The sequence below is a fragment of the Trinickia caryophylli genome, assembly GCF_034424545.1.
Taxonomy (GTDB): Bacteria; Pseudomonadota; Gammaproteobacteria; order Burkholderiales; family Burkholderiaceae; genus Trinickia; species Trinickia caryophylli.
Window position 1 is genome coordinate 401,328 of record NZ_CP139970.1, and the last position, 57,671, is coordinate 458,998.

50 protein-coding genes and 4 tRNA genes (2 of these 54 cut by a window edge) are annotated in these 57,671 nt (G+C 65.2%); 21 read left to right on the top strand and 33 right to left on the bottom strand.

The genetic code is table 11. From position 1 onward, the window contains the following. On the top strand, window positions 1–233 hold the final stretch of the coding sequence (locus U0034_RS01775; RefSeq protein ID WP_085226079.1) for a [protein-PII] uridylyltransferase. The gene continues 2,335 nt to the left of window position 1, outside the view; 233 of the gene's 2,568 nt are visible here — the last part of the coding sequence; the start codon falls outside the window, past its left edge; the stop codon is at window positions 231–233. 82 nt (window positions 234–315) lie between these two features. Continuing rightward, window positions 316–2,049 (top strand): pseudouridine synthase, encoded by a 1,734-nt coding sequence (locus U0034_RS29200; protein WP_085226077.1) that lies wholly within the window; start codon window positions 316–318, stop codon window positions 2,047–2,049. An 88-nt stretch (window positions 2,050–2,137) separates the two neighbouring features. Here the strand turns inward: U0034_RS29200 and def are convergent, their stop codons facing one another. The 4 genes from def to smc all read right to left on the bottom strand — a co-directional run bounded on the left by def (window position 2,138) and on the right by smc (window position 9,640). Continuing rightward, window positions 2,138–2,671, bottom strand: coding sequence for a peptide deformylase (gene def, locus U0034_RS01785; RefSeq protein WP_085226075.1), 534 nt, complete (start codon window positions 2,669–2,671; stop codon window positions 2,138–2,140). Then, the gene (gene ligA / locus U0034_RS01790; protein ID WP_085226073.1) at window positions 2,668–4,716 is read right to left on the bottom strand and encodes an NAD-dependent DNA ligase LigA; all 2,049 of its coding nucleotides are present in this window, start codon (window positions 4,714–4,716) and stop codon (window positions 2,668–2,670) included. Before ligA ends, def begins: the two co-directional genes overlap by 4 nt. 81 nt (window positions 4,717–4,797) lie before the next feature. Beyond that, the gene (locus tag U0034_RS01795; RefSeq protein WP_085226071.1) at window positions 4,798–6,030 is read right to left on the bottom strand and encodes a cell division protein ZipA C-terminal FtsZ-binding domain-containing protein; all 1,233 of its coding nucleotides are present in this window, start codon (window positions 6,028–6,030) and stop codon (window positions 4,798–4,800) included. A gap of 91 nt (window positions 6,031–6,121) precedes the next feature. Further along, window positions 6,122–9,640 (bottom strand): chromosome segregation protein SMC, encoded by a 3,519-nt coding sequence (gene smc / locus U0034_RS01800; protein WP_085226069.1) that lies wholly within the window; start codon window positions 9,638–9,640, stop codon window positions 6,122–6,124. A gap of 454 nt (window positions 9,641–10,094) precedes the next feature. Between smc and dapC the strand changes: the two genes are divergently transcribed. The 7 genes from dapC (at window position 10,095) to cls (ending at window position 17,022) form a co-directional block, all read left to right on the top strand. Then, window positions 10,095–11,300: a succinyldiaminopimelate transaminase gene (gene dapC / locus U0034_RS01805; protein ID WP_085226067.1), complete on the top strand. Its 1,206-nt coding sequence runs from the start codon at window positions 10,095–10,097 to the stop codon at window positions 11,298–11,300. Between the two features lie 74 nt (window positions 11,301–11,374). Then, a complete protein-coding gene (gene dapD / locus U0034_RS01810; protein ID WP_085226471.1) occupies window positions 11,375–12,202 on the top strand; it encodes a 2,3,4,5-tetrahydropyridine-2,6-dicarboxylate N-succinyltransferase in 828 nt (275 codons plus the stop codon). Window positions 12,203–12,204: 2 nt separating this feature from the next. After that, entirely contained in the window at window positions 12,205–12,567 is a 363-nt protein-coding gene (locus U0034_RS01815; protein ID WP_085226064.1) for an ArsC family reductase, read from the top strand. Between the two features lie 106 nt (window positions 12,568–12,673). Next, on the top strand, window positions 12,674–13,810 hold the full coding sequence (dapE, locus tag U0034_RS01820) for a succinyl-diaminopimelate desuccinylase (protein WP_085226062.1): 1,137 nt from the start codon (window positions 12,674–12,676) through the stop codon (window positions 13,808–13,810). Between the two features lie 29 nt (window positions 13,811–13,839). Next, entirely contained in the window at window positions 13,840–14,727 is an 888-nt protein-coding gene (gene prmB, locus U0034_RS01825) for a 50S ribosomal protein L3 N(5)-glutamine methyltransferase (protein ID WP_085226060.1), read from the top strand. A gap of 11 nt (window positions 14,728–14,738) precedes the next feature. After that, window positions 14,739–15,464, top strand: a complete 726-nt coding sequence (locus tag U0034_RS01830; protein ID WP_085226058.1) for a lysoplasmalogenase — start codon at window positions 14,739–14,741, stop codon at window positions 15,462–15,464. A 100-nt stretch (window positions 15,465–15,564) separates the two neighbouring features. Beyond that, window positions 15,565–17,022: a cardiolipin synthase gene (cls, locus tag U0034_RS01835; protein ID WP_085226056.1), complete on the top strand. Its 1,458-nt coding sequence runs from the start codon at window positions 15,565–15,567 to the stop codon at window positions 17,020–17,022. 77 nt (window positions 17,023–17,099) lie between these two features. Here cls and U0034_RS01840 read toward each other — a convergent pair whose 3' ends face one another. Both U0034_RS01840 and U0034_RS01845 read right to left on the bottom strand, forming a co-directional pair. Further along, window positions 17,100–17,876 carry a hypothetical protein gene (locus tag U0034_RS01840; RefSeq protein ID WP_158243523.1) on the bottom strand — a complete coding sequence of 259 codons (777 nt, stop codon included), beginning with the start codon at window positions 17,874–17,876 and terminating at the stop codon, window positions 17,100–17,102. A 333-nt stretch (window positions 17,877–18,209) separates the two neighbouring features. Further along, window positions 18,210–18,689 carry a glutathione peroxidase gene (locus U0034_RS01845; protein ID WP_085226051.1) on the bottom strand — a complete coding sequence of 160 codons (480 nt, stop codon included), beginning with the start codon at window positions 18,687–18,689 and terminating at the stop codon, window positions 18,210–18,212. Window positions 18,690–18,819: 130 nt separating this feature from the next. Here U0034_RS01845 and U0034_RS01850 point away from each other — a divergent pair, with 130 nt between their 5' ends. Then, window positions 18,820–20,769: an ATP-binding cassette domain-containing protein gene (locus U0034_RS01850; protein ID WP_085226049.1), complete on the top strand. Its 1,950-nt coding sequence runs from the start codon at window positions 18,820–18,822 to the stop codon at window positions 20,767–20,769. A 250-nt stretch (window positions 20,770–21,019) separates the two neighbouring features. Beyond that, window positions 21,020–22,102 (top strand): CaiB/BaiF CoA transferase family protein, encoded by a 1,083-nt coding sequence (locus U0034_RS01855; RefSeq protein ID WP_233211923.1) that lies wholly within the window; start codon window positions 21,020–21,022, stop codon window positions 22,100–22,102. 42 nt (window positions 22,103–22,144) lie between these two features. Here U0034_RS01855 and radA read toward each other — a convergent pair whose 3' ends face one another. Together radA and alr are read right to left on the bottom strand one after the other, a co-directional pair. Then, entirely contained in the window at window positions 22,145–23,524 is a 1,380-nt protein-coding gene (gene radA, locus U0034_RS01860; RefSeq protein ID WP_085226467.1) for a DNA repair protein RadA, read from the bottom strand. Between the two features lie 63 nt (window positions 23,525–23,587). Then, on the bottom strand, window positions 23,588–24,658 hold the full coding sequence (gene alr, locus U0034_RS01865) for an alanine racemase (RefSeq protein ID WP_085226047.1): 1,071 nt from the start codon (window positions 24,656–24,658) through the stop codon (window positions 23,588–23,590). Window positions 24,659–24,881: 223 nt separating this feature from the next. On the opposite strand from alr, the gene lplT reads away from it, so the two are divergent. Continuing rightward, window positions 24,882–26,189, top strand: coding sequence for a lysophospholipid transporter LplT (gene lplT, locus U0034_RS01870; protein ID WP_085226045.1), 1,308 nt, complete (start codon window positions 24,882–24,884; stop codon window positions 26,187–26,189). Window positions 26,190–26,217: 28 nt separating this feature from the next. Beyond that, window positions 26,218–27,024 (top strand): bifunctional hydroxymethylpyrimidine kinase/phosphomethylpyrimidine kinase, encoded by an 807-nt coding sequence (thiD, locus tag U0034_RS01875; RefSeq protein ID WP_085226043.1) that lies wholly within the window; start codon window positions 26,218–26,220, stop codon window positions 27,022–27,024. Here thiD and U0034_RS01880 read toward each other — a convergent pair. The 4 genes from U0034_RS01880 to tsaB are packed head-to-tail and all read right to left on the bottom strand — an operon-like array spanning window position 27,003 to window position 30,262. Next, window positions 27,003–28,019 (bottom strand): DUF1853 family protein, encoded by a 1,017-nt coding sequence (locus U0034_RS01880; protein ID WP_085226041.1) that lies wholly within the window; start codon window positions 28,017–28,019, stop codon window positions 27,003–27,005. The genes thiD and U0034_RS01880 overlap by 22 nt on opposite strands. Further along, entirely contained in the window at window positions 28,016–29,029 is a 1,014-nt protein-coding gene (locus U0034_RS01885; RefSeq protein WP_085226039.1) for a uracil-DNA glycosylase, read from the bottom strand. The genes U0034_RS01880 and U0034_RS01885 overlap by 4 nt, the downstream gene beginning before the upstream one ends. After that, window positions 29,016–29,510, bottom strand: a complete 495-nt coding sequence (gene rimI / locus U0034_RS01890) for a ribosomal protein S18-alanine N-acetyltransferase (RefSeq protein ID WP_085226036.1) — start codon at window positions 29,508–29,510, stop codon at window positions 29,016–29,018. Before rimI ends, U0034_RS01885 begins: the two co-directional genes overlap by 14 nt. Next, entirely contained in the window at window positions 29,507–30,262 is a 756-nt protein-coding gene (gene tsaB, locus U0034_RS01895; protein WP_085226033.1) for a tRNA (adenosine(37)-N6)-threonylcarbamoyltransferase complex dimerization subunit type 1 TsaB, read from the bottom strand. The genes rimI and tsaB overlap by 4 nt, the downstream gene beginning before the upstream one ends. A gap of 172 nt (window positions 30,263–30,434) precedes the next feature. Here tsaB and U0034_RS01900 point away from each other — a divergent pair, with 172 nt between their 5' ends. The 3 genes from U0034_RS01900 to aceA all read left to right on the top strand — a co-directional run bounded on the left by U0034_RS01900 (window position 30,435) and on the right by aceA (window position 34,319). Then, window positions 30,435–30,704 (top strand): acyl-CoA-binding protein, encoded by a 270-nt coding sequence (locus tag U0034_RS01900; RefSeq protein WP_085226030.1) that lies wholly within the window; start codon window positions 30,435–30,437, stop codon window positions 30,702–30,704. A 396-nt stretch (window positions 30,705–31,100) separates the two neighbouring features. Further along, a complete protein-coding gene (locus U0034_RS01905; protein WP_085226028.1) occupies window positions 31,101–32,657 on the top strand; it encodes a DEAD/DEAH box helicase in 1,557 nt (518 codons plus the stop codon). Window positions 32,658–33,011: 354 nt separating this feature from the next. Then, window positions 33,012–34,319, top strand: coding sequence for an isocitrate lyase (gene aceA / locus U0034_RS01910; protein WP_085226023.1), 1,308 nt, complete (start codon window positions 33,012–33,014; stop codon window positions 34,317–34,319). A 94-nt stretch (window positions 34,320–34,413) separates the two neighbouring features. Here aceA and U0034_RS01915 read toward each other — a convergent pair whose 3' ends face one another. Both U0034_RS01915 and U0034_RS01920 read right to left on the bottom strand, forming a co-directional pair. Beyond that, complete coding sequence (locus U0034_RS01915) at window positions 34,414–34,848, bottom strand: universal stress protein (RefSeq protein ID WP_085226021.1); 435 nt, start codon at window positions 34,846–34,848, stop codon at window positions 34,414–34,416. Between the two features lie 157 nt (window positions 34,849–35,005). After that, the gene (locus U0034_RS01920; protein ID WP_085226019.1) at window positions 35,006–35,908 is read right to left on the bottom strand and encodes a LysR family transcriptional regulator; all 903 of its coding nucleotides are present in this window, start codon (window positions 35,906–35,908) and stop codon (window positions 35,006–35,008) included. A 154-nt stretch (window positions 35,909–36,062) separates the two neighbouring features. On the opposite strand from U0034_RS01920, the gene U0034_RS01925 reads away from it, so the two are divergent. After that, window positions 36,063–36,854, top strand: coding sequence for a haloacid dehalogenase type II (locus U0034_RS01925; protein ID WP_085226017.1), 792 nt, complete (start codon window positions 36,063–36,065; stop codon window positions 36,852–36,854). 52 nt (window positions 36,855–36,906) lie between these two features. Then, window positions 36,907–38,499 (top strand): malate synthase A, encoded by a 1,593-nt coding sequence (gene aceB, locus U0034_RS01930; protein WP_085226015.1) that lies wholly within the window; start codon window positions 36,907–36,909, stop codon window positions 38,497–38,499. A gap of 55 nt (window positions 38,500–38,554) precedes the next feature. On the opposite strand, the gene U0034_RS01935 is transcribed toward aceB, so the two are convergent. Beyond that, window positions 38,555–38,986, bottom strand: coding sequence for a gamma-glutamylcyclotransferase family protein (locus U0034_RS01935; RefSeq protein WP_085226013.1), 432 nt, complete (start codon window positions 38,984–38,986; stop codon window positions 38,555–38,557). 304 nt (window positions 38,987–39,290) lie between these two features. On the opposite strand from U0034_RS01935, the gene U0034_RS01940 reads away from it, so the two are divergent. Next, complete coding sequence (locus tag U0034_RS01940; RefSeq protein WP_085226011.1) at window positions 39,291–40,169, top strand: AraC family transcriptional regulator; 879 nt, start codon at window positions 39,291–39,293, stop codon at window positions 40,167–40,169. Between the two features lie 51 nt (window positions 40,170–40,220). Here the strand turns inward: U0034_RS01940 and U0034_RS01945 are convergent, their stop codons facing one another. The 14 genes from U0034_RS01945 to U0034_RS02010 all read right to left on the bottom strand — a co-directional run bounded on the left by U0034_RS01945 (window position 40,221) and on the right by U0034_RS02010 (window position 51,943). Continuing rightward, complete coding sequence (locus U0034_RS01945; RefSeq protein ID WP_085226009.1) at window positions 40,221–40,688, bottom strand: GNAT family N-acetyltransferase; 468 nt, start codon at window positions 40,686–40,688, stop codon at window positions 40,221–40,223. Window positions 40,689–40,898: 210 nt separating this feature from the next. After that, window positions 40,899–40,975, bottom strand: a tRNA-Asp gene (locus U0034_RS01950). 75 nt (window positions 40,976–41,050) lie between these two features. After that, window positions 41,051–41,126, bottom strand: a tRNA-Glu gene (locus U0034_RS01955). A 62-nt stretch (window positions 41,127–41,188) separates the two neighbouring features. Next, a tRNA-Asp gene (locus U0034_RS01960) sits at window positions 41,189–41,265 on the bottom strand. Between the two features lie 79 nt (window positions 41,266–41,344). Next, window positions 41,345–41,420, bottom strand: a tRNA-Glu gene (locus U0034_RS01965). A 366-nt stretch (window positions 41,421–41,786) separates the two neighbouring features. Then, window positions 41,787–43,181, bottom strand: coding sequence for an NAD(P)(+) transhydrogenase (Re/Si-specific) subunit beta (locus U0034_RS01970; RefSeq protein WP_085226007.1), 1,395 nt, complete (start codon window positions 43,179–43,181; stop codon window positions 41,787–41,789). Between the two features lie 13 nt (window positions 43,182–43,194). Then, window positions 43,195–44,781, bottom strand: coding sequence for a Re/Si-specific NAD(P)(+) transhydrogenase subunit alpha (locus U0034_RS01975; RefSeq protein WP_085226005.1), 1,587 nt, complete (start codon window positions 44,779–44,781; stop codon window positions 43,195–43,197). A gap of 1 nt (window position 44,782) precedes the next feature. Then, window positions 44,783–45,562, bottom strand: a complete 780-nt coding sequence (locus tag U0034_RS01980; RefSeq protein ID WP_085226003.1) for a fumarylacetoacetate hydrolase family protein — start codon at window positions 45,560–45,562, stop codon at window positions 44,783–44,785. Between the two features lie 144 nt (window positions 45,563–45,706). After that, window positions 45,707–46,954, bottom strand: coding sequence for a formyl-CoA transferase (gene frc, locus U0034_RS01985; protein ID WP_085226465.1), 1,248 nt, complete (start codon window positions 46,952–46,954; stop codon window positions 45,707–45,709). 165 nt (window positions 46,955–47,119) lie between these two features. Then, a complete protein-coding gene (locus U0034_RS01990; RefSeq protein ID WP_085226463.1) occupies window positions 47,120–47,359 on the bottom strand; it encodes a hypothetical protein in 240 nt (79 codons plus the stop codon). Window positions 47,360–47,406: 47 nt separating this feature from the next. Then, window positions 47,407–47,838, bottom strand: coding sequence for a PAS domain-containing protein (locus U0034_RS01995; RefSeq protein ID WP_085226001.1), 432 nt, complete (start codon window positions 47,836–47,838; stop codon window positions 47,407–47,409). A gap of 104 nt (window positions 47,839–47,942) precedes the next feature. Beyond that, window positions 47,943–49,193 carry a formyl-CoA transferase gene (frc, locus tag U0034_RS02000; protein WP_085225999.1) on the bottom strand — a complete coding sequence of 417 codons (1,251 nt, stop codon included), beginning with the start codon at window positions 49,191–49,193 and terminating at the stop codon, window positions 47,943–47,945. A gap of 31 nt (window positions 49,194–49,224) precedes the next feature. Next, entirely contained in the window at window positions 49,225–50,967 is a 1,743-nt protein-coding gene (gene oxc, locus U0034_RS02005; RefSeq protein WP_085225997.1) for an oxalyl-CoA decarboxylase, read from the bottom strand. Window positions 50,968–51,223: 256 nt separating this feature from the next. Further along, window positions 51,224–51,943, bottom strand: coding sequence for a GntR family transcriptional regulator (locus tag U0034_RS02010; RefSeq protein ID WP_085225995.1), 720 nt, complete (start codon window positions 51,941–51,943; stop codon window positions 51,224–51,226). Window positions 51,944–52,198: 255 nt separating this feature from the next. Between U0034_RS02010 and U0034_RS02015 the strand changes: the two genes are divergently transcribed. Beyond that, a complete protein-coding gene (locus tag U0034_RS02015) occupies window positions 52,199–52,585 on the top strand; it encodes a hypothetical protein (RefSeq protein WP_085225993.1) in 387 nt (128 codons plus the stop codon). An 11-nt stretch (window positions 52,586–52,596) separates the two neighbouring features. Here U0034_RS02015 and U0034_RS02020 read toward each other — a convergent pair whose 3' ends face one another. Both U0034_RS02020 and oxlT read right to left on the bottom strand, forming a co-directional pair. Then, a complete protein-coding gene (locus tag U0034_RS02020) occupies window positions 52,597–52,812 on the bottom strand; it encodes a hypothetical protein (protein WP_085225991.1) in 216 nt (71 codons plus the stop codon). Between the two features lie 133 nt (window positions 52,813–52,945). Continuing rightward, window positions 52,946–54,259 (bottom strand): oxalate/formate MFS antiporter, encoded by a 1,314-nt coding sequence (gene oxlT / locus U0034_RS02025; RefSeq protein ID WP_085225989.1) that lies wholly within the window; start codon window positions 54,257–54,259, stop codon window positions 52,946–52,948. A 581-nt stretch (window positions 54,260–54,840) separates the two neighbouring features. Between oxlT and U0034_RS02030 the strand changes: the two genes are divergently transcribed. Beyond that, window positions 54,841–55,830, top strand: coding sequence for a LysR family transcriptional regulator (locus tag U0034_RS02030; RefSeq protein WP_085225987.1), 990 nt, complete (start codon window positions 54,841–54,843; stop codon window positions 55,828–55,830). Window positions 55,831–55,872: 42 nt separating this feature from the next. Here U0034_RS02030 and U0034_RS02035 read toward each other — a convergent pair whose 3' ends face one another. Continuing rightward, on the bottom strand, window positions 55,873–56,595 hold the full coding sequence (locus U0034_RS02035; protein ID WP_085225986.1) for a GntR family transcriptional regulator: 723 nt from the start codon (window positions 56,593–56,595) through the stop codon (window positions 55,873–55,875). A gap of 576 nt (window positions 56,596–57,171) precedes the next feature. Further along, window positions 57,172–57,671, bottom strand: the 3' portion of a protein-coding gene (locus tag U0034_RS02040; protein ID WP_085225982.1) for a 2-dehydropantoate 2-reductase. It continues 535 nt past the right edge of the window; 500 of the gene's 1,035 nt are visible here — the last part of the coding sequence; its start codon lies beyond the right edge, outside the window — the gene reads right to left on this strand; its stop codon occupies window positions 57,172–57,174.

The following is a 57,671-nucleotide window of genomic DNA, read 5'->3' on the forward strand; positions in this document are numbered from 1 at the left end:
GCGCCGACGAGCGCGGGCAGTACTACATCCTGTCGATTTCGGCGAATGACCGCCTGGGTCTGCTCTATTCGATCGCCCGCGTGCTCGCCGAGCACCGTGTGGGCGTCCACGCGGCGCGCATCAATACGCTCGGCGAGCGCGTCGAGGATGTCTTCCTGCTCGACGGGCGAGGCCTGTCGGACAAGCTGCAGATTCAGCTGGAGACGGAGTTGTTGCGCGCCATCGCGCTCTGAGCACCTTTTATCGGGCGGACCGCGCCCCGCGCCCGGAGTGGGCCGGGCCGGCCGTACCTTTTCTTTTGCTTTTTGAATACTTATGCGCGCCAAACTGACAGCCAAGCATCCACGACCGGCCTCGCCCGCTCGCGCCCCGGTCCGCCCCGGCAGCGCCTCGGCACGCAAGCCGGTACGACCGGCCGCGACCGCTCCGAAAACCGCCGGCAAACCCGCGGCACCGCGCAAGGCCGGTGGTGCGTCCGCAGGCTCGCCGAGGCCGGCGAAAGCGCCTCGCGCGTTCGAGGGTGCGGCGAAGCCGAGAGCAGCTCGCGCGTCCGAAGCGGGCGAACGGTCCAAGACACCGCGTACCTTCGAAGGCGGAGCGAAGCCCAGAACCCCTCGCACCTCTGAAGCAGGCGAACGGTCCAGGTCTCCGCGTAGCTTCGAAGGTGGAGCAAAGCCCAGAACCCCTCGCGACTCAGAAGCAGGCGAACGGTCCAGGTCTCCGCGTACCTTCGAAGGCGCAGCGAAGCCCAGAGCCCCTCGCGCCTCCGAAGCAGGCGAACGGTCCAGGTCTCCGCGTAGCTTCGAAGGTGAAGCAAAGCGCAGAACCCCTCGCAGCGCAGAAGCAGGCGAACGGTCCAGGTCTCCGCGTAGCTTCGAAGGTGAAGCAAAGCGCAGAACCCCTCGCAGCGCAGAAGCAGGCGAACGGTCCAGGTCTCCGCGTACCTTCGAAGGCGCAGCGAAGCCTAGGGGCCCTCGCACCTCTGAAGCAGGCGAACGGTCCAGAACGCCGCGCACCTTCGAGGGTGCCACGAAGCCGAGAACGCCGCGGGCGAAGCCGGATGGCACGCCTCGGCCCGCCCGCGCCGGCGGGGCCGAGCGTGCCACGACGCGTGTGCCGGCAGCCCGCACACGCGCACCGGGCCGCGGCGCCGCAGCGGCGGACGTCTCGCGCGGCAGATCGTCTGCTCCGCGCAAGATCGCGCAGCCCGTCAAAGCATCGCGCGACCACGAGGCAGCCGTTGCCGCGCCGCGAACGGAGCATCCGGCACATGAAGCCTACGAGCCGGCTCCCGGCACGGTCCGACTCTCGAAGCGTATGTCCGAACTGGGTCTGTGCTCGCGCCGTGAGGCTGACGAGTGGATCGAGAACGGCTGGGTCAAGGTGGATGGCGAGCGCGTGGATACACTCGGTGCACGCGTGCGCCCAGAGCAGCACATCGAGGTCACGCGTGACGCCCACGCCGCGCAGGCGCGCCGCGTGACGATTCTGCTCAACAAACCGATCGGCTACGTGTCGGGTCAGGCGGAGGATGGTTACGAGCCAGCAGCGGTACTGATCACCGCAGAAAACCGCTGGGAAGACGACCGGCTGCCACAGCGCTTTTCAACGTCCCATTTGCGCACGCTCGCACCTGCTGGACGACTCGACATCGACTCCACAGGGCTGCTCGTCCTGACGCAGGACGGCCGCATCGCCAAACAGTTGATCGGCGAGCACTCGGAAATCGAAAAGGAGTATCTGGTGCGGGTCAACTACGGCGAGCGCACAACCGATATCGACCGCCACTTCCCCGCCGAAAAGCTCGCGCTGCTGCGATTCGGGCTCTCGCTCGACGGCGCCGCGCTCAAGCCGGCGAAAGTCAGCTGGCAAAACGGCGAGCAGTTGCGCTTCGTCCTGCGAGAAGGCAAGAAACGGCAGATCCGCCGCATGTGCGAACTCGTGGGCCTGCATGTGGTGGGACTCAAGCGCGTGCGGATGGGGCGCGTGACGCTAGGCGCGCTACCGCAGGGCAAATGGCGCTACCTGCGGCCTGACGAGGCGTTCTGAAGCCTGCCGATGATGGGGGCCGGCACGCACCCGCTGACGCCGCAGGCCGCAGCCGATGCCGCGGCCGGGGCGGCCCGGCCAGCGCCGGTCAATCGTCGGCTGCCGGGTCGAGATCCGGAAAAAGCACCTCCGTGAAACCGAACTTCGAAAAATCGGTGATCCGCATCGGATAGAGCTTGCCGATCAGATGATCGCACTCGTGCTGGACGACGCGCGCATGAAAGCCCTCGGCAACGCGATCGATCGGATTACCGTACTGATCGAAGCCGTGATAGCGGATCATCGAGAATCGCCCCACCACGCCGCGCATGCCAGGCACCGACAAGCACCCTTCCCACCCTTCCTCGGTATCGTGAGAAACCGGTGTAATCGTGGGATTGATCAGGACCGTCTCGGGCACCGGCGGCGCCTCCGGATAGCGCTCGTTGTGACCGAAGCCAAAGATCACCACTTGCAGGTCGACGCCGATCTGCGGTGCGGCGAGCCCCGCTCCATTGGCCGCGTGCATCGTTTCGAACATGTCGGCAATCAATGCATGCAACTCGGGGGTGTCGAAGTGATCGACCGGTTGGGCAATGCGCAAAAGACGCGGATCGCCCATCTTGAGAATTTCGCGAATCATGGTTTATGACCCTCCAGGAGCGTGCGCATACCGTCTTCGTCGAGTACCGGAATGCCGAGTTCCTCGGCTTTCGCGAGCTTGCTGCCCGCCTCGGCCCCGGCGACCACGTAGTCGGTCTTCTTCGAGACCGAACCGGAAACTTTGGCGCCGGCCGCCTCGAGCATCTCTTTCGCTGCTTCGCGCGAGTAGGTCGGCAACGTGCCCGTGAGCACGACCGTCTTGCCGGCGAGCACGCCTTGCGGCGCCCGTGGCGCCGGCGGCCCTTCCGGCCAGCTTACGCGGCCCGGCGCCCTCAGTTGCTCGATGACGGTGAGATTGTGCTCCTCGGCGAAGAACTGACGAATCGATTCGGCCACGACGGGCCCCACGTCGTTGACCTCGAGCAGTTCGTCCATCGTCGCATTCATCAGCGGATCGAGCGAGCCGAAATGTCGCGCGAGGTCTTTCGCCGTCGATTCGCCGACATGGCGAATGCCCAGCCCATAGACGAAGCGCGCAAGCGTCGTATGCTTGGCTTTCTCGAGCGAATCGAGCAGATTCTGCGCGGACTTCTCCGCAAAGCGGTCGAGTTCCGCGAGCGTCGCAAAGCCGAGGTTGAAAAGATCGGCCGGCGTGCGCACGAGATTCTGATCGACGAGTTGATCGATGATCTTTTCGCCGAGCCCGTCGATATCGAGCGCGCGCCTTTGCGCGAAGTGCCAGATGGCCTGCTTGCGCTGCGCGGGGCAGAAAAGGCCTCCGGTGCAGCGCGCCACTGCCTCGTCGGGCAGGCGCTCGATCCGCGAGCCGCATACGGGGCAGTGCGTCGGCATCACGAACTCGCGGGCATCGGCCGGGCGCCGTTCGAGCACAACCGAGACGAGTTCCGGGATCACGTCGCCGGCGCGGCGCACGATGACCGTGTCGCCGATGCGCACGTCCTTGCGCCGCACTTCGTCTTCGTTGTGCAGCGTTGCATTGGTAACGGTCACACCGCCGACGAATACCGGCTTCAGGCGCGCCACGGGCGTGATCGCCCCCGTGCGGCCCACGTTGACATAGACATCGAGCAACTCCGTCGTCGCCTCTTCGGCCGGAAACTTGTGTGCCAGGGCGAAGCGCGGCGCGCGTGAAACGAAGCCCAGTGCATCCTGCTCGTCGCGCCGGTTGACCTTGTAGACGACACCGTCGATGTCGTACGGCAGCGACTTGCGCTTTTCGCCGATGCGCCGGAAGAACTCGAGCAGCCCGCTCGCGCCATGCACGACCGCCTGCTCGGCGCACACCGGCAAGCCGAGCGTCTTGTACCAGTCGAGCAGCGCGCTGTGCGTCTCGGGCATCGGCATGCCGGCAAGCTCGCCGATGCCATAGGAGAAGAACGACAGCGGCCGTTGTGCCGTGATCTTCGAATCGAGCTGACGCAGGCTGCCCGCGGCCGCGTTGCGCGGATTGGCGAACTCGCGTTGCCCCGCGTCGCGCTGGCGCGCATTGAGCTTTTCGAAGTCGCGCCGGAACATCAGGACCTCGCCGCGGACCTCCACGACGCGCGGCGCATCTACACCACGGAGCGTCAGGGGAATCGAGCGGATCGTGCGCACGTTCCGGGTCACGTCTTCGCCCGTCGCGCCATCGCCCCGCGTGGCGGCCTGCACGAGCCGGCCATTCTCGTAGCGCAACGCAATTGCGAGCCCGTCGAACTTGAGCTCGCACGCGTACTCGATCGGCGCGTGGCCCAATGCTTCGGTGCAGCGCCTGTCGAATGCTTCGATGTCTTCGTCGGCAAAACCATTGTTCAACGACAGCATCGGCACGGCGTGGACCACGGGCGCAAAACCGCTTGCCGCCTCGCCGCCCACGCGCTGCGTGGGCGAATCCGGCGTGATCAGATCGGGATGCTCCCCCTCGATGGCCTGGAGCGCGACGAACAGGCGGTCGTACTCGGCATCGGGCAACTCGGGCTGGTCGAGCACGTAATACTGGTAGTTCGCGCGTTCGATCTGAGCGCGCAGCCAGGCCGCGCGCTCGGCGGGTTGGTCTGCGGGAGGTTCAGCGGTGTTTCGGGCCATGCTGTGGGCGTTTTTCTTCGCTTATCGGATAACCCGGCCATTATCGCAGCAAGCCCCGTCAAACGGGCACGGCCGATCGGATCACTGGCTGAAAAGCCGGCGCGTAGCCGGCGAGCCCGCCGGAATTCCAGCCTCCTCGAGCTTTGCGTAAAGCGTCATCAGTTGTTTTTCGATTGCCAGCAGGGCCGCTTCCGGTAGCGGCCGGCGCTGATCGTCCACCACGCGGCCGCCGATGCGCTCGGCAAGCGACTTCGCGTAGTCGCACATGAGCCTGAATGGGAGGATGTCTTCGTCGGCAACCGGCACATCGAGGATCAGCGTAATCATCTGACCGCCCTTGTAGGTCAGATCGTCGCGCAGGAAATTCGTATCGCCGAACTGCAGCATGAACACGGGGCTTTGCCTCGCGTCGAGCTTCACGAAACGCGTACCGTCGCGCGACAGCAGCAGGCCATCTTGCGAGGCCACCGCCTGCACGTAGTTCGCGGACCACGGCGCGCCATCCGAAAGCACGTTGATCGACAGTTGCGCGTCGCATTGCGCCGCGAAGCCGTCGAGCTCCCGCGCCATCGAAACCGTTTCGAGCATGTCCGGGAATTCGGGAGCGCCATCGATCGCGTCGGCAAACTGCTGCACGCCCGAGACGAATTCCGAGAACTCCAGCTCGTTGAGGGCGCCGCTGCGATTGGCCAGTTGCACCGCTGCGCGCAGTTCCTCGTAGCGCTGCCCCGTTTGCAGCAGCTCCCAGGACGCCGAGCCGTCCGGCTTGCCTTCGATGTAGACGGGCTTGCTGCCTGCCCGGCGCAGGCGCTGCGCGAACGGCAACGCCTTGTCGCCCGCCACCGGCCCGCCAAGCCGGATCGGCACGACACAGTCGATCCGCCGGTCGACGACGTGTGGCGGCGCCGCGGAGATGCTCGTCGCGGCCGGCGCAATCGGCTCTTGCGGCGCGGCACCCGGTTCATACCCCGCTTGCGGCTCGCCGGCCGGCGACTCGGGGAGCGTAGCCTCGGCCTGCACGTCGCCCGGCGTATCGAGCGGCGCCGCGCCTCCGAAGCTCGGTTCGACGCGCGTGTCCTCTTCCGCCCGCGACGCCTCGGCGAGCGCCGGCTCACGCCGGGCGTTCGCGCGCGCCGGCTCGATGAACGGCTGCTCCTCCTCGTGATCGTGGCGCGAAAGCGCATCGGCCGTCTCGGGCGGCATCGGCCTCGGCATCCTGCGACGCACCTTCGCGCTCTGCCATGCGTTGTAACCCACCACGCCCGCCACTACCACGGCGCCCGCGCCGATCAATCCGAGTGTCAACTCGTCCATGCATGCTCCATGAAGCCCGTTCTTCTGTCTGCGTATTGCGATTGCCGGCATGCCGGCGCGCCTCGCGCGCAACCGGCCCGCCTCCGCTCGCTCAAGCCGTATTCTGGGCGAAACCCGCAGCCGTTTCCATGTCGACCGCGACAATGCGCGACACGCCCTGCTCCTGCATCGTCACACCGATCAACTGCTGCGCCATTTCCATCGCGATCTTGTTGTGCGAAATGAAAAGGAATTGCGTTTTGTCGGACATTGCTCGTACGAGATTTGCGAAGCGTTCCGTGTTGGCATCGTCGAGCGGCGCGTCCACCTCGTCGAGCAGGCAGAACGGCGCCGGATTGAGCTGGAACATCGCGAACACGAGCGCCGTGGCCGTCAACGCCTTCTCGCCGCCCGACAGCAGGTGAATCGTCGAATTCTTCTTGCCGGGCGGCTGCGCCATGACCTGCACGCCGGCGTCGAGAATCTCGTCGCCCGTCATGATGAGCTTTGCCTGCCCGCCGCCGAAAAGGCGCGGGAACAGCTCGCCGAAATGCCGGTTGACTTCGTCGAACGTGCCTTGCAGCAGCGTGCGCGTTTCCTGATCGATCTTGCGGATCGCATCCTCGAGCGTCGTGATCGCCGCCGTGAGATCGGCCGATTGAGCATCGAGGAAGGTCTTGCGCTCCTTGGCGGCCGCGAGTTCGTCGAGCGCCGCCATATTGACGGGGCCGAGCGCGCTGATCGCATTGTTGATCCGCGTAACCTCGCCTTGCAGATACGAGGGTCGCATGTCGGGCGTCAGCTTTTCCTGCAGTTGCGCCTCGTCCACGCCGGCAGCGCTCAACTGCTCGTCGAATTGCTCCCCCGCGATGCGCGCCGCCTGCTCTTTCAACTGCAACTCGGTAATGCGGTCGCGCAGCGGCTGCAGCGAACGCTCGGCCGTGAGCCGCGCTTCATCCGACTGGCGCAGCTTCGCCGTCAAATCGTCGAGCTCGAGGCGCGCAGCGCCGAGGGCAGCCTCCTTCGCCGCGCGCACTTCGAGCGCGTCTTGCAGGCCCGTGTGCGCCGTCTGCTCGTTGATCGTCTCGAGTTCCGCCCGAGCGTCCTCGAGCGAGACCGCCACGCGCTCGCTCTGATCGTGCGCCACCTGGATGCTGCGCTTGAGCTCCTCGATGCGGTTCGCCATGTTGCGCGCCGCGAAGCGTGCGTCGGTTGCCGCGCGCTCGAGATCGCGCGCCTCGCCGCGGGCACGACCCAATTCCTCGTCGAGCGCCTCGAAGGCGAGCTGATTTTCCTCGAAACGGGCCTGCAGCTCGGCAAGCTCGCCGTCATGACGCTCGAAGTTGGCCTCCGACTCGGCTCGCTGCGCCTGCTGCTCCTCGATCTGGGCTCGAATTTCATCGAGCTCCTCGCGGATCTGCGTGCTGCGCTGCGTGTAGCGCTCGTGCGCCTGCGTGAGCTTGAGCACCTCGAGCTGCAGTGCGTGCACGCGCTGCGTGGCCCGCTCCGCCTGGGCACGGGCGTCGGCCAGCGCCTGGGAGCCTTGCGTATACGCGGCCTCCGCGCGAATCGCCGCCGTTTTGGCCTCGTCTGCCAAGAGGGCCTGCGCGCGCAGTTGCCGCGTGAGATTTTCGATTTCCTGCTGGCGCGCCAGCATGCCCGATTGCTCGGAATCGGCTGCATAGAGCTGCACGCCCACGCGCGTGACGACGTGTCCCGCCTTCACGACGAGCGCTGCCCCTTCCGTCAGTTGCGCCCGCAGCGCGAGCGCCTGCGCGAGATCGTCCGCCACGAAGACATCGTCGAGCCAGTCCGCGAGCACCGCGCGCAAACCGGCGTCGTCGATGCGCACTAGCGAGAGCAACGGCCGGAGGCCGGGCGGCGCCTCGCGCGGCGCCGATGCCTGCGGCGGCGCGTAAAACGCGAGCTTGGCCGGCGGCGCGTCGCTCGCGAAGGCCTTCACCCAATCCAGATTCGAGATCTCGAGCGCGGCAAGCCGTTCCCGCAAAAGCGATTCGAGCGCCGTCTCCCACCCGGCCTCGACGTGCAGCTTCTTCCAGAGCCGCGGCAGCGCGCCGAGTTCGTGCTTGTCGAGCCAGGGCTGGATCTTGCCCTCGGTCTGCACGTTCTCCTGCAACTGCTTGAGCGCGACGAGGCGCGCCTCGAGCTGGTGGATCTGCGCGCTTTCGGCCTGGACCCGCTCTTGCGCCGCGCGCCGGGCTTCGTCCAGCTGCGGCAGCGTTTCCTGCGCCTCGGCGAGACACGCCTGCGCCTCGCGCTGCACCTCCTCATGCTCGGCGAGCTGCATGCGCTGCTCTTCGAGATGCGCCTCGTCCGGCGCATCGAGCCCGCCCGCCTCGGCCCTGAGCCGCTCGTGGCGCTGCTGCAGCTGTTGGAGTTGCTGGTCGGCGTTGCGCTGATGCGCCGCCTCGAGCTTGAGCGCCTGCTCCGTCTGCGCGATGCCCGCGCGCTCGTCGTTGAGCCCCGACTGCGCATCGCGCCAGCGTGCTTCGAGCGCCGGCAGCGCATCGTGCTTCGCCGCCGCGTCGTCCTCGGCGAGCGCCGCCTTCTCTTCGGCGATGGCGAGCTGCGTCTCGGCGTCTTCCAGCTCGCCGCGCGCCTTCTCCGCCTGCATCTGCCACTGCTCGCGCTGCGCGGTAAGCGCCGCGATCTGGGACTGCACGCGGTTGCGCGATTCGATGATGAACTTGATCTCGGCCTCGAGCCGGCTCACCTCGGCGTTGGCTTCGTAAAGCGCGCCTTGCGCCCCTTGCATCGCATCGCTCGCGGCATAGTGCGCGACGCGCAACGTCTCGAGCCCGGCCTCGACCTCGCGCAAACGCGCCGTCTGCGCCTCGAGCTCGACCTGCGCGTCGGAGATCGCCTTTTGCTGGCGCGCCTGCTCGGCGGCCGCTTCGTTCTTGCGCAAAAGCCAGAGCAGGCGTTGCTTCTCTTCGCCGTCGGCCTGCAGCGACTTGAACTTCGTCGCGACCTCGGCCTGCGCCTCGAGCTTGTCGAGATTCGCGCCGAGCTCGCGCACGATGTCCTCGACGCGCGTGAGATTCTCGCGCGTGTCGTGCAGACGGTTCTCCGTCTCGCGCCGCCGCTCCTTGTACTTCGAGACGCCGGCGGCCTCTTCCAGGAACACGCGCAACTCTTCGGGCTTCGCCTCGATGATGCGCGCGATCATGCCCTGGCCGATGATGGCATAGGCGCGCGGGCCGAGCCCCGTGCCGAGGAAGATGTCCTGGATGTCGCGCCGGCGCGCCGGCAGGTTGTTGATGTAGTAGCTCGACGTACCGTCGCGCGTCAGCACGCGCTTGACGGCGATTTCGGCGTACTGCCCCCACTGTCCGGCCGCGCGGCCGTCGGCGTTGTCGAAGACGAGCTCGACGCTCGCGCGGCTGCCGGGCTTGCGGGCGGTCGAGCCGTTGAAGATGACGTCCTGCATCGACTCGCCGCGCAGCTCGGAGGCGCGCGACTCGCCCAGCACCCAGCGCACGGCGTCGATGATGTTCGACTTGCCGCAGCCGTTCGGCCCGACGACCCCGACCAATTGGCCGGGGACCTGGAAATGCGTGGGATCGACGAAGGACTTGAAGCCAGCGAGTTTGATCGAGGTCAGACGCACGGCGATATCGCTGTTTGAGTGGCAGTGTCGAACGAATCGCGGCGGCCTTGCGCGGCTGCCATGCCACGCAAGGCGGCACAGGCCTAGGCCGTCGCCACGAGACGGAGATCGTAAAACAGCGGGCCTCGTGCCGACCCGGAATGTCGAACCGGCTCGCGGCCCGCGAGCAAGTGGCAATCATACCATCGCGTCCGGCCGTCCCCCCATGCCGGTTGGCCCATGGCCGCCCCGACCGCTGCCCCGACCGCTCGGCGGCCCCGAAGAAGCGGGCTATAATGGCCAGCTTCGCGCGTTGCCTGTGCGTTGCCTGTTTGAACGCCGCGCGGCGTCATGTTTGCCGCCGGTTTGCGGCAGGTCCGCCACGCGTTCGCCGTACCGTACGTTTCGCGGCGCGCCGGGTCGCCTCAACCGCGCGACGCCGCGTCACTTCGTCCGCTTCCGACCCGAGCCTCCAGTGAATCCAAGACTCGATCGCCTTCAGTCCTATCCGTTCGAAAAACTGCGCGCGCTGCTCAAGGATGCCGCGCCGCCCGCCGCGCTCGCGCATATCAGTTTCGGTATCGGCGAGCCCAAGCATCCGACGCCCGAGCTGATCACCGATGCCGTCGTTGCCTCGCTCGGCGCGCTGTCGAGCTATCCGGCCACGGCAGGCTCGCCTGCGCTGCGCGAGGCCATCGCGGGCTGGGTGACGCGCCGCTATGCGCTGCCCGCGCTCGACCCCGCCCGGGACGTGCTGCCCGTCTCCGGCTCGCGCGAGGCGCTCTTCGCGCTCGCGCAGACGGTCGTGGACGGCACACGCCCCGGCGCCGTCGTACTGTGTCCCAACCCGTTCTACCAGATCTACGAAGGCGCGGCGCTGCTCGCCGGTGCCGAGCCGTATTTCGCCAACAGCGACCCGGCCCGCAATTTCGCCTGCGACTATGCCGCCGTGCCAGAAGACGTCTGGGCGCGCACGCAGCTGCTCTACGTCTGCTCGCCCGGTAATCCGACGGGCGCCGTGCTGAACCTCGACGATTGGCGCGAGCTTTTCGCGCTCGCGGACAAGCATGGCTTCGTGATCGCGTCGGACGAATGCTATTCGGAGATCTACTTCGACGAAGCCCACCCTCCGCTCGGCGGGCTGGAGGCCGCGCACCGGCTCGGCCGCGGGTTCGAGCGGCTCATCATGCTCTCGAGCCTGTCGAAGCGCTCGAACGTGCCGGGCATGCGCTCGGGCTTCGTCGCGGGCGACCCGGCCCTGCTCGAGCGCTTCCTGCTTTACCGCACCTATCATGGCGCGGCACTCTCCCCCGTGTACCAGGCCGCCAGCGTCGCAGCCTGGAACGACGAGGCGCACGTGCGCGAGAATCGCGCCAGATATGTTCAGAAGTTTTCGACGGTCACGCCCATGCTCGCCGAGGTGCTCGACGTACGTCTGCCCGACGCGGCCTTCTATCTTTGGGCCAACGTGGCGCACACGGGCTTGAGCGATACCGAGTTCGCCCGCCGCCTTCACGCCGACTATAATGTGACGGTTCTGCCCGGCTCCTATCTCGCGCGCGAAGCCCACGGCGCGAACCCCGGCCGCGGCTTCGTCCGTCTGGCGCTCGTCGCCGACATGAACGAATGCGTCGAGGGTGCGCGCCGCATCGTCGAGTTCTGCCGCTCGCTCGCCGCCTGAATCACCGGCGGGCGCCGCCGCCTGGCGAGCTCGTCGCATTCCCGATCCGTTTCCAAATCAGCGAAATCACCAACATGTCGCAACAACCTCAAAGCATCATCGACAACGCCTGGGAAAACCGTGCCGAGCTTTCGCCGAAGGCGGCGCCGGCCGAAGTGCGCGACGCCGTCGCCCACGCCCTCGAGGAACTGGACTGCGGCCGGCTGCGCGTGGCCGAGAAGAAAGACGGTCAGTGGGTCGTCAATCAATGGCTGAAAAAGGCCGTGCTGCTCTCGTTCCGCCTCGAAGACAATGTGCCGATGCCGGCCGGCGGGTATTCGCAGTTCTACGACAAGGTCCCGTCGAAATTCGCGAACTATACGGCGGAAGATTTCGCGGCCGGCGGCTTTCGCGTCGTGCCCCCCGCAATTGCGCGCCGCGGCTCGTTCATCGCGCGCAACGTCGTCCTGATGCCCTCGTATACGAACATCGGCGCCTATGTCGATGAAGGCACCATGGTCGATACGTGGGCGACCGTCGGCTCGTGCGCGCAGATCGGCAAGAACGTTCACCTTTCGGGCGGCGTCGGCATTGGCGGCGTGCTCGAGCCGCTGCAGGCCAACCCCGTCATCATCGAAGACAACTGCTTCATCGGCGCACGCTCGGAAGTCGTCGAAGGCGTGATCGTCGGCGAGAACTCGGTGATCTCGATGGGCGTCTATCTGGGTCAGAGCACGAAGATCTACGATCGCGAAACCGGGGAGATCAGCTACGGCTACGTGCCCCCGGGCTCCGTGGTCGTGGCCGGCAACCTCCCGTCGAAGGACGGCACGCACAGTCTTTACTGCGCCGTCATCGTCAAGAAGGTCGATGCGAAAACGCGCGCGAAAGTCGGCCTCAACGAGCTGCTGCGGGGCGATTGACGATGAGCGGGCCCAAGACCATCGTCTACGGCATTCCGAACTGCGACACCGTCAAGAAGGCGCGCACGTGGCTCGAGACGCACGGCGTGCCATTCGACTTTCACGACTTCAAGAAAGCCGGACTGCCCGCGTCGCTCGTGAAAGCGTGGCTTGCCGACATACCGCTGGAGGCGCTCGTCAACCGCCGCGGTACGACTTGGCGCGGCCTGCCCGACGAGGCGAAGGCCGCAGCCGAAACCGAGGCCGGCGCGATTGCGCTGATGGTCGAAAAACCGTCGGTGGTGAAGCGCCCCGTGCTCGTTGTCGACGGGCGCGTGAAGTCACTCGGGTTCTCGCCCGAGCAGTACGAGACGCTTTTCCGCTGAACGACGTTCGCCGGCGTGGCGCCGGCTGTGCCCGCCGCGCCCATCCCGTCATGCGCCGGTCTCGCGTTTCGAGGCCGGCATTTTTTATCGATAACGGATCGACCCCATGTCCGGTACTCTCGCCCTCGCCGAAGCGCTGATCGAGCGCGCCTCGGTCACGCCCGACGACCAGCACTGCCAGCGGTTGCTGATCGAGCGGCTCGAGGCCATCGGCTTCAACTGCGAAACCATCGAATCGCACGGCGTGACCAATCTCTGGGCCGTCAAGCGCGGCACCGACGCCGGCGGCAAGCTGCTCGCGTTCGCAGGACACACCGATGTCGTGCCTACCGGCCCGCTCGAGCAATGGAGCTCGCCGCCGTTCGTGCCGACGCATCGCGACGGCAAGCTCTATGGCCGCGGCGCCGCCGACATGAAAACGTCGATCGCGGGCTTCGTCGTGGCGGCGCAAGAGTTCGTCGCGGCCCATCCCGCGCATCGCGGCGCCATTGCGTTTCTGATCACGAGCGACGAGGAGGGTCCGGCCACGCACGGCACCGTCAAGGTCGTCGAAGCGCTCAAGGCGCGCGGGATCACGCTCGATTACTGCGTCGTCGGCGAACCCACGTCGGATGCGACGCTCGGCGACGTCGTGAAGAACGGCCGCCGCGGGTCGATGTCGGGCAAGCTCGTCGTGAAGGGACTGCAAGGCCACATCGCCTACCCGCACCTTGCGAAGAACCCGGTCCATCTGCTCGCGCCGGCGCTCGCGGAACTCGTCGCCGAGCACTGGGACGCCGGCAACGAGTACTTCCCGCCCACGACCTGGCAGGTCTCGAATTTCTCGAGCGGCACGGGCGCGACCAACGTCATTCCGGGCCGCGCGGAACTCATGTTCAACTTCCGCTTTTCGACCGCAAGCACCGTGGAAGGGCTGCAGCGGCGCGTGCATGCGATTCTCGACAAGCACGGCCTCGACTACGAGCTCGACTGGACCGTGAGCGGCCTGCCGTTTCTCACGCCGCGTGGCGAGCTCTCGGAGGCCCTCGAGCGCGCGATCAAGGACGAAACGGGTGTGACGACGCAACTCTCGACCACGGGGGGCACCTCCGATGGCCGCTTCATCGCGCGCATCTGCAAGCAGGTGGTCGAGTTCGGCCCGCCCAACGGCAGCATTCACAAGATCGATGAGCATATCGAACTCGCCTTCGTCGATCCGCTCAAGAATATTTACCGGCGCGTGCTCGAAGCACTGATCGCCTGACCGAGCGCACACCACGGATCCGCCTTACCATGACGACGCCTTTTTCCACCGTACGCGACCTGCTGCGCCATGCCGTATCGCGCTTCAATGCCGCCGGGCTCGCATTCGGCCACGGCTGCGCGAACGCGTATGACGAGGCCGCCTATCTGATCCTCCATACGTTGCATCTGCCGCTCGACACGCTCGACCCGTTTCTCGACGCGCGCCTTTTGCCCGAGGAGATCGAGACCGTGATGCAGGTCATCGCGCGCCGGACCGACGAGCGCGTGCCCGCCGCATATATCACGCGCGAGGCGTGGATGCACGGCCGGCGCTTTTACGTCGACGAGCGCACGATCGTGCCGCGCTCGTTCATCGGCGAGCTACTCGAAGACGGCCTGCAACCCTATGTGGACGATCCGGACGAAGTCGCCGCCGTGCTCGAACTCTGCACCGGCTCGGGCTGTTTGGCGGTGCTGGCCGCGCATGCGTTTCCGAACGCCGACGTGGATGCCGTCGACATCTCGGCCGAAGCGCTGGACGTCGCCCGCATCAATGTGGCCGACTACGGGCTCGACGATCGCGTCGCGCTCTTCGAAGGCGATCTCTTCGCTCCGCTCGCCGAACGTCGCTACGACGTCATCCTGACCAACCCGCCCTACGTCAACAGCGCGTCGATGGCGCACCTGCCGGCCGAATACCGCCACGAGCCCGCGCTCGCACTGGCGGGCGGCGCGGACGGCATGGACGTCGTACGCCGCATCGTGACGGAGGCGCGCCGGTGGCTTACGGACGACGGCGTGCTCGTCGTCGAGATCGGCAACGAACGACACAACGTCGAAGCGGCGTTCGGCGGGCTCGACCTCGTCTGGCTCTCTACGAGCGCCGGCGAGGAGAGCGTCTTCCTGATCCAGGCAAGCGATCTGCCCTCTGCCTGAGCGGCTCGCCGATGCCGTGTCCGTCGTCTAACTCGTCGAACTCGTCGAACTCGTCTCACGATCGGGCAAGCGTCGCCCCGCTGGCGCCCGCCCTGTGGCTATGGCTCGCGGCAGCGGCAGCTGCCGTCGGTTACGGCGTCGGCCTGCCGAGTGCTCCCTATCCAGGCCAGGCCGCGGCGAAAGTGCTCATGTGCGTGCTGCTGATGCTCTCGGCCCTGCGGCACGTGCCCGTGGCCGAACGCGTCCGCCTGTGTGTCGCGCTCGCCGCATCGGGTACCGGCGACGTCCTGCTCGCGCTCCCGCGGTATTCGTTCTCGTTCGTCGGCGGGCTCGGCTCGTTTCTCGTCGCCCACCTGGCCTATTGCACGCTTTTCGCTCCATTGGCCGTGCGGCCGGCAGGCTGGCGTCTCGCCGCCGCCGCCGCGCTCTGGACCGCGGCGGCCGCCATCTACATGGTTTTCCTGCCGCATCTCGGCCCGCTCGCCGTGCCCGTCGCCGTCTACATGTGCGCGCTCTGCCTCATGGCGAGCCTCGCCGTATTCGCGCGCGGGTTGCATCCGCTTGCCGCAATGGGCGGTTTCAGCTTCGTCATATCCGACGCGATGATCGGCGTCGACCGTTTTCTCGAAGCATTTGCCGCCAGTACCTATGGGATATGGGCGACTTACGCCTTCGCACAACTCGCCCTCGCGGCAGCGATCGTCCTGCTGCCGCGCCGCGGTCTGTCCGCCGGCTGAACGCTACGGCCGACGCGCCGTTCGGGCGCGACCTTCGGTAAGATGCGCGAAAGCGCCGCGAGCCGCGCCTCGTGGACCGAACCGGCAGTCTCACGCACCCATGCACTTCGAATTCAACTGGCTCTCGCTCGGCAGTCTCATCTTCGCGGCGCACACGCTCGGCGTCATCGCCGCATGCCATGCGATCCTCAACACGCGCACGTCTCAAGGCGCAATCGCGTGGGCCGTCTCGCTCGTCGCGATGCCTTACCTGACACTCGTCCCCTATCTCTTTCTGGGTCGCAGCAAGTTCTCGGGCTACGTCGATGCACGCCGCCTCGAAAGCGAACTGATCCGCTCGCGCGCACACCCGAGCACCTGGGATACGCGCGCCTCGACGTCGGGCCGCCCCGCCGAAGCGCTCGGCCACCATGTCGTGCGCGCCCTCACCCATCTGAGCGGCATGCCGTTTCTGCCCGGCAACCAGGCCCGCACGCTCGTGAACGGCGACGCCACCTTCGCCGCCATCCTCGACGCGATCGAGCAGGCACGAGACTATGTTCTCGTGCAGTTCTTCATCGTCCGCGCCGACGCACTCGGCGAAATGCTGAAGGACCTGCTGATATCGAAAGCCGCCGCAGGCGTGCGCGTGTGCTTTCTCTACGACAGCATCGGTTCGTTCGATTTGCCACAGCGCTACGTGACGGCGCTCGCGGAGGGCGGCGTGGAAATTCATCCGTTCGCCACGAACCGGCGCTTCGTCAATCGCTTTCAGCTCAACTTCCGTAATCACCGCAAGATCGTCGTGGTCGACGGCGAGCGCGCGTTCGTCGGCGGACACAATGTCGGCGTCGAATATCTGGGCGGCAATCCGCGCCTGTCCCCCTGGCGCGACACGCATATCGAACTGCGCGGCCCGGTGGTTGCGAGCGTACAGTTTGTCTTCATCGAAGACTGGCATTGGGCCACGCAGCAACTGCCGCGGCTCGAGCGCAGTGCCACGCCAGAGCCGCAACCGGCCGGTAGTCATGATATGCACTGCCTGGTGGTGGCACCCGGGCCCGCCGACAAGTTCGAAACCGGGTCGCTCTTTTTCGTCGAGGCGATCAACGCGGCACAGCAGCGCGTCTGGATCACCACACCGTATCTCGTCCCCGACGAGGCGGTGTTCTCGGCGCTGCGTCTCGCCGTGATGCGCGGCGTGGACGTGCGCATCATGATCCCGAGCCGGCGCGATCATTACGTGGTCTTTGAAGCGTCGAAGCTCTATGCCTACGATCTCGTGCGCGCCGGCGTCCGCATCTTCCGGTATCGCCCCGGCTTCCTGCATCAGAAAGTCGTGCTGATCGACGACGTGGCGGCCGCTGTGGGCAGCGCCAATCTCGACAACCGTTCGTTCCGGCTCAATTTCGAGATCATGGTGCTGACCGTCGATCAGGCGTTCGCTGCCGAGGTGCAGGCCATGCTCGCGCGCGATTTAGAACTCGCGTACGAGGTGGACAGGTCCGAATACCGGGATGCGCCGGCATGGAGGCGGGTAGCCATGCATATAGCTCGTCTTTTTTCTCCGATCCTTTGAACCGTAGCCGCTCAGTCGATGCTGGATCGAGGTATGCCGCCGTGGAAGTACGCTTGCGGCGCCGGCAAGAGAACAGCTTACTCGCTATCACTCTCGGAAGAGCTGGCGTATTTCCATCTGAATTGGCTCGATTCCGACTGGCGGCACTTCTCGCGCATAACGTCCCCGGTCTCTGGATGGACCCAACCATTAAAAGATTGGCCGCTGGCACCGCGGACGTCTATTGTCAATCCGTCCGGAAGGCTCGTGCCTTTGATGTAGCTGCTACAAAAACCACAGCTCAACTTGCTTACGCCCAAAGGCACCGGGTTGCCGCCGAATGTAATGGGCCGATAAGCTCCTTGATTAGCGCGCAGGAAATTGGCTACCGCCGCTTCAGCGTGAATCGTTCCGGACGTTGGTAATTTAGCCTGAGAAGATGCCTCGTGCAACGCGTCGTCGCTATCTACTATCAACCGAAGGATTTTCCGGAACTCATCGCCCACCCCGTCTTCTCGGCCATAGGTTTTCTTCAGTTTATGCAGATTTCTCACATTGCGCGCATACATAAATTTTCTCGCGTCGCCACCCTTATCTTCTATGTTTAATTTTCTCAGAACGTCATCCTGAAGCGATTCCCCTCGGATATAGCGCTTAATATGACCCCATCGTTCGTTTACCTTCCTAGAAATAAATTTCGTATTCATCTCCGCCATCGCCTTCGTGTAAGGATCGATGACCAATCCCTTATTATAATCAAAGACCAGATTTATCTTATTGCTCCCCACTTCAACGATGGGCGCCACTGCTACCGCAGTCGGATTTTTTGTTGTATCAAAATTATAGTAATTCAATAATGCCGCAATTGAGTCCATTCGGCGCAAAGGGAGCGGCCGGTCACGCGTATCTCTACTTCCCGAGGGAAAATTCTCCTGGCTTTGCTTAGACGGTTCTGGCCGCAGCGTTTGCTTTGGCTCATACCCGGGCATAGTTTCGCCTACCTGGCATACATTGAGCAAGACCAAAGATATCGTTTGCCATTGAGAGATTTTCCTTTGAGGGCGATAGAAAACTTCGAGGCCATCGCTTCATAATGCCAAATTACACTATACATTACATAATCGGCTTACAGCCCATAATTTTTACCAGGTGCCGGTCCCCAATCAACCTGCCCTCGAACGGAGCAGTGCGACCTGCATGTTTTCCAATCACAATATCTTTTGCAGGTCCGCCTCGATCGCCTCCGGCTTCGTCGCAGGCGCGTACCGCTTGATGACATTGCCCGTGCGGTCGATCAGGAACTTCGTGAAGTTCCACTTGATCCACTCGGTGCCGAGCAAGCCGGGGGCCTCGCCGGTCAGGAATCGGAAGAGCGGATGCGCACTCGGCCCCTTGACGTCGATCTTCTCGAACATCGGAAACGTCACGCCAAAGTTCTTTTCGCAAAACGCGGAAATCCGCGCCGCGTCGCCGGGCTCCTGCTTGCCGAACTGATTGCACGGAAAGCCCAGCACGACGAATCCGCGTGCCGAATACCGATCGTAAAGCTGCTGCAAGCCGGCATATTGCGGTGTGAACCCGCACTCGCTCGCCGTGTTGACGATCAGCAGCACCTTATCCCGATAGGAATCGAGGCTCACTGTCTCGCCGCCGAGCGTCCGTGCGGAAAAGCCGTAAAGAGCGCTCATCGCTCTCTCCTCTCGCGAAAATGTGGAGTCTATGCGAAAACCGCACACCTCAGTAGCCGCCAGCCATGGCAAGCGCCCGTCCGCTGGCCGCGGCGTCTAAAATAGCGTTTTTCGAGCATCGAACCTTCTCGTGATCCGCTTCAACCAATTCAGTCTCGCGCGCGGCGTCAAGCCGCTCTTCGAGGGCGCCTCGTTCGCGCTCAACCCTGGCGAAAAGGCCGGTCTCGTCGGCGCCAACGGCGCCGGCAAATCGACGCTTTTCGCCGTGCTGCGGGGCGAACTGCACCCGGACGCCGGCGATGTCGCGCTGCCGCCGTCGTGGCGCATCGCACACGTTGCACAGGAAACACCCGCGGAAACGAAGTCCGCACTCGAATACACGCTCGACGGCGATGCCGCGCTGCGCGAGATCGAGACGCAGATGCGCACGGCCGAAGCGGCCCACGACGGCGAGGCGCTAGGCCACGCGCACGCAGCATTCGCCGATGCCGACGGCTACACGGCGCCCGCGCGTGCCGAAGCGCTGCTGCTTGGGCTCGGCTTCACTCTCGCCCAAACGCGCGAGCCGGTATCGAGCTTCTCGGGCGGCTGGCGCATGCGGCTGAATCTCGCCCAGGCGCTGATGTGCCGGTCGGATCTGCTTCTGCTCGACGAACCGACGAACCACCTCGACCTCGATGCGATCGTCTGGCTCGAAGACTGGCTGCATCGCTATGCCGGCACGCTCATCGTCATCTCGCACGATCGGGAATTCCTCGACTCGGTGTGCAACGTCACGCTGCACCTCGAGAATCGACAGATCAAGCGCTACGGCGGCAACTATTCGCAATTCGAGATCCTGCGGGCACAGCAGCTCGCCCTGCAGCAAAGCGCCTACGAGAAACAGCAAAAGACGGTCGCCCACCTGCAAAGCTTCATCGACCGCTTCAAGGCGAAGGCCACCAAGGCCCGACAGGCCCAAAGCCGGATGAAGGCGCTCGAAAAGATGGAGCTTATCGCGCCAGCGCACGTCAGTTCCCCTTTCACGTTCGAATTCCGCACGCCCGATGCGGCACCGAACCCAATGCTCGTCATGGAGAACGTGCGCTGCGGTTATCGCGGCCAGGACGGCGCCCCCGACGTTCCGATTCTCAAGAACGTTTCGCTCTCGATCCAGAACGGTCAGCGCATCGGCCTGCTCGGCGCGAACGGCCAGGGCAAATCGACACTCGTCAAAACGCTCGCGGGCACACTGGCGCCGCTTGCCGGCACGATGCGTCAGGGACGCGGGCTCGCGATCGGCTATTTCGCCCAGCACCAGCTCGAAACGCTGCGCCCGGAAGATTCGCCGCTCGCCCATCTCGCTCGCATCGCCCCGCAAACGCGCGAGCAGGAGCTGCGCGATTTCCTCGGCAGCTTCAATTTCTCGGGCGATATGGCAAGCGCGCCCGTGGCCCCGTTCTCGGGCGGGGAAAAAGCACGGCTCGCGCTGGCGCTGATCATCTGGCAAAAGCCCAACCTGCTGCTGCTCGACGAGCCGACGAACCACCTCGACCTCGAAACGCGCCATGCGCTGACGATGGCGCTCGCGCAGTTCGAGGGCACGCTGATCCTCGTGTCGCACGACCGGCATTTATTGCGGGCGAGCACGGATCAGTTCATGCTCGTGGCGAACCACCGCTTGCAGCCGTTCGACGGCGATCTCGACGACTACCGCGACTGGCTGCTCGAGCATGCGGCCGAAGCGCGGGCAGCAGCCCGCGCCGCAGGGGAAGCCGCTGGAGCGGCTCTGCCCGGCGCCAGCGAGGCGGCCGGCAATCGCAAGGATCAACGGCGCCAGGAGGCCCAGGCACGGCAAAAGCTCTCGCAGTTGAAAAAGCCGCTGCAAACGCGCATAGCACGCATCGAAAAGGAGATCGAAGCGCTGAATGCCGAAAAAGCCTCGCTCGACGCGCTGGTGGGCGATCCCGCCAGCTACGAGCCGGCGATGAAGGCCCGGCTCACCGAGGCGTTGCGGCAACAGGCCGATATTCAGAGCCGCCTCGAGGCGCTGGAGGCGCAGTGGCTCGAGGCTCAGGAAGAGCTCGAGCAGATCGGATGACACAGGCTGGCGTCCCGGCAGGCTCATACCGGTTCAACTCGCGCCGGGTCGGTCGAACGAGCGGACGGGCGAAGATACGCGTAATGGGGCAACGGGCAGGCAGCCGGAAATCCTGCGGAGGCGCGGCGGGAGCGACGGCTCATCGCCCGGCGCAAGGCAAGACACCGTGCGGCCGCGCCGAAGGTGCCGCCCGCCGATGGCACGTTTGGGATGCCCCCGCGTTTTCCAGATTTTCTAGAAGGAGGTATGGGTGACGACGGATGCTCCGCTGCAGGGACTGCGAGTACTCGACCTCACGCGTCTGCTGCCGGGCCCGGTTGCGACGCTGCGCCTTGCCGAGTTGGGCGCGGACGTGCTCAAGATCGAAGAGCCCGGCGCCGGCGATGGCGCGCGCGCCATGATGCAGACGCCGGCGGACAAGGCCGCGGGCAAGCCCAGCGCGTTTTATCGCCTCGTCAATCGCGGTAAGCGCGAGACGCGGCTCGACCTGAAGACGGAAACCGGCTCGACGGTCCTGCGCGCGCTCGTGCGGGAGTCGCACGTGCTCGTCGAGAGCTTTCGCCCGGGCGTAATGGCTCGGCTCGGGCTCGACTATGCGCGCCTCGCGGTCATCAACCCGAAGCTCGTCTACTGCGCGATCACGGGTTATGGTGTCCAAGGGCCCTACGCGCAGCGGCCCGGCCACGATATCAACTATCTCGCCTACGCAGGCGTGCTCGATCAGATCCGTGCGGCCGACGGCACGCCGGTCGTTCCGAACATCCAGATCGCCGATCTGCTCGGTGGCGCCGCAAGCGCCGTCACCCGCATTCTCGCCGCGCTCTGGCAAGTCTCGCGCGGCGGGCCCGGCACGTTCATCGACGTTTCGATGACGCATGCCGTTCGCGAATACGACTTCGTGGCTCGCGCCATGCACGCCGGTGAGCCGGCGTCGGGTGCCATGGCCCGCGGGCGCGACGCCACCGCCACGCCGCAACCGCCCGGCCATGGCCTGCTTCAGGGCGGCGCGCCCTGCTACAACGTGTACCGCACCGCCGACGATCGCTGGCTCGCCGTGGGCGCGCTCGAACTGAAGTTCTGGGAACGGCTGTGTCGGGCGTTGGGCCGGGAGGACTGGACGAGCCGGCACTGGACACTCGGGCAGGCGATCGGCGGCCCCGACGCCTCGGCACTGAAAGCCGAGCTGGCGGCCCGGTTCGCGGGCGCGCCGCTCGCCACCTGGCTCGAACTGCTCGAGCCGCTCGACTGCTGCGTCTCGCCGATCCTCACACCCGAGGAGGCACGAACGCACCTGCTTTTCCGGGCGCCGGAAGGCGACGAGCAGATGGACTGACCACTTCGTCCCTGGCCGCCCGAAGCGCCGCGCAACCGGTTCCTACTCGAGCTCCCGCACGCGTGAAATCGCCTCCTCGATCCGCTCTACGGCGAGCACGCGCAAGCCGTCGATCGCCTGCTTCGGCGCGTTCGCCTTCGGAATCAGCGCGGCCGTGAAGCCGAGCTTCGCCGCCTCCTTGAGCCGCTCCTGGCCGCGCGGCGAAGGCCTGATCTCGCCGGCCAGGCCGACCTCGCCGAACACGATGAGCCCCTTCGGCAACGGCTTGTTGCGCATGGAGGAATGGATCGCCAACAGCACGGCGAGATCGGCCGCGGGCTCCGCGATCTTCACGCCGCCAACGGCATTGAGAAAGACGTCCTGATCGAAGCAGGCAATGCCCGCATGCCGATGCAACACGGCGAGCAGCATCGCAAGCCGGTTCTGCTCGAGGCCTACCGCAAGCCGGCGTGGATTCGGAACGTGCGCCGTATCCACGAGCGCCTGGATCTCGACGAGCAGCGGCCGCGAACCCTCCTGCGTCACGAGAACGCACGAGCCCGGCACGATCTGCTCGTGCTGCGACAGAAAAAGCGCCGAAGGATTGGCGACGCCGCGCAGCCCGCGTTCGGTCATCGCGAAGACGCCAAGCTCGTTGACGGCGCCGAAGCGGTTCTTGAACGCCCTCACGAGGCGAAACGACGAATGCGTGTCCCCTTCGAAATAAAGGACCGTATCGACGATGTGCTCCAGCACGCGCGGCCCCGCCAGGCTGCCCTCTTTCGTCACGTGGCCGACCATGACGATCGTCGTGCCCGATTGCTTCGCGATGCGGGTGAGTTGCGCCGCGCACTCGCGCACCTGCGCGACCGAGCCCGGCGCAGAGCTCAACGCGTCCGAATAGATCGTCTGGATGGAGTCGACCACGGCGACGTCGGGCCGCTCGGTCTCGATCGCCGCCTGGATCTTCTCGAGCTGGATCTCGGCGAGCAGCTTGAGCTCCGCCGCGCTCGCGCCACCCGGCTCGAGCAGCGCGAGACGTTGCGCACGCAAGCCGATCTGCGCGGCCGACTCCTCGCCGCTGATATAAAGCGCGCGACGCGTGGCCGCGAGCGCGGCGAGCGATTGCAGCAGCAGCGTCGATTTGCCGATGCCGGGGTCGCCACCGATCAGCACCACGCCGCCCGCCACGAAGCCGCCGCCGAGCACGCGGTCGAATTCGCCGATGCCGGTTGAGTAGCGCGGTACGTCAGCCGCCTCGATATCGGCAAGCCGCTGGACCGGCGCGCTTTTCGCAAGCGACTGGAACCGATGCGTGCCGCCCGTGGCGGCCGCCGTTTCCACCAGCGTATTCCATGCCCCGCAGGCCGGGCATTGTCCCTGCCATTTCGGCGTCTGGCCGCCGCATTCGGTACAGGTGTAAACCGTCTTCTGTTTTGCCACGCGCTCAAGCCCCCGGCCGTCGTTCGTTGCACCCGCCATTGCGGGGCGATACGGGAGCCGGGATCATTCCGCGCGCACGGGCACGCGCTGCGCCACCGCGCACATCAGCTCGTAGCCGATCGTGCCGCAGGCGCGCGCCACGTCGTCGATCGGCACCTGAGCGCCCCACAACTCGACGCGCGAACCGATACTGGCGCTGGGGCATGGGGTCAGATCTACCGTGAGCATGTCCATGGAGACACGGCCAACGATGCGCGTGCGCACGCCGTCGACGATAACGGGCGTGCCTTCGGGCGCACAACGCGGGTAGCCGTCGGCATAACCGCATGCGACCACGCCGATGCGCATCGGCGCCGGCGCCAGGAACGTCGAGCCATAACCGACTGACTGTCCCGCCGCGAGCGTTTGCACCGCGATCAGCTCCGAGGCGAGCGTCATGGCCGGCTGCAGCCCCACGCCCTCGATGGCCGAGGTGAGACCCGACGGCGAAGCACCGTAAAGAATGATGCCCGGGCGCACCCAGTCGAAGTGGGCCTCACGGTGCCAGAGGGTCGCAGCGGAATTGGAAAGGCTGCGCCCGCCCGCGATGCCTTCGGCGCCGCGTTCGAAGGCTGCCATCTGCTCGCCGATGCCGCGCTCGCCGTCTGCGTCCGAGAAATGGGTCATCAAAACGATCTGGCCGACGCCGGGGCAGGCCCGCGCGCGCTCCCAGGCCGCGCGGAATTTTTCGGGCGTGTAACCGAGCCGGTTCATGCCCGTGTTCATCTTGAGCTGGATGTTGACGGGTTTGGAGAGCCGCGCCATTTCCAGCATGCGCAGCTGTTCGTCGCAGTGCACAGTGGTGGTGAGGCTGTAGCGGTCGATCACGTCGATGTCGGTCGGCCGGAAAAAGCCTTCGAGCAGCAGGATCGGGCCCGCCCAGCCGAGCTCGCGCAGCTTGGCCGCCTCCTCGAGATCGAGCAGACCAAAACCGTCGGTTGCCCGCAGACCGGGGAACACTCGGGCAAGGCCATGGCCATATGCATTGGCTTTCACGACGGCCCATACCTTCGAGTTGGGCGCGTGGCGGCGGGCGACGGCAAGATTGTTGGCTAAGGCGGCGGTATGAATCGTGGCGAGAAGCGGGCGCGGCATGGACGTTTTCGTAAGAGCTTTTGGGGGCGAATCGGGCGCACAGGGCGCTCGTCTCGCGCTCACGGACGGCGCCGCCCGGCACCTTCCCGATGCGCGGGCCGTCCGAAGGCACCTATTTTCGTGATATAAAGCCGTGCGCACAACCCATTTCGAACGGCATAGGCCCCAAGGCGTCGCTCGCGCGACCGGCTCACGAGGCGCAGCGAGGACAGCACCGCATCAGATGAAAAAAGGTTTTTATTCCATCATGGCCGCGCAGTTTTTCTCGTCGCTGGCCGATAGCGCCCTTCTGATCGCCGCCATTGCTCTGCTCAAAGACCTTCATGCCCCGAACTGGATGACCCCGCTGCTCAAGCTGTTCTTCGTACTCTCGTACGTCGTGCTGGCGGCATTCGTGGGGGCATTCGCCGATTCCCGGCCCAAGGGCCACGTCATGTTCATCACGAACACGATCAAGATCGCCGGCTGCACGGTCATGCTGGGAGGCGCTCATCCGTTGATCGCCTACGGGATCGTCGGCTTCGGCGCCGCGGCCTACTCACCGGCGAAATACGGCATTCTGACCGAGCTGCTGCCGCCCGAGCGGCTCGTGGCCGCCAACGGCTGGATCGAGGGCACGACGGTCGCGTCGATCATCCTCGGCACGGTGCTCGGCGGCGCACTGATCAGCCCGCATATCGCCGCGCCGATCCTGCGTCATCACATTCCACTCGTGGCCACGCCGGCCGAAGCCGCGATGCTCGTGATCATCGGCATCTACGTCGTCGCCGCCATATTCAATCTGCGTATTCCGGATACAGGCGCGCGCTACCCGAAGCAACAGCATGGCCCCGTCAAACTCGTGACCGAGTTCGCCGACTGCTTTCTCACGCTCTGGCGCGACAAGCTCGGCCAGATCTCGCTTGCCGTGACGACGCTCTTTTGGGGCGCCGGCGCGACGCTTCAGTTCATCGTCCTCAAATGGGCCGAGGTCTCGCTCGGCATGTCGCTCTCCGAAGGCGCGATCCTGCAGGCCATCGTGGCCGTCGGGGTGGCGGTGGGCGCGATGGCGGCAGCGGCGAAAGTGCCGCTCAAGCGCTCCTTGAGCGTGCTACCCGTGGGCATCATCATGGGCATCGGGGTCATGATGATGGCGTTCTACACGCGCCATCTCGTGCCCGCCAATTGGGGCTTTTACTTCGGCCACCTGCACGTGCCGGGCTACCTCATCATCGCCTATCTGTTCCTGATGGTGGTCGGCGCGCTATCGGGCTTTTTTGTGGTGCCGATGAACGCGCTGCTGCAGCACCGCGGGCACGTCCTGCTTTCGGCCGGGCATTCGATCGCCGTGCAGAACTTCAATGAAAACCTCTCCGTGCTCGTCATGCTTTGCCTCTACGCGGTGCTGGTCTGGCTCGACGTGCCCGTATCAGTGGTGATCGTGCTCTTCGGCACGTTCGTCTGTCTCATGATGTGGCTCGTCATGCGACGACATCAGGCCAACCAGCGCGCGTTCGATGCCGTCGCGCTGATCGGCGAAGTCAAACACTGAACCGCGCACGGCGGCGCGCCGCGTCATCATGCCCCACGTCATTCCCAACGTATTGACGATCGCCGGCTCGGATTCGGGCGGCGGCGCCGGCATCCAGGCGGATATCAAGACCTGCTCGGCACTTGGCGCCTACGGCGCGAGCGTCGTCACCGCCCTCACCGCGCAAAACACGCATGGCGTGCGCGCGGTGCACGCTCCGGACGCCGGCTTCGTCGAGGCGCAGCTCGAAGCGGTGCTCGACGACATCCGCATCGACGCCGTCAAGATCGGCATGCTCGCCAACGCCGCAATCGTGCACGCGGTGGCGCGCGCACTCGCGCGATACCAGCCGCCCTTCGTCGTGCTCGACACCGTCATGATCTCGAAGAACGGTCACGCCCTGCTCGCGGCCGACGCCGTTGCCGCCCTGCGCGACGCGTTGCTGCCGCTCGCGCACCTCGTCACGCCGAATCTTCCCGAAGCCGCCGCGCTCCTTGGCGCGCAGCCCGCAGACGACGAAACCGCCATGCTCGAACAGGGCGAGGCACTGCGCGCGCTCGGCGCGCGGGCCGTGCTGATGAAAGGAGGTCATCTGCCGTCCGCCCAAAGCCCCGATTGGCTCGTTGACGCCGCCGGCCATCGCCGCTTCGGCGCCGAGCGTCTGCCGTTGCCCAATACGCACGGCACCGGCTGCACGCTGTCAGCCGCGATTGCGGCGCTTCGCCCCCAGCGCGCCGATCTGGCGAGCGCCGTGGCCGACGCGAAGGGCTATCTGCTCGACGCGATGCGCGCGAGCGGCCGGCTCCGCGTGGGTAGTGGCATCGGGCCACTCCATCACTTCTGCCGCTGGTGGTAGTCGCTTAACGCGAACGCTTCGGCACGCGCGGGCCAGTCGTCGGGAACGATGAATCCGCGTGTGCGTTCGCGCCATGCGGCGGCGGCCTCGTCCCAGGCGAAGCCGGCGACCATCGTCGGGGCGCGCGGCGAATGGGCACAGTCGTTCAATGCACCGGCATCCACCAGACCCCTGTCGGCCGCCTCGGACCCCGCCGTCACCTGTTGCGGAGCGAGCCACGCAAGCCGCGGCAACGCCATCCACCGCTTGGCCGCATCACGCGCAAATGCCTCCCAAGCATGCCGCGGCACCCAGAATCCGCGCGAATGCCCGGGCTCGACCGCGGCCGGCAACCGCGGCGCAGCGAGGCCGCTCGCGGTGTCATGCCATCGATAGAAGAGCCAGCCCTTGACAAGCATCTGCGCTTGCCACGGGCCGCGATGGCCGAGCGACGCGAAGGCCTCGGTTGCCGAGAGCGGCAATTGATGCTCGACCAACCGGGCAAGCTTGATGTCGAAACGGTCGAGCAGGTTCGGCCCGACGTAGTCCGCAAGCACGCCTCGCTCGCTGCCCGTATGGAGATAGCACTTGACGCCCAACTCCCAGTGCAGCCGCCGCCCGTTCGCCGTCTGTACCAGAAAATCGCACTCCCCGAGGGTCCGCCCGGCTCGTCGCAGCGTGACGTTCGCGGCGACGAGCCGCTCCGCCGGGCCGTGTTCCAGGTAGTAGCCGAGCAGCGTTTCGGCGTAACGGCCGAGCCGCGTGAGCGGCGCGGCGCTCAGCACGCGAAGAAGCGTCCGTGGATCGCGATCGAGACTGCTCAGCCAAGCCGCAACGGCGGCGCGTTCGCCCACGGCTTCGCCTGGATGCGCCAGCGCAGCGAGCGGCCCGTGCTCGCGCAACAGCGAGGGACTCATAAGCAGCCAGGCCAGATCGCGCACGGCGTCCACGCGCAGCGAATCGAGCAATGCATCGAGCACGGCGGCGCTCTTGGCAGCCGGCTCGAGCGAAGTCATTCGCCTGCCCGCCCGCCAAGCGCCTGCCTGTACGTGTCGTGCGCAAGACAAAGATCGGCCCACGCTTTCGCCTTGTCGTGCAGGCTGCGCAACAGATAAGCGGGGTGATAGGTGACGATCACAGGCACGTCCTCATAGCGATGCACACGGCCGCGCAGCGACGAAATGCTCGCATCCGTTTTCAACAGGTTCTGCGCAGCCACGCGGCCGAGCGCGACAATCAGCTTCGGCTTGACGAGCGCCACCTGCCGCTGCAGATAAGGCTCGCAGCGCGCGACCTCATCCGGCTCCGGATTGCGGTTGCCCGGCGGCCGGCATTTGACGACGTTGGCGATATAGACGTTGTCGCCCCGCGCGAGCGCCAGCGCCCGCAGCATGCTGTCGAGCAGTTTGCCGGCTTGGCCCACGAACGGCTCGCCCTGCTTGTCCTCATTTTCGCCGGGAGCTTCGCCGATCAACATCCAGTCCGCTTCGCGGTCGCCGACGCCGAACACCGTGTTGGTCCGCCGCTCGCAGAGCCGGCAGCCTTCACACGATGCCACCCGCGCGGCGAGCGCATCCCAGTCGAGCATCCGGACGGCCGCCTCTTGGCGAGCCGGTTGCGCCTCGATCTCGCGCGGCGAATCGCTTTCGGGTGGAGGCGCGATGTCCGCGGCCGGCTCGATCCGCAATGGCGGATCGGACGCGCGGGCGGGCTTACGCTCGGCCGGCGGCGCCGGCTCGGGCGCCATCGGTGCCGCCTCGCGCGTGCGCCGCGCAAACGCTTCGCCCCCATCGGGAATCGATTGCGGCCTCGATGCGCGCTCGGGCGCTGCCGCAGCGGGTGCCTGCCCAGCCGGGCCGCTCAGAGCAGCGCGACCTTCGGCTGGCGGCGAGGCATCGCCTCCGTCCGCCTTCGCGGCCACGGTGGACACGACGCCCCCCCCGGCCCCGACCACTTCGCGCGTATCGCGACGCACCCAGAGCGGAGCAAGCCCGAGCATCTCGAGCACGGCTTCATCGAACGCCATCCGCGCCCTCCTTCGGAAACGTGTATCTCATGACGATTGCATCTTCGCGGCTGCGGTGACGCGCCGGATAGTAGTTCCTGCGGCGTCCGACCGTAACAAAACCAAAACGCTCGTACAGCCTGATCGCGCGCACGTTCGACGGTCGAACCTCGAGCAACACGCCGCCAAGGCCCGTCGTGCGGGCAATGCGTGCCGCCTCGCGCAAAAGCGCGAGGCCGGCGCCGCTGTGCTGAGCGCGTGGCGCGACACAGAGGTTCAACAAATGCATTTCATCGACAACCGGCATCAATACGCAATAGCCTACGAGCACACCCGTCACATGACGCATGCACACGCCGAAATAGCCGTTGCGCAACGAATCCTCGAAGTTGCCGCGCGTCCAGGGAAACTCATAGGCCTCGCGCTCGATCAGCGCCACCTCGTCGAGATCGGCATCGGTCATCGGCGACATATACCGATCGGCCAGCAGCACACCGCTCATCGTGCCGGATCCCCGCCTCGGGCGGCCAGACGTTCGGCCGTCGTTTGCGCGACCTTGTCGCGGATGTACTCGGGCGCGGCCCGATCGGCCGGTACGGCCTGCCCCGCACGCCAGGCGCGCAGCGCGGCATGAGCGAGCGGAACGGCATGCGGGAGCGCCTCGCCATCGACGGTGCGGGCGCCGAGCGCCGCGGGCAGACGCTCGCCGAAAGATGCCGCCGCGTTGCCGCCGAGCGTGAATGGCTCGTCGGGCAACGCCAACGCCCCCGGCGCGCCGAGCGAAGGTGCGACGATCGCGCGCCACGCCTGCGCAGCCGCATCCCAGAGGTAGTCGGCCCAATAGACTTCGTCCATTCGCGCATCCATGGCAACGAGCACGCGGTTGGCCGAGGGATCGCGCAGCCGCGCGCTCTCGGCGCATACGAGGAGCGTGCTCACCGGCACGACGGGTATGCCGAGCCCGAATGCGAGGCCCTGGGCGACACCGGCCGCGGTACGCAGGCCTGTGAACGATCCGGGGCCCGCACCGAACGCGATGGCGCTGCAATCGGCGAGCGTCAGCCCCGCTTCCTGCAGGATTTCGCGCACGGCCGGCAGTATGCGGGCACTGGAGACGGCGCCCGTCGGCTCGTGGCGGGCGACGAGGCGCGGCGGCGATGCGTCGCCGGGCTCGGCCGGCTCGCCAGAATCGAGCAGCGCAACCGAGCAGTATTCGGTCGAAGTATCGAAAGCAAGCAGAACGGTTCGGATCATGGGCACTATTGTAATGCGGCGCCACGGCCTCCCGGATCGTGAAAGGCTGCGCTCGCGCGCGGGGCCCGCGCCGGCATGCCGCTTGCGCCCGCCGTTTGGAGGCTTTGCTCCAGCTCGCGGCGCCTCCCGCTTGCTATGATCGGCCGCCTTATCGCTTCAAGGGAGAAAAGCAATGAGCACACTCGATGCGCGCTTCGAACAAGCCCAGGTGGACGTCAAGGGCCTATCGGAGAAACCCGGCAACATGACGCTGCTGCGTCTTTACGCGCTCTTCAAGCAGGCGACCGAGGGCGACGCGCACGGCGACAAGCCCGGCTTCGCCGATATCGTCGGCAAATATAAGTACGACGCCTGGGCATCGCTCAAGGGTACCGACCGCGATCAGGCCAAGGAACAGTACATCGCGCTCGTCGAATCGCTGAGAAACGGCACCGCATCGTAGGACTGCCACCGCGCCACCGGCGCCGCTACACCGGCTACGGGACAGCCCTGGGGTGGCGGCACAATTCCCAGTGGCGCGCCGCAACAAAAATCCGTATAATGCGCGGGTGCCTCGTTGCGCCTACCCGGCTGTCTCGTAGCACCTCGTAGCGTTTTGCTCCAATCCAGTTTAGAACTGTCCCCTTCTGCCTAGGCCATTGCTGGCCGTCTTGTACCAGGCTGGCGGCGATGCTTCAGTGCATCCCGTATCCGATACAGCTCTAACGAAAAGCTCGCCGCAACATGCGGGCTGCCCCCGTTTTTCGATTTGCTCGCACCGTTTGCATGCTGAATCCGACGACTTGGGTAATGCCGATTGGCGCCGACGTTCCTTCCCTGTGTTGTATCAAGGATTCTCATGACATCTGGTTTCACTTCCCCGCTCACCGCCGTTGCTGACCGCGTCCTCGGAGTCGACGCCGACTCGAACCTCGAGGCCACGCCCGTCGAGCAACCCGGTGCGGGCTTCGCTGCGCTCGGCCTGTCGCCCGAGATCGTCTCGGCGCTGATCGCCGCGGGCTACTCGGCGCCTACGCCGGTGCAGCAGCGCGCCATTCCGGCCGGCATCGCGGGCCGCGATCTGCTCGTATCGAGCCCGACGGGCTCGGGCAAGACCGCTGCCTTCATGCTGCCCGCCATCGAGCGCTTCGCGCAGTTGCAAAAAACCCGGGCGGCAAAGCCGCGCGAAGCCGTTGCCGAAGGCGAGCGCCGCACGCGTCGCGGCCCGCCGGTGGCGCGCCCCGGCCTGCTCGTGCTGACGCCGACTCGCGAACTCGCGATGCAAGTGACGACGGCCGCATCTACCTACGGCAAGCACCTGCGGCGCCTGCGCACGGTGAGCATTCTCGGCGGTGTCGCGTACGGCCAGCAGTTGATGCTGCTCGCGAAGAACCCCGAGATCCTGGTCGCCACGCCGGGTCGCCTGCTCGATCACCTCGAGCGCGGCCGCATCGATCTCTCCGAGTTGCAGATGCTCGTGCTCGATGAAGCCGACCGCATGCTCGACATGGGCTTCGTCGAAGATATCGAGACGATCGTCGCGGCCACGCCGGCCACGCGCCAGACGATGCTGTTCTCGGCCACGCTCGACGGCAAGATCGGCGCACTCACGGGCCGCCTGCTGCGCGACCCCGAGCGCATCGAGATTCAGCACCGCGCGGAGTCGCGCGACAACATCGCGCAGACAGTGCATTACGTCGACGATCGCGACCATAAGGATCGCCTGCTCGACCATCTTCTGCGCGATAACGCGCTCGATCAGGCGATCGTCTTCACCGCCACGAAGAGCGACGCCGATCAACTCGCGGGGCGCCTCGCGGATGCCGGTTTCTCTTCGGCCGCATTGCATGGCGACTTGCCGCAAGGCGCACGCAACCGCACGATCCGCGCGCTGCGCGAGCGCCGCGTGCGCGTGCTGGTGGCAACGGACGTCGCAGCGCGCGGCATCGACATCCCCGGCATCACGCACGTCTTCAACTACGATCTGCCGAAATTCGCCGAGGACTACGTGCACCGCATCGGCCGCACGGGCCGCGCCGGCCGCACCGGCACGGCTGTGAGCCTCGTGCATCATGCCGAGTTCGGTGCGCTCAAGCGCATCGAGCGGTTCGTTCGCACGACGCTGCCCGTCAACATCGTCGAGGGCTTCGAGCCCCGCAAGGCCCCGCCGTCGAATCGCGGCAACGGCACAGGCGGGCGCGGCCGCCCGGGCGGCGGCAACGGCGGCGGTCGGCGCTTCGGCTCCGGCTCCGGTTCGACCGGCGGCAGCAATGCGCGCGGCAACGGCGCACATGGCGGCGGCCAAGGCGAGCGCGCCCGTAACGGTAACAGCTGGGGCGGCCGGCCTTCGGGCGGCTCGCGCGACGGCTATCGAGGCCGCAGCGATGCAGCCCGTGGCGCTCGCCGCGGCAGCTGAACATCGCCCAGATGCCTCCGCGCGCAGCGCGGCGGCAGGCCTTCACAAACCGGTGCTTCGGCACCGGTTTTTTATTGCCCGCTATTTTTCACGATGCGGGAAAAACTTTTGCGTCGTAAAAAGACGTGCTGCGTGGCACAACGGTGCGCGTTGCAGCATGGGAAATCACATTCCTCATTGCGAAATACACTATCCAACCCGTTGTTTTTACAAGATAAAATACAACACATAAAAGCTCGATGAGGGGTGTCTCCGACGGCTCGATTTGCCTAGACTCTTATATAAGACCTCGCGCTTCGACGGCTATCCGAACCGCGAACCGTTTTTTTCTCTCAGGCAACTCAGGAGTACACCATGTCACGTCAACAGCAAGCTCAGGAACTTCAACGGCAGTGGGAAACGGATCCGCGCTGGAAAGGCATCCGCCGCGGCTACTCGGCCGAGGACGTCGTGCGGCTGCGCGGCTCGCTGCCCGTCGAGCATACGCTTGCGCGGCGCGGCGCCGAAAAGCTGTGGAACGCGATCAACACGGAGCCGTTCGTCAACGCCCTCGGCGCGCTGACGGGCAATCAGGCCATGCAACAGGTGAAAGCCGGCCTCAAGGCAATTTATCTGTCGGGCTGGCAAGTGGCCGGCGATGCGAACGTGGCAGGAGAAATGTATCCGGATCAGTCGCTCTATCCGGCCAACTCGGTGCCGCTCGTCGTCAAGCGCATCAACAACACGCTCACGCGCGCCGACCAGATCCAATGGTCCGAGGGCAAAAACCCCGGCGACGAAGGCTATGTCGATTTCTTCGCGCCGATCGTGGCCGACGCGGAAGCCGGTTTCGGCGGCGTGCTCAACGCATTCGAGCTGATGAAGGCCATGATCGAGGCCGGTGCGTCCGGTGTGCACTTCGAAGACCAGCTCGCATCGGTCAAGAAGTGCGGCCACATGGGCGGCAAGGTGCTCGTGCCGACGCGCGAGAACGTCGCAAAGCTGACGGCGGCGCGCCTCGCGGCGGACGTCTGCGGCGTGCCGACCGTGCTCATCGCGCGCACGGACGCTGAAGCAGCCGACCTCATTACGTCCGACGTCGACGAAAACGACCGCCCGTTCCTCACGGGCGAGCGCACCGTGGAAGGTTTCTTCCGCACGAAGCCGGGCCTCGACCAGGCAGTCTCGCGCGGGCTCGCCTATGCCCCGTACGCGGACATGATCTGGTGCGAGACGGGCAAGCCCGATCTCGAGTACGCGAAGAAGTTCGCCGAGGCGATCCACAAGGAATTCCCCGGCAAGCTGCTTTCGTACAACTGCTCGCCGTCGTTCAACTGGAAGAAGAACCTCGACGATGCGACGATCGCGAAATTCCAGAAGGAACTCGGCGCGATGGGCTACAAGTTCCAGTTCATCACGCTCGCGGGCTTCCACGCGCTCAATCACTCGATGTTCAATCTCGCGTACGGCTACGCTCGCACGCAGATGAGCGCGTTCGTGGAACTGCAGCAAGCCGAGTTCGCGGCTGCGGAAAAGGGCTTCACGGCCGTGAAGCATCAGCGCGAAGTCGGCACGGGCTACTTCGACGCCGTCACGCAAACCGTCGAGCGCGAAGCGTCGACGACGGCACTGCATGGCTCGACGGAAGACGAGCAGTTCTTCGACAGCAAGAAGGTGGCCTGAGGCGGCCGCACGGGGCCGGCTCGCCGGCCCCGGTGTTGCAGTTCGGCCGACCGCCCAGCCGTCCGACTGACGCCGGGCACGGCCGGATACCCGCTCAGCGGTAGACGATCACGGGAATCTTCGTGTGCGTGAGCACGCGCTGCGTCTCGCTGCCGAGGAGCAGGCTGCCGAGACCGCGCCTGCCGTGCGACGCCATGAGGATCACGTCGCAGCCCCCCTCCTCGGCCGCTTCGATGATGCCGAGGTAGGGCGACGGATGCACGCTCGTGCGGCTCGAACAATCGACGCCGGCGAGCCGCGCCGCCTGCTCGACCTCGTCCAGATGCGAGCGCGCCTCGCGCTCGCTACGGGCCTGAAAGTCTTCGGGCGCCTCGACGACCACTTCCGAAAACGGCGAGTACGGGTACTGCGGCAAGCACGCGTAAGCGGTCACGCGCGCGCCGACCGACCGCGCCAGATCGATGGCGCCGTCGATCGCTTTTTTCGACAACTCGGAACCGTCCGTCGGAACCAGGATGTGCTTGAACATGGCCCTCTCCCTCGCTGGCTGCCTCGCGCGGGGCATCTCGCGGCGCGGTTGCCGGGCACCCGTGGACACGCCTGAAGTCGATTGTAGTGCCGTCAAGGCTGCCATTGCCCCGGCCTACGGGAGACTCCGCATATCGAAAACCCGCCCGAAGCATGCGTTAGCGCCAGTAGTCCGCGCGCTCGTACGTGTGCTTCAGATAGTCGAGAAAAAGCCGCACCCGCAGCGGCAAATGGCGCCGCTGTGCGAATACGGCATGAATGCCGATCGGCGGCGCCGCGAAGCCGTCGAGAACGGTGACGAGCCTCCCGGCGGCGATGTCCGCGCCCACCTCCCACCACGAGCGCCAGGCGAGCCCGTAGCCGAGCACGCACCATTCGCGCAGCACGGCGCCGTCGGTGCACTCCATCGTGCCCGATACCTTGATCGATACCGCCTTGCCGTCTTCCTGGAACGACCAGGCGCGCTGCTGGTTCGCATTGGCAGCGAGCGCGAGGCAGTTGTGACGCGCGAGATCGGCCAGCGTCTGCGGCGTGCCCCGGTGCTCGAGATAGGCGGGCGCGCCCACGCACACGCGCCGGTTCTCGCCGAGCTTGAGCGAGACGAGCGACGAATCGGGCAACTCGCCGAGCCGCACCGCGCAATCGAACCCCTCGTTGACGAGATCGACGAGCCGGTCGGAAAGATCGAGCGTGATCGAAACGTCGGGATGCGCCGCCGCGAACGCGGGCACGAGCGGCGCCACGTGCTTGCGGCCGAAGCCCGCCGGCGCCGATACACGAAGATGCCCGCTCGCTTTGACGCCTCCGGCCGAAACGCTCGCCTCGGCGTGGTTCAGCTCGTGCACGATGCGCTGACAGTCCTCGAGAAACGCCGAGCCCTCGAACGTCAACGTGAGCTTGCGCGTCGTGCGCACGAAAAGCTTCACGCCAAGCCGCTCCTCGAGGGCGTCAAGCCGCCGGCCGATTACCGCGGGCGCCACCCCCTCCGCGGCGGCCGCGGCCGACAGACTGCCCTTTGCCGCCACGGCCACGAAAGTTTCGATCTGCTTCAAACGTGCCATGGCCGGTGTTGTCGCATCGAGGTCCCGAGAGCGGGCAGATTAGCCGATTCATTATCAAAAAGTCAAAGATCAAGTGACGTTTTGCATCTTTTTTAACCCTTATAGATATCAATAGAATGAATGCCCTGCCTGTGACCTGAGAGGAGAACGACCGATGCCAGCCAGCATGCCGCCTCGCCCCAGGGCAATCGTCTTCGACGCTTACGGAACGCTCTTCGACGTGCATGCCGTCATCGCCGCGGCGGAGCAGCGTTTCACGGGATATGGAGAAGCGCTCTCGCAGTTGTGGCGGGCGAAGCAGATCGAGTACACGCAGTTGCGCACGCTCGCGGCGCCCGACGGCAGCCACTACCGTCCGTTCTGGGACATCACGCTCGATGCGCTTCGTCACGCATGCGCACGGCTCGGCTTGCCGCTCGACGATGCGACACAGAAGCGGCTGATGGACGAATACGCATGCCTCTCGGCTTACCCGGACGTCCTGCCGGCGTTGGACCAATTGCGCACACACCTGGGGCCGGACGTCGGGCTGGGCATCCTGTCGAACGGCAACCCGCACATGCTCGATGTCGCAATCAAGAGCGCCGGCATGGCGGACCGGTTCGATGCCGTGCTGTCCGTCGATACCGTGCGCGCCTACAAGCCATCGCCGCGCGCGTATGCGCTCGGCCCGCAGGCATTCGGCTGCGACGCGCGTGCGATCGTCTTCGTCTCGTCGAACGGCTGGGACGTGGCGGGCGCGGGGTGGTTCGGCTACACGACGTTCTGGCTCAACCGGGCGCACGCGCCGGCCGAGGAACTCGGTATCGCCGCGCAAGGCACGGGCGACGGCATGCCCGCGTTGATCGCATTCGTCGATGCGCTGGCCAAGCAAGGCATTGCCCACCGCCGACGCTCGGGCGACAAGCTGCGGCGCCCCGGTGGCACGCAGGCCCCCGATTCATGAAACAAGCGAGCAATACCGCTATCAGATCGACTGACCGACCAAGGAGAGGTACATGACGCACACGTTGTCGCTGCCGCAAGGCATGGAAATCACGGCCGCGATCGAGCCCGGTTTCGAGAAGATCCTGACGCCCGATGCGCTTGCCCTCGTCGCCCGGCTGCACCGCGCGTTCGAAGGCCGTCGGCGCGAGTTGCTGGCCGCGCGGCGCGCCCGCACAGAACGGCTCGACGCGGGCGAGCGCCCCGATTTTCTGGCCGAAACGAAGGCGATCCGCGAAGGCGACTGGACGATCGCACCGCTGCCGCGCGATCTCGCATGCCGGCGCGTGGAGATCACGGGCCCCGTCGAGCGCAAGATGATCATCAACGCGCTGAACTCGGGTGCGGACAGCTACATGACCGACTTCGAGGATTCGAACACGCCGAACTGGCACAACCAGATCACGGGCCAACTCAACCTGATCGACGCGGTGCGCCGCACGATCTCGCTCGAGCAAAACGGCAAGCAGTATCGTCTCGACGACAAGATCGCCACGCTGATCGTACGGCCGCGCGGCTGGCACCTCGACGAGAAGCATGTGAGCGTGGACGGGCAGCGCGTCTCGGGCGGGATTTTCGATTTCGCGCTTTACCTTTTTCATAACGCAAAGGAGTTGCTCGCGCGCGGCAGCGGCCCCTACTTCTATCTACCGAAGCTCGAGAGCCACCTCGAAGCGCGCCTTTGGAACGACGTATTCGTGGCAGCCCAGGAAGCGCTCGGCCTTGCGCGCGGGACGATCCGCGCGACGGTGCTGATCGAAACGATCCTCGCCGCGTTCGAGATGGAGGAAATCCTCTATGAATTGCGCGAGCACAGTGCCGGGCTCAACGCGGGACGCTGGGACTACATCTTCTCGGCGATCAAGAAGTTCAAGAACGACGCCGGCTTTTGCCTGGCCGACCGCAGTCAGATCACGATGACCGTGCCGTTCATGCGCGCCTATGCGCTGCAATTGCTGAAGACCTGCCACAAGCGCAACGCGCCGGCGATCGGCGGCATGAGCGCGCTGATTCCGATCAAGAGCGACGCCGCGGCAAACGAAAAGGCCATGGCTGGCGTGCGTGCCGACAAGGCTCGCGACGCAACCGACGGTTACGACGGCGGTTGGGTGGCACACCCGGGGCTCGTGCCCATCGCGATGGAAGAATTCGTCAAGGTGCTCGGCGACAAGCCGAACCAGATCGGCAAACAACGCGACGACGTGACGGTAACGGCCAAGGACCTGCTCGATTTCCGCCCGGAGGCGCCGATCACCGAAGCCGGGCTGCGCAACAACATCAACGTGGGCATCCACTATCTCGGATCATGGCTCGCGGGCAACGGCTGCGTGCCGATCCACAACCTCATGGAGGATGCGGCAACTGCCGAAATCTCGCGTTCGCAGGTGTGGCAATGGATCCGCTCGCCGAAAGGCAAGCTCGACGACGGCCGCAAGGTCACGGCCGAACTCGTGAGCGAGCTCACGAAGCAGGAACTCGAGAAAGTGAAGCAGGCGGTGGGCGGGAATACGGCGACGTACGATCGCGCCGCGCAAATCTTCGAAAAGATGTCGACGTCGGCTCAGTTCACCGAATTCCTGACGTTACCGCTTTACGAGGAAATCTGAGGCGCGCCCCATGCGGTACTTCCGTCCATCTTGCAATCGGGAGTACCGCCGCGGTTCAACTGCCGTAGCGCAGCGACGGCGCTGCATCGCGCTCGCGCCGGTAGGCGACCCAGTCGCCCTCGTCGATGCGTGCGAGACCCGCGACCGACTCCGGGCCGACCGGGTAGAAAAGGCACGAAAGACGCCGCCCCGCCACGCCCACCTCGATCTCCCGCGACTTGAAGAGTCCATCGACGCCCGGGTACACCTCCTCGATCTCGTCGAGCACCGGCACGAGCGCGTCCTCGATCTCGTAGATATCGCCGCGTACGGCCCCCGCTCCCGCATCCGGAACGAGTCCCGGGTAACGGCCGAAGTCGTAAAGGCGCCCGTTGACGAACGCGGCGCCGATCAGCCGCGGCGCCGGGATCGCATGCCGCGCAGCCGCGAGGCCGATATCGTTGATCTCGCCCTCGCGCAAAGTCCCGTAAACGAAAACGTGTCGCATCTGCCCTCGTCCTTTTTTGTGTGGTTGCCCCGCTCGTTGTCTATCGGCAAGCGTCGCCGTATCCGATATCGTCTCGGCACGATCCGCGCGTACCTTGCGCGGCCTCAGCATTATGCATGCCGTCCATGCACGAAGCGAGCACGCTCCGCTAACGAATTGCTTTCACTCACGAGCGACGGCGCAGCCCGTTGCCGACGCCGCGACGCACGCCGGGGCGTAATGCCCTGCCGAGCCCATACAATAGCGACGGCGCGATCTTCCGCGCGTCATCTTTCATCCAACGCCTGCCGGCACCGTGCAGATCATGACCGACACCGCCTCCTGGCCCCCGCCGGCCCGCGTGCATTTCGTCGACATTCCGCCCGAGTTCGCGCCAACGCGGACGCACCCCATCCGGGTGCGCTCGCGGCCGATGCCGGCCGGCGAACGCATTACGCTGCACATGCATGCCTGGGCGCAATTGGCGTACGCATCGCGCGGCGTGTTGCGGCTCGCGATCGAAAGCAGCACCTGGATCGTGCCGCCGTCGCGAGCGATCTGGGTGCCGCCGCACGTGCCGCATGAAGTATTCGTCGTCGAGGATGCTTATCTGCGCACGCTGTACATCGACGAATCCGCCGTGCCCGACGGCCTCGAGACGAGCCGCGTCATGGAAGTCTCGCCTTTGCTGCGCGAGCTCATCGTGGCGATGGACGCGCCCGGACTACAGGGCGGGCGCGAACGCATGCTCGGTGCCCTCGCGCTCGACGAACTGGCTCGAGCCGTGCCGCTGCCGCTCTCGGTGCCGATGCCGCGCGAAAAGCGGTTGCGCGCGCTATGCGAAGCGCTTCTCGCAGACCCGGGCAACAGCGACCCGCTCGAATTCTGGGCAGCGAGCGTCGGCGCGAGTACGCGCACGATCGCGCGCCTCTTCCGGCACGAGCTCGGCATGAGCTTTTCGCAATGGCGCCAGCAGGCAGTGCTTGCACGCGCGATCCCGCTGCTCAACCAAGGGCGTGCGCTTTCGCACATCGCTCGCGAACTCGGCTATCAGAGCCAGAGTGCGTTCTCGGCCATGTTCCGCCGGGCCTTCGGCGAAAGCCCCCGCGCGTTCATGATGCGCGACCCCACACGTGCGGCAGAAGACGCGGATGACGAAGCGACCGACGCGCAAACGCAGCGCGGCGAACCCGCCCACCGCTGAGCCGACCGCCGCCTTGCTGCTCGATCGCATGTGCCCGGTGCTCCCGCCCGCTCACACCCGCCGCGTCATATGCCGGATAGCGCCGAACTGCGCCAGCCTGGGGCCTGCCACGCGATAGCCCATGCGCAAATAAAGCCGGGCAGCCGGGTTATCGATGAACACGCGCAGTTGCAGCTCCCTCAGCCCGCGCTCTCGAGCCCACTGATGGCAGGTCTGCAGCAAATACGTACCGGCACCCTGGCGCCGATGGCCCACGGCGATCTGCACATCGCGGATATGCAGCGAATCTCCCTCTTCGGTCATGCGCAGCACCCCGATCGGCTCGCCGTCGTCCGCCTCGAGAATGAAATTCTCGGACTCGCACCAGCTCACGTAGAAAAGGTCGGCCCGCCAGATCAGATGGTGCCGTTCGTAGTAGCCGCTCATGTTCGTGCGCGTGAGTGCCTCGGCAAACGGAAAATCGCCTGCCGCGGCTTTGCGCAACCGAAAGGGCAACGGAACGTCGGTCGGATCGAACATCGCGGCCACGAAGGGTGGAACTCGAGAACACGGTAAGACAGCACGGCCCGGCTTGCAACCGAGATTTGCCCGGCAGGGTGTGCTGCTCAACGCCGCAGGGGCCGCGAGGGCGCAGAGCGCGGCGCCGCAGCCCGGTTCGAGCCGGAATCGGAATGCCTGAAAACGGGCAAAGAAAAAGCCCGTTGAGCGAACTCAACGGGCTTCATCGTCTGGCGGAGTGGACGGGACTCGAACCCGCGACCCCCGGCGTGACAGGCCGGTATTCTAACCAACTGAACTACCACTCCACTTTCCTGCTCGGCCCGAGAGCCGTGATACGCCTCTCGAGCTGCGACGCGCTTCGCCGACGCGCCGCCGATATCTGGCGTCCCCTAGGGGATTCGAACCCCTGTACTCACCGTGAAAGGGTGATGTCCTAGGCCTCTAGACGAAGGGGACAAAACGACCGCTTACACCTCTATTAAAAAAGCCCGTTCAACTCGAACTGAACGGGCTTTGTCTGGCGGAGTGGACGGGACTCGAACCCGCGACCCCCGGCGTGACAGGCCGGTATTCTAACCGACTGAACTACCACTCCATTTCTTTCACCATACTCGTGAACCGTCGGTCTCGATTCACCAGCCGCAACGCTTCTCGTCCGAAACGCCACTGATGTTTGGCGTCCCCTAGGGGATTCGAACCCCTGTACTCACCGTGAAAGGGTGATGTCCTAGGCCTCTAGACGAAGGGGACAAAATTCTCTTCGTGCTGCTCGCTTCGCAATCCGCTTTCGTCAACATCTTTCGCCGAAAGCGAAGATCGCTATTCTAACTTCGCACTCGCTGTTTGTGAAGCAATTTCTTTTCGATGCCGCGCCCCGAAAGGCTTTCAGACTAACGCCCTTCCCCATACCGCAAGAGCAGTGCTTGTCCGTTGCATCGCGACGCTCCAGCAAACGTCGTCAACAGCGAAGCCTGCGATTATACGCACCGTTTTTAGGGGGGCGCAAGAACTTTCTGGCAGATTCGGATCGCCGCGCGCAAGAAAACACCGCCGCGAGCCGCTCGGCGGTGTACGTTACCAATGGTCCTGCGCCGGCGAGCTGCTGGCAGCGTCGGCTCAGGCGGCCGCCAGCGCCGCCAGCAGCGCGTCGACGCTGGCCTTCGCGTCGCCGAACAGCATGCGCGTGTTGTCCTTGTAAAAGAGCGGATTGTCGACGCCCGCATAACCCGATGCCATGCTGCGCTTCGACACGACGACCGTGCGGGCCTTCCACACTTCGAGCACCGGCATGCCGGCGATGGGGCTGCCAGGATCCTCGAGTGCGCCCGGGTTCACGATATCGTTGGCGCCGATCACGAGCACGACGTCGGCATGTGCGAAGTCGTCGTTGATCTCCTCCATCTCGAGCACGATGTCGTACGGTACTTTCGCTTCCGCCAGCAACACGTTCATGTGCCCGGGCAACCGTCCCGCCACCGGATGAATGCCGAAGCGCACCCGCACGCCCATCGCGCTCAGCTTGCGCGTGATCTCGCTGATCGTCGACTGAGCCTGCGCCACGGCCATGCCGTATCCAGGCACGATGATGACGTCCGAGGCGTCGCGCAGCAGCGCACCGACTTCGTCGACGGTGGTCGAGACGACATTCCCCCCTGCCGGGGCGGCACTCGTCGAAGCGGCCGTGCCGAACCCGCCGAGTATGACCGAGACGAAGCTGCGGTTCATGGCGCGGCACATGATGTAGCTCAGAATCGCGCCGCTCGAGCCCACGAGCGCCCCCGTCGTGATCAGCAGATCGTTGTCGAGCATGAAACCCGTTGCGGCCGCCGCCCAGCCCGAATAGCTGTTGAGCATCGACACGACGACGGGCATGTCGGCGCCGCCGATGGCCATGACGAGATGCACGCCCAGCGCCGCCGCGAGCACGATCATCGCGAGCAGCGCCAACAACCCTTCGCGGCTCGCCGGCGCAGTCAGAAAGAGGAAGCCGAGCACGACGAAGAGTGCCACCACGGTGAGATTCAGCGCGTGCCGCCCCGGCAGCACGAGCGGCCGGCCGCCGATCGTGCCCTGCAGCTTCAGGAACGCGACGATCGATCCCGTGAACGTTACGGTGCCGATGAGCGCGCCGAGGTAGATCTCGCATTCGTGAATCGTATGCTCGACCGCGCTCGCGCCCGCCGCGGGCGCGAGGTAGCTGTTGATTCCGGCGATGACGGCGGCCAGCCCGACGAAGCTGTGCAGGATCGCCACGAGCTGCGGCATCTGCGTCATCTCCACGCGGGTGGCGAGCCACGCGCCGATCGCAGCCCCGCCGCCCGCGCAGACGAGCACGACCACGAAGCTCGCGCCCGGCGCGACGAGCAGCGTGGCCGCCACGGCGATCATCATCCCGAGCATGCCGTAGACGTTGCCGCGCCGCGCGCTCGCGGGGTGGCTCAGCCCGCGCAGGCTCAGGATGAAGAGCGTGCTGGCCCCGAGATAGGCAATGTTGCCGATTCCGTTGAACATTGCTTCGGTCTCCTTAGTTTCTCTGGAACATCTTGAGCATGCGTTGCGTGACGAGGAAGCCGCCCGCGATGTTGATCGTGGCCACGAAGAGCGCGATGCCGCCGAGCGCCGTCACGAGCGCATGACCGGTGCCAAGCTGAAGCAGCGCGCCGATCACGATGATTCCGCTGATCGCGTTCGTCACGCTCATGAGCGGCGTATGGAGCGCCGGCGTCACGTTCCAGATGACCTGATAGCCCACGAACACGGCCAGCACGAACACGGTCAGATGACCGACGAATGCGCTCGGTGCGACCGCGCCGAGCGCCAGCAGCGCGAGCACCCCGGCTGCGGCGACGATCATGGAGAGTGTCGACGAACGCCGCGCACCGGTAGCATGCGCGAGGTCCTTCGCCGCCTGGCTGGTCGGGCCGGCCTTGGCGGCCGGCGCAGCTTGAGCAGGCGGTGCGGCCTTCGGCGCGGGCGCCGGCCAGGTAACCGCCCCGCGATGCACGACCGTTGCGCCCCGCATGACGTCGTCGCTCATGTCGATGACCGGCACACCATCGCGCTGGGGCGTGAGATCGGTCAGCAGATGGCGGACATTCGTGGCATAGAGCTGGCTCGATTGGGTCGCCATGCGGCTCGGCAAATCCGTGTAGCCGACGATCGTTACGCCTCCGGCCACGACCACTTCGCCCCGGCGCGTCAGCTCGCAATTGCCACCCTGCTCGGCCGCCATGTCGACGATGACGCTGCCCGGACGCATCGACGCGACCATCTCCGCCGTGATGAGCCGCGGCGCCGTTTTGCCCGGAATCAGCGCCGTCGTGACGATGATGTCGATCTCTTTCGCCTGCGCCGCGAAAAGCGCCATCTCCGCTTCGATGTAGCGGGCGCTCATCTGCTTCGCGTAGCCACCGCCTCCGCCGCCCTCTTCTTCGATGTCGACAGTCAGGAACTCGGCGCCGAGGCTTTGCACCTGCTGCTCGACTTCCGGGCGCGTATCGAACGCGCGCACGATGGCGCCCAGCCCCCGCGCCGCACCGATCGCGGCAAGACCCGCCACGCCAGCGCCGATCACGAGCACCTTCGCGGGCGGCATCTTGCCCGCAGCCGTGATCTGCCCCGTAAAGAGCCTGCCGAAATGATGCGCGGCTTCGATCACCGCGCGGTAGCCGGCCATATTGGCCATCGAGCTCAGCGCATCGAGCTTTTGTGCCCGCGAGATGCGCGGCACGCAATCCATCGCCATCGCATCGACGCCGCGCTGCGCGAGCGCCTCGACGAGCGCCCTGTTCTGCGCGGGCCAGATGAAGCCAATCAGTATCGCGCCCGGGGCGAGCAGTGTCGCCTCGTCGACATCGAGCACGGGATGACGCTCGGGCGGGCGCACTTTGATCACGATATCGCCCGCAGCCCAGAGCGCGCGCGTGTCGGCCTCCACGCGCGCGCCGGCGGCGCCGTACGCGGCGTCGTCGAACGACGCCGCCGCGCCCGCCCCGGCCTCGACCGTCACGGCATAGCCGAGCTTCACCAATTGCCCGACCGTATCGGGCGTCGCGGCCACGCGTCGCTCGCCCTCATGCACCTCGCGTGGCACCGCTATCGTCTTGCCCATATCACCTCCCCGCGCCAAGGACGTTCGACAAGGTGCCGATACCGTCGATCGACACGCTCACGGTCGATCCGTCCTTGATCGATCCAACGCCGACCGATGTGCCGCAGGCGATGACGTCGCCCGGCATCAGCGTCATGTCGTGCGAAATCATGCTGACCTGCTCCTCGGGCGAAAAGATCATGTCCTCGAGCGGATAGTTCTGCCGCTCGGCGTCGTCGAGCCGCGTGACGACGTGCGCGCGGCGCCAGTCGAAGTCGCGCCGGATGGCGGGGCCGATGCAGCTGAACGTATCGAAACCCTTCGCGCGGCACCACTGGGCGAAGTTCGGGTCCTCGTTCAGCAGCTCTACGGCGGTCACGTCGTTGATGCAGCTATAGCCGAAGATGTACTCGCGCGCCTCGTCCACCGACACGTCGCTGCAGCGCTTGCCGATCACGATCGCGAGCTCGCCTTCGTAGGCGATCTTGCCGCCGTAGCGCTGCGGGCGCCGGATCGGTTGACCCGGGCCGATCACCGACATCGGCGGCTTGATGAGAAAAAGCGGGTGCGAGGGCGCGGCCTTGCCGAGCTTTTCGGCAAGCGCATGGAAGTTGTTCCACAGCGCGACGACTTTCGTCGGCACGCACGGCGCGAGCAGCGTCACATCGTCGAGATGCCGCTCGCGTCCCGTGGTGTGCGAGTCGCCGAACATGTCGCCCGCATACTCGGCGACACGGTCGTCCTCGAGCACGCCGAAGCCTACGGCGCCATCCGCCGCTTGAAAGCGTATCCACGAGGTCATCGGGATATCTCCTGGAGGTTGGAATTCATTTCGACGCGCGAGCCGGACCAGGCCGGCCATGCATGCATGGCCGGCTGCTGCCCGTCGCTCGTCTTCAGGGGTCGGGGTTGCCCGGAAGCCAGGGAAAGAAAGTGCCTGCCCGGCTCAGATCGCGCCGGCGGCGCGCAACTGCGCGATCTCGTCGGCGGTGAAGCCGAACTCCGCCATCACCTCGTCGGTATGCTCGCCGAGCAGCGGCGAGCGCGTGACGACGGTCGGGCTGTCCGAGAGCTTGATCGGATTGCCGACGCTCAGATAGGGCCCGCGCACGGGGTGGTCGACTTCGACGATCGTGCCCGTCTTGCGCAGCGATTCGTCTTGCGCGATCTCCTGCATCGACAGGACCGGACCGCACGGGATGTCGTACTTGTTGAGGATCTGCATGGCCTCGAACTTCGTCTTCGTCATCGTCCAGCGCTCGATCTCGGCGAAGATGTCCTTCAAGCGGGGCAGGCGCGCCTCGGGCGTTGCATAATCGGGATCGGTGGTCCACTCCTCCCGGCCGATCACGTTGCAGATCTTGGCCCATACGGGGGCCTGCGCGATGAAGTAGATGTACGCGTTGTAATCCCACTCCCAGTTCCTGCAACGCAGGATCCAGCCTGGCTGCCCGCCGCCCGAGGCATTACCCGCACGCGGCACGGCCGGACCGAACGTGCCCTGCGGATGCTGCGGATACTCGCGCAGCACGCCCGTGCGCTCGAGCCGTTGCTGATCGCGCAGCTTCACGCGGCACAGGTTGAGCACGGCGTCTTGCATCGCGGCCAGCACGTACTGGCCGCGGCCCGTCATCGTGCGCTGATAGAGCGCCGTGACGATGCCGAGCGCGAGATGCAGCCCCGTGCCGCTGTCTCCGATCTGCGCTCCGCTCACCACGGGCGGGCCATCGTCGAACCCCGTCGTCGACGCCGCGCCGCCCGCGCATTGCGCAACGTTCTCGTACACCTTGCAATCTTCGTAAGGACCGGGGCCGAAACCCTTGACCGAGGCGACGATCATGCGCGGGTTGAGCGCCTGGATGCGCTCCCAACCGAAGCCCATTCGCTCGAGCGCACCCGGCGCGAAGTTCTCGACGAGCACGTCGCATTCGCGGATCAGCCTTTCGAGCACCGCCTTGCCTTCGGGGTGCTTTGCGTCGATCGTCACCGAGCGCTTGTTGTGATTGAGCATCGTGAAGTACAGACTGTCGGCGCCGGGCACGTCGCGCAGTTGCTCGCGCGTCACGTCGCCCGAGCCCGCCCGCTCGATCTTGATCACATCGGCACCGAACCACGCCAGCAGCTGTGTGCAGGTCGGACCGGACTGCACATGCGTGAAATCGAGGACACGCACTCCCTTCAATGCCTTGCTCACTTCCCGTCTCCCAAACTCGTTCGTATGATCCGGCGCCGCTCGCGCTCCGCCGCCCTTGCCTTGCCGATGCGTGTCGCCCGGTCCGCATGCGGCCGTGCGCTTCATACATTTGTTCGTAGTACTAACGAAGCGGCGACCGACGAGGCTCGCCGCCCGCCTGTCGGCTCAGACCAGACCGTCGGCGCTCACGAGCGCCATCGCCACGCGCCGCGCCGCGGCCAGCGCGGCCGCCTCGCTCGCGAACACGGCCTCGTCGACGACGCGCTGATAGGGCAGGACGCTCATCTGTTCGCGCGCGTCTTCGTGTGCGCTGCGTACCGCCGCATAGGCTGTCCAGCCGCCGTTCTGGATCAGCTGCATCGCCGAAAGCTCGAGCCGGTAACGGCCATGTATCTCGACTTTCATCGTATGTGCTCCCCTGCGGTAACCGCTATCGACCGTCGAAGTGGCGCTCATGCCCCTGCCCGCGCCTCGAGCTCGGCCAGGCGCTTGCGCAGGTTACGGTCTTCCTGAAAGCGGCTCGTCTCGTCGCGAATCACCGCGGCGATGCCCGCCACCTCGCCCGATGGGCCGTGCAGCAGCGCCACCGTAAACGCGATCGACAGCGCGCGCCCGTCCTTGTGCACGGCAGGCACCTTCAGCACGTCGTTGCCATAGCGGGTCTGCCCCGTCGACATGGTCTTGTGGTATCCATCCCAATGACGCTGCTGCAACCGCTGCGGGATGATGAGATCGAGCGACCGGCCAAGCGCCTCCCCCTCGGTAAAGCCGAACATGCGCTCGGCCGCGTCATTCCACAGCGTGATGCTGCCCGCGGGATCGGAGACGACGACGGCATCTCCCATGACGGAGATCAGCTGCGCGGTATCGACGGTGGTTTTCATCGCGTTTCCCCATGATTCGAAATCGAAGCGGCGCTCAGGCCCGGCTTGGCATGCGGCGCGAGGCGGGCAAGCCGCCGCTCGCGCGGCGGCATGGGCCCGTGCCCTCAGATTACCCCGCCTTCGCGCATATGGGCGACCTGCTCGCGGGTGTAGCCGAGGCCGAGCAGCACCTCCTCCGAATGCTCGCCGAGCAGCGGCGACGCCTTGATATCCGGCTTCAATTCCGAGAACTTGATCGGGCTGCCGACCGTCAGGTACGTGCCGCGCTCCTTGTGCGGCACCTCGACGATCGAGCCCGACTTGCGCAGCGATTCGTCATAGGCCAGCTCCTTCATGCTGAGCACCGGCGAACACGGAATGTCGAACTTGCGGAGGATATCGACCGCCTCGTACTTCGTCTTGTCGGCGAGCCACTCCTCGATCTTCGCGAAGATATCGAAGATGTGCGGCTGGCGCGCCTCGGGCGTGCTGTAGTCCGGATCGTCGATCCACTCCGGCCGGCCGAGCGCGCGGCAGATCGGTGCCCAGGCGTGCCCCTGGATCGTGAAGTAGATGTAGGCGTTCGGATCCGTCTCCCAGCCCTTGCACTTGAGCACCCAGCCCGGTTGTCCGCCGCCGCCCGCGTTGCCGCCGCGCGGCACCACGTCCGTGAACGTGCCGTGCGGATACTGCGGGTATTCCTCGAGGTAGCCCACGCGCTCGAGCCGTTGCTGATCGCGCATCTTCACGCGGCACAGGTTCAGCACCGCGTCCTGCATCGATACGGCCACCTTCTGGCCCCGGCCCGTCTTCTCGCGGCCGATCAGCGCCGTGAGAATCCCGATGGCGAGATGCATGCCGGTGTTGCTGTCGCCGAGCGCCGCCGCGCTGACTGTCGGCGGGCCGTCCCAGAAACCCGTCGTCGAAGCGGCGCCGCCCGCGCACTGGGCAACGTTCTCATAGACCTTCAGATCGGAATAGTGGTGCCCGTCCGAAAAGCCCTTGACCGACGCGACGATCATCTTGGGGTTGAGATCGCGGATGTGATCCCATGAAAAGCCCATGCGATCGAGCGCGCCGGGTCCGAAGTTCTCGACGAGCACGTCCGACTCGCGGATCAGCTTTTCCAACACCTCCTTGCCTTCCGGCTTCTTCGTGTCGAGCGTCAACGAGCGCTTGTTGCTGTTGAGCATCGTGAAGTAGAGCGCGTCGACGCCGGGGATGTCGCGCAATTGCGTGCGCGTAACGTCGCCCGAGCCGGGCCGTTCGACCTTGATGACATCGGCGCCGAACCAGGCAAGCATTTGCGTGCACGCCGGGCCTGCCTGCACGTGCGTGAAGTCGATGATCTTGATTCCGTCCAGGGGTAGGCTCACTTTCGTTCTCCTAAAGAATGTCGTGCGGGCGTCACTTCTTCTTCGCCGAGCTTTGCGGGTTGAGGTTCGTGAGACGGCCGCTCTCGGTGCCGGCCGATTCGTCGATGACGGCGTTGATCAGCACCGGCTTGCCGGCCCGGATCGCTTCCTGGAGTGCGTGCTCGAGTTCGTCGGGCGTGGTGACGTGGTAACCCTTGCCGCCGAACGCCTCCATCATCTTGTCGTAACGCGCCCCCTTGACGAAGACGGTCGGCGCCACGTCCTTGCCGCCGCTCGGGTTTACGTCGGTGCCGCGATAAACGCCGTTGTTGTTGAAAACGATCGTGCACACCGGCAGGTCGTAGCGGCAGATCGTCTCGATCTCCATGCCGCTGAAGCCGAACGCGCTATCGCCCTCGATCGCGATCACTTGCTTGCCGGTCTCCACCGCCGCACCGATCGCGAAGCCCATGCCGATGCCCATGATTCCCCACGTGCCGCAGTCGAGGCGCTTGCGCGGCTCGTACATGTCGACGATGCTGCGCGCGTAGTCGAGCGTGTTGGCGCCTTCGTTGACGACCGTGATCTCGGGGTTGGCCTTCACCACGTCGCGAATCACGCGCAACGCGCTGTGGAAATTCATCGGCACGGGGCTCTTCGCGAGCGTGTCCGCCATCTTCGCGAGGTTCTTGTTCTTGCGCTCGGCCACCGCCGTCAGCCATTCGGAATCCGGCTTCGGAAACCGGCCGTCGATCCCTTCGACCAGCGCGCCGACGCACGAACCGATGTCCCCGATCAACGGCGCGGCGATCGCGACGTTGCTGTCGATCTCGGTCGGCGAGATGTCGATCTGAATGAACTGCTTCGGCCCGCCCCACGTTTTGCCCTTGCCGTGCGCGAGAAGCCAGTTGAGCCGCGCGCCGACCAGCATGACGACGTCCGCTTCGGCCAGCACGAACGAGCGCGCCGCCGAGGCCGATTGCGGATGGTTGTCGGGCAGCAGCCCCTTGGCCATCGACATCGGCAGGTACGGAATGCCCGTCTTCTCGACGAGCTCGCGGATCGCCGCATCGGCGCGCGAATAAGCGGCGCCTTTGCCGAGCAGGATCAGCGGCCGCTTCGCGCGCTTGAGCAAATCGAGTGCACGCGCAACCGAATCCGGTGCGGGCAGTTGACGAGGCGCCGCGTCGACCACGCGCACGAGCGACTGCTTGCCCTTCATCGCATCGATCGTCTGGGCCAGCAGCTTCGCCGGCAGATCCAGATAAACGCCGCCGGGCCGCCCGGACACGGCGGAGCGGATGGCGCGGGCGATGCCGATGCCGATGTCCTCCGCGTGCAGCACGCGATAGGCGGCCTTGGCGTGAGGCTTGGCGATATTGAGCTGATCCATTTCCTCGTAATCGCCCTGCTGCAGATCGACGATCTCGCGCTCGCTCGAGCCGCTCACGAGGATCATCGGGAAACAGTTCGTGGTCGCGTTGGCGAGCGCCGTCAGGCCGTTCAAAAAGCCCGGCGCGGACACCGTGAGGCAGACGCCCGGCTTTTGCGTGAGATACCCGGCGATCGCGGCCGCATTGCCAGCGTTCTGCTCGTGGCGAAAGCTGATAACGCGCATTCCTTCGGCCTGAGCGAGCCGCGCCAGGTCGGTCACGGGAATACCGGGCAAGCCGTAGATCGTGTCGATGCCGTTCAGCTTCAGTGCATCGATGACGAGATGAAACCCGTCTGTCATCTCGTTCGCTGCTGTTTCGGGGATCGTCTCCGGCTCGAGCGTCCCAACGACTTCTGCCATGTCTTGCCTCCTTGACGCAGATGTTTGGCGTTTCTGGTGATATACCATATTCCACACACTGTATTTGATCAAGCATTTTTTGCGGCTGCTTGACGTTGCTGCGGCGCGCGCATTGCACCGCCTCACCCGGCCGCGCCTTCGCTCCCTTCCGCCTCCCCGCCTCCATGTAGTCGCGGCGTAATACGACCGCTGCCTTACCGCCCACGCGCTTTCGGGCCGCGCTTTCGGCCAGCGCTTCCGATCGGAGCCGAACCCGCTAGTCCAGAAAATCGCAATGCGCCTGAACGAAGACCGCGAGATCGAGCGAATGCTGGCGCACGAGGGTTTCGGCGCGCTCGGTGTCGCGCGCTTCGAGCGCTTCTATGATGCGCAGGTGATCGCTGATCGAGCGCGATGCGCGATCGCTTCTCGCGATGGTCATGCGACGTATCGCGCGCACATGCATGAAGATGTTCTTGACCGTATCGACGAGCACGGGCGAGCCGGACAGTTCGACCACGGCTTGGTGAAAAGCGATGTTCGCTTCGGAGTATTCCTCGATGTGCGCGGCAGCAGGCGCCTGCTCGAAGGCGCCGACGATGCTCCGCAAGCCGGCGATCTCGGCATCCGCGGCGCGCAGGGTCGCCAGGCGCGCAGCCATGCTCTCGAGCGCCGCCCACATCTGAATCATCTCCACGATCTCGCGCCGCGTCTTGCGCAGGATGTATACGCCGCGCCGCGGCACCGTCCGCAGGAAACCCTCCTGCTCGAGCAGCGTCATCGCTTCGCGCACCGGCGTCCGACTCACGCCCAGCGCCTCCGCCAATTCTTTTTCGTCGAGGCGGACGTCCTCCCTCGATCGATAGATGTCCGCATCGGCAATGGCGCGCTTGAGGCTTGCATAGGCCCGGTCGCGCAGCGACGCCGATGTACCGATCGGCGCGAGCGCCAGCATGAAAGAGTCCTCGCCGAGGCCCTCAGGTCTGCGTTCTGTCATCCCTCCCCTCGCCGATTCGGTGTTCTTTATACTGTATATCAGATACGAAGAAGACCCAAGCAGCTTTCGTCGCAAACTGTGCGAGCGGGCATTCGGCCAGCGGGCAAGGGCCGGCGCAGGAGGGACGGAGCAGGTTTTCATAAGCATCGCCTTATGATTTCCAAATAAAACTTTAACTATCGGCTATCGGAGCGCCGCCCTATCCTCTATCCAAATCCATCGATTCCTAGATTTGGAAGATTCAAGGAGGAGGCAATGAGCCAGACCATCGCTGATGAATGGAACGACGAGACGGATCGCGAATTGGATGCGCATGTTTGCGCCTACAACATGGCGTTCGCCGAACTCGGCTTGAGGTTTCGCTGGGATGCCCGCACGCTTGCGTCGCTGGCTTCGATCGAGGACGAAGGTCAGCGCATCGTGGCCTATGTCGAAGCGCATCATCCGCATCTCCTGAACGCCTACAGCGCCGAGTTCCTGACGCGGGCAATCCTCGAAAAGAAAAATGCCCAGCGCCCTGAAACGCTGCCGGCTCGCGAACTCATCGCCGCGCAAATGAACCGCCCTTCGATCGTTCAAACCCGCGTGCGCAACGCTCATTTCCCACCCGATTTCGGTCTGCCGATGCTTGCCGGCGCCTGATCGACAACCGACTAATTCAATTCCTTTAGCGCCGCCGCGTGGTCGTTCACGCGGCGTTTTGTTTTTACGCCGCCGCGGTAATCGCTCTTTTTGAGCTTTTCCCTCTTCTTGCTCTTCTTGCTCTTTTCGCGTTCCTGCATCGCGCCGTAGACCATCGCGTCGTCGTTCCGTGCTTCGATCCCGACCGATTCAACCCGGTCGACCGGAGCCGCCGAATGCGACGGCAACGCGGCGCCTGCCGTTACTGCACTGCGCTACCGACGCGGCTGCGGCCGGTTACCCGAAGAATGCGCAACCCGCTCGCCAAATGAAACGAGGCGCCGCACTCGCCAATGGAGCACGGCGCCTCGAAAGATTGCGTCAGTGCGAGAGCGTGGACGAAGAACGAGGCGTGGCGCCTACGAATCCCTGCTCGTCGCCCTGGGCTTCGATCCAGCGCGCACGAATCGGGGCCAGCACGAACTTGGCGGCAACGCCGGCCGTGATCGTGATTGCGGCCGATACGAGGAACACGGCGTTCCATCCTCCCGTGGCCGCCAGCACCGAGGCGAGCGGTACCAGCAGCGACGCGGTGCCCTTGGCCGTATAGAGCAGGCCTGCGTTGCCCGCGGCGAACTTGCTGCCGAACGTGTCGGCACAGATGGCCGGGAAAATCGAGAAGATCTCGCCCCAGCACAGGAAAATCAACGCGGCAAACGTCATGAAGGCATAGGGGTTCGAGCCGTACTGCATGAGGCCGAGCAGCGCGAGGCCCTCACCGATGAAGACGATGAACATCGTGTTCTCGCGCCCGATCTTGTCGGAGATGAACCCGCAAAGCGGCCGCGTAAAGCCGTTGCAGATGTTGTCGATCGACAGCGTCATCGTGAGTAGCGGCAAGGTCATGCCGAAGAACGACATGGGCAGCTTGGCCAAGCCCAGATCCTTGGCGATCGGGCCGATCTGCGCCGTTGCCATCAGCCCGCCCGCTGCAACCGCGACGAACGACACGTAGATCACCCAGAATACCGGCGTACGCGCCATTTGCCCCGGTGCGTAGTCGACCTTGGTCACGGCGAACTTGCGCTTGGCAGCCACGGCAACGCGCGCCACGGGCTTCGTCAGCAGCATCGAAAGCACGAGGATGATCACGCCCTGCAAGATGCCGAAGAACAAGAAGGCATGTTCGTATCCCGAGCGCGTGATCATGTTGGCAATTGGAATCACGGTGACCGCCGCCCCCGCGCCAAAGCCGGCTGCCGTGAGACCGGCCGCCAGCCCGCGGCGATCGGGAAACCACTTGAGAGCATTGCCGACGCAAGTGCCATAAACGCAGCCCGCGCCCACGCCTGCAATCACCGAGGCCACGTAAAGCAGCGGCAATGTCGTGGCAATCGAGTTGAGCATCCACGCGAGGCCGGCGCACACGGCGCCGAGAGCGACGACCGGGCGCGGGCCGAACTTGTCGACGAGCCAGCCCTCGACGGGTACGAGCCAGGTCTCGGTAATGATGAAGATGGAGAACGCGAGCTGAATGGACGCGGGTTCCCAATGATGCTTCGTCTGCATCGGCGCGACGAACAGCGTCCATGCGTACTGCAGATTCGCAACGAGCGCCATGCATAGCATGCCAATCACCAACTGACACCACCTGTTGTGCCAAAACGCAGGGGCCTGTGGAACGGATCCGTTCATGAGCGTTGTCTCCAATATCATTATGAAAGCGAAAGACGCAAACGGCTTACATTTTCTTTAATTCATGCATCTTTTATGAATCAAATTTCGATCGAATGCATGTGCCGATAAGCGCGCGGCAACGAGCGGATCAATGTGCTGCCGAAACACCTGACGAATCGCAACCCGCGTTCGCGCGACGTCGCAGCGCGGTCCCACGTGCAGTGGCCGCTTGCATGAATGGATTTGCTCGATTGCATATCCGCATGCTAGGGGCTGCGATGAATTACCGATAATCAAACTTTATTACCGTCTTGATTCGGCTTCGCTTATAGGTCGTGTCGTCAACCGATGCGAACGGCTCGATCGTCGACGCCCGGTACCTCGCCATAGGGCAAACCCGCAGCAAACACCGCGTGCAAAGCGGTGTGCACGCGCGATGGAGAGGGCGTGCCGACACGCACGCCTGCAAGGTGCACCGCGCCGCATGCGCGCACGCGTACCCGCGTGGCACGCGATTTACGCAAAGCTAGGGTCATTGCTAAGTTAGGAAAAGCTAAACTTTGCTAGCATGACGATCTGCTTTTCGTTATGCACCGGCCATGACAATCAGAAATGCAACGCTCAGGCAACTGAAAGTCTTCGAGACGGTCGCGCGCCTGTTGAGCTTCTCGCGCGCCGCCGAGGAACTTCACCTGACGCAGCCGGCCGTTTCCACTCAGGTCGCACAACTCGAAGAACACGCGGGCCTCCCGCTTTTCGAGCAATTGGGCAAGAAGATCTATCTGACGCCCGCCGGCTCCGAAGTGCTGCAATTCAGTCGTACGATCCTCCAGCAATTCCAGCAGGAGGACGAAGCAATCAGTCAATTGAAAGGCATCTCGGGCGGCACGCTCAACGTGTCCGTCATCAGCGCGGGCGACTATTTCTTTCCGCGGTTGCTTGCGCAATTCACACAACGCTACAACGGTGTCGTATTCAACCTTGCGGTGCACAATCGGGAAGAACTGCTGCATCAGCTCTCCACCAATCAGACCGACCTCGCGGTCATGGTGCGCCCCCCCGTGGGCATGGACGTGATCACCGAGCCGTTCGCGCCCCATCCGTACGTGATCGTCGCAGCGCCCTCGCATCCGCTCGCGAGCAAGCGCTTCATCTCGATGGCGCAGTTGGCCGAAGAGCCGTTCATTGTGCGCGAGCGCGGTTCCGATACCTGGAACTCGATGAAAGAAGGCCTGTCAGGCAGGCTCGATCATCCGAAGATCGCGATGGAGATCAAAAGCACCGAAACGATCAAGCAGGCCGTCATTGCGGGCATGGGGATCGCTTTTCTGTCAGCCCATACGATCAGCCTGGAATTGCAGGTCGGCAACCTCGTCGTGCTGGACGTCGAGGGTTTTCCGGTGATGTTGAACTGGTACGTCGTGCACAGGAAAAACAAACGCTTGCCGCCCGTGGCCGACGCATTCAAACGATTCCTGATCGAGGATGGCGCGACGCTGCTCGAGCGCATCACGCGCGTGAACGCGCTTACGGCCAACCGCCGCATACGCGAGGCCGGCGAGCCGAAATACGACGAAAGCGCTCAGTGAACGGCTACCGGCCTCACAAGCGGCCGGCAGCCAGCGCGGGTTTCAGTCCAGGAAGTCGCAATTCGCTTCCACAAAAGCAGCCAGATCAAGCGAATGCTGGCGCACGAGCCGCTCCGCGAGCTCAGTATCGCGCTTCTCCAGCGCCTCGATGATGCGCAGATGATCGACGATCGAACGCGCGGCGCGGTCGCTCTGCGAAATCGTCATGCGGCGAATGGCGCGCACGTGCACGAAGATATTGCGGATCGTATCGAGGATGATCTGCGATTTCGAGAGTTCGACGATCGCCTGATGGAACGCGATGTTCGCGTCGGAATATTCCTCGATGTGCTCGGCCGGCGTGCTGTCGCGGAAGTTGTCGAACATGTGCCGCAAGTGCGCGATCTCGGCGTCGCTCGCATGCTGCGTGGCCAGACGCGCCGCCATGCTTTCCAGCGCGGCCCACATCTGAATCATCTCGACGATCTCGCGCTTGCTTTTGCGCACAATGTATATGCCGCGGCGCGGCACCGTGCGTAAAAAGCCTTCCTGCTCGAGCAAGGTCATTGCCTCGCGCACCGGCGTGCGGCTGACCCCGAGCGTCTCGCTCAGCACCCGCTCGTCAAGCCGCACCGGCTCGCGCGTGGCGTAGATGTCGGCGTCCGCGATGGCCTTGCGCAGCATCGCGTACGCCTGATCGCGCAGACTGACGCTCGCGCCGATCGATTTCAGCGACAGCGTGACCGGCGGCGGATTGGTTTTATCAGTTAGCAGTTCTGATGCCATTGATTGCCTCATGTTGCGACTCGCGGCGGCGCGGTGCCGGGGCGGCCGCTTCACCGAGCCCCTGGAACCTGCCATGTTCCGCCGCCAGATGGGCAACGGGCGCGGGGAGCCATTGTGCGATCAGATAGGTCGCCGCGGCGCCGAGACCGACGGCGGCAAGTGCGATAAGACCCAACGACGGAAGATCCATTTCTGCCTCACTTACGAAAATTGACGAGATGGCACCATCGTAATGCTGCGATGCAGTAATCGTCAATATTTGGTATGTGATATTTCACGGAAAGGCCGTAGGCCGTGGTTTTTTCGTCACACTTGTGCCGATGTCGCTCGTCCGGCGGAACGTCAGACCGAAAGGATACCGCGTCGCGCCCGAACGAGCGCGAGGCAATCGGGCAATCCGGCGCAAACGGCAGAAGAATGGGACGCGGCACAGCCGCGCAGTGAGGCGGGATCGGCGCGAAGCCGCGTGGGAGTACGGCGGTGGTGTGGCGGTAGCCGCGGGGCAGACGCGCCGGTCAGGCCGGCCGGCCCCGCTTCATCGCAAGCGTGTTCGCGAAAGCGATCGCGCGGTGGCGATCAGGCCGCGCCGACAGCTTCGGGACGTTCGGTCGCGGGCGCCGGAACGGCGTTCGCGCGCAGCGCCTGCTGCGCGGTCTGCTCGCGCAGCTTGATGAGCGCGAGCACGGTGTCGATCGTCGGCGTGGGCTGCCCGACGAGGCGGCCCATTTCCTGCACGACCGTCAGCAGCGGGTCGATCTCCATCGGCCTGCCGTGCTCGAGGTCCTGGAGCATCGAGGTCTTGTGCGCCCCGACCGCACCCGCTCCGTCGATGCGCCGCTCGACATCGACGCGAAAATGCACGCCGAAGCGATCTGCGATCGACTTCGCCTCGAGCATCATCGTCTTCGACACGGCGCGCGTACCCGGGTGGCTCGTCAGCACGTCGAGCGTCGCGTGGGTGAGCGCGCTGATCGGATTGAAGCAGAGATTGCCCCAGAGCTTAAGCCAGATCTCGTCGCGAATATCGTCGCGGATGGGCGCATCGAAGCCGGCCGCTGTCATCGCTTCCTGCAAGG

Bases quoted from the DNA above. Each gene is read 5' to 3' on its own strand.
- U0034_RS29200 (WP_085226077.1), top strand. From the start codon at position 316: ATGCGCGCCAAACTGACAGCCAAGCATCCACGACCGGCCTCGCCCGCT.
- def (WP_085226075.1), bottom strand. From the start codon at position 2,671: ATGATTCGCGAAATTCTCAAGATGGGCGATCCGCGTCTTTTGCGCATT.
- ligA (WP_085226073.1), bottom strand. From the start codon at position 4,716: ATGGCCCGAAACACCGCTGAACCTCCCGCAGACCAACCCGCCGAGCGC.
- U0034_RS01795 (WP_085226071.1), bottom strand. From the start codon at position 6,030: ATGGACGAGTTGACACTCGGATTGATCGGCGCGGGCGCCGTGGTAGTG.
- dapD (WP_085226471.1), top strand. From the start codon at position 11,375: ATGTCGCAACAACCTCAAAGCATCATCGACAACGCCTGGGAAAACCGT.
- U0034_RS01815 (WP_085226064.1), top strand. From the start codon at position 12,205: ATGAGCGGGCCCAAGACCATCGTCTACGGCATTCCGAACTGCGACACC.
- dapE (WP_085226062.1), top strand. From the start codon at position 12,674: ATGTCCGGTACTCTCGCCCTCGCCGAAGCGCTGATCGAGCGCGCCTCG.
- prmB (WP_085226060.1), top strand. From the start codon at position 13,840: ATGACGACGCCTTTTTCCACCGTACGCGACCTGCTGCGCCATGCCGTA.
- U0034_RS01830 (WP_085226058.1), top strand. From the start codon at position 14,739: ATGCCGTGTCCGTCGTCTAACTCGTCGAACTCGTCGAACTCGTCTCAC.
- cls (WP_085226056.1), top strand. From the start codon at position 15,565: ATGCACTTCGAATTCAACTGGCTCTCGCTCGGCAGTCTCATCTTCGCG.
- U0034_RS01840 (WP_158243523.1), bottom strand. From the start codon at position 17,876: ATGGACTCAATTGCGGCATTATTGAATTACTATAATTTTGATACAACA.
- U0034_RS01845 (WP_085226051.1), bottom strand. From the start codon at position 18,689: ATGAGCGCTCTTTACGGCTTTTCCGCACGGACGCTCGGCGGCGAGACA.
- alr (WP_085226047.1), bottom strand. From the start codon at position 24,658: ATGCCGCGCCCGCTTCTCGCCACGATTCATACCGCCGCCTTAGCCAAC.
- lplT (WP_085226045.1), top strand. From the start codon at position 24,882: ATGAAAAAAGGTTTTTATTCCATCATGGCCGCGCAGTTTTTCTCGTCG.
- thiD (WP_085226043.1), top strand. From the start codon at position 26,218: ATGCCCCACGTCATTCCCAACGTATTGACGATCGCCGGCTCGGATTCG.
- U0034_RS01880 (WP_085226041.1), bottom strand. From the start codon at position 28,019: ATGACTTCGCTCGAGCCGGCTGCCAAGAGCGCCGCCGTGCTCGATGCA.
- U0034_RS01885 (WP_085226039.1), bottom strand. From the start codon at position 29,029: ATGGCGTTCGATGAAGCCGTGCTCGAGATGCTCGGGCTTGCTCCGCTC.
- rimI (WP_085226036.1), bottom strand. From the start codon at position 29,510: ATGAGCGGTGTGCTGCTGGCCGATCGGTATATGTCGCCGATGACCGAT.
- tsaB (WP_085226033.1), bottom strand. From the start codon at position 30,262: ATGATCCGAACCGTTCTGCTTGCTTTCGATACTTCGACCGAATACTGC.
- U0034_RS01900 (WP_085226030.1), top strand. From the start codon at position 30,435: ATGAGCACACTCGATGCGCGCTTCGAACAAGCCCAGGTGGACGTCAAG.
- U0034_RS01905 (WP_085226028.1), top strand. From the start codon at position 31,101: ATGACATCTGGTTTCACTTCCCCGCTCACCGCCGTTGCTGACCGCGTC.
- aceA (WP_085226023.1), top strand. From the start codon at position 33,012: ATGTCACGTCAACAGCAAGCTCAGGAACTTCAACGGCAGTGGGAAACG.
- U0034_RS01915 (WP_085226021.1), bottom strand. From the start codon at position 34,848: ATGTTCAAGCACATCCTGGTTCCGACGGACGGTTCCGAGTTGTCGAAA.
- U0034_RS01920 (WP_085226019.1), bottom strand. From the start codon at position 35,908: ATGGCACGTTTGAAGCAGATCGAAACTTTCGTGGCCGTGGCGGCAAAG.
- U0034_RS01925 (WP_085226017.1), top strand. From the start codon at position 36,063: ATGCCAGCCAGCATGCCGCCTCGCCCCAGGGCAATCGTCTTCGACGCT.
- aceB (WP_085226015.1), top strand. From the start codon at position 36,907: ATGACGCACACGTTGTCGCTGCCGCAAGGCATGGAAATCACGGCCGCG.
- U0034_RS01935 (WP_085226013.1), bottom strand. From the start codon at position 38,986: ATGCGACACGTTTTCGTTTACGGGACTTTGCGCGAGGGCGAGATCAAC.
- U0034_RS01940 (WP_085226011.1), top strand. From the start codon at position 39,291: ATGACCGACACCGCCTCCTGGCCCCCGCCGGCCCGCGTGCATTTCGTC.
- U0034_RS01945 (WP_085226009.1), bottom strand. From the start codon at position 40,688: ATGTTCGATCCGACCGACGTTCCGTTGCCCTTTCGGTTGCGCAAAGCC.
- U0034_RS01970 (WP_085226007.1), bottom strand. From the start codon at position 43,181: ATGTTCAACGGAATCGGCAACATTGCCTATCTCGGGGCCAGCACGCTC.
- U0034_RS01975 (WP_085226005.1), bottom strand. From the start codon at position 44,781: ATGGGCAAGACGATAGCGGTGCCACGCGAGGTGCATGAGGGCGAGCGA.
- U0034_RS01980 (WP_085226003.1), bottom strand. From the start codon at position 45,562: ATGACCTCGTGGATACGCTTTCAAGCGGCGGATGGCGCCGTAGGCTTC.
- U0034_RS01990 (WP_085226463.1), bottom strand. From the start codon at position 47,359: ATGAAAGTCGAGATACATGGCCGTTACCGGCTCGAGCTTTCGGCGATG.
- U0034_RS01995 (WP_085226001.1), bottom strand. From the start codon at position 47,838: ATGAAAACCACCGTCGATACCGCGCAGCTGATCTCCGTCATGGGAGAT.
- oxc (WP_085225997.1), bottom strand. From the start codon at position 50,967: ATGGCAGAAGTCGTTGGGACGCTCGAGCCGGAGACGATCCCCGAAACA.
- U0034_RS02010 (WP_085225995.1), bottom strand. From the start codon at position 51,943: ATGACAGAACGCAGACCTGAGGGCCTCGGCGAGGACTCTTTCATGCTG.
- U0034_RS02015 (WP_085225993.1), top strand. From the start codon at position 52,199: ATGAGCCAGACCATCGCTGATGAATGGAACGACGAGACGGATCGCGAA.
- oxlT (WP_085225989.1), bottom strand. From the start codon at position 54,259: ATGAACGGATCCGTTCCACAGGCCCCTGCGTTTTGGCACAACAGGTGG.
- U0034_RS02030 (WP_085225987.1), top strand. From the start codon at position 54,841: ATGACAATCAGAAATGCAACGCTCAGGCAACTGAAAGTCTTCGAGACG.
- U0034_RS02035 (WP_085225986.1), bottom strand. From the start codon at position 56,595: ATGGCATCAGAACTGCTAACTGATAAAACCAATCCGCCGCCGGTCACG.